Annotated in this window: 53 protein-coding genes (2 of these 53 only partly in view); 45 read left to right on the top strand and 8 right to left on the bottom strand. The window is 74.4% G+C overall.

All coding sequences use genetic code 11. The annotated features are described in order from the left end of the window. From ABD254_RS03060 to ABD254_RS02985, 16 genes are all read left to right on the top strand, one after another. Positions 1-666: the 3' end of an FtsX-like permease family protein gene (locus ABD254_RS03060; protein ID WP_344245545.1), read on the top strand. Its footprint begins 2,355 nt before the window's first position; the window shows 666 of its 3,021 coding nt (coding positions 2,356-3,021); its start codon lies off the left edge, out of view; its stop codon occupies positions 664-666. Beyond that, on the top strand, positions 666-3,440 hold the full coding sequence (locus ABD254_RS03055; protein WP_344245544.1) for an FtsX-like permease family protein: 2,775 nt from the start codon (positions 666-668) through the stop codon (positions 3,438-3,440). The genes ABD254_RS03060 and ABD254_RS03055 overlap by 1 nt, the downstream gene beginning before the upstream one ends. 52 nt (positions 3,441-3,492) lie before the next feature. Further along, positions 3,493-4,434 (top strand): ABC transporter ATP-binding protein, encoded by a 942-nt coding sequence (locus tag ABD254_RS03050; RefSeq protein WP_344245542.1) that lies wholly within the window; start codon positions 3,493-3,495, stop codon positions 4,432-4,434. Continuing rightward, positions 4,431-5,240 carry an ABC transporter ATP-binding protein gene (locus ABD254_RS03045; RefSeq protein ID WP_344245540.1) on the top strand — a complete coding sequence of 270 codons (810 nt, stop codon included), beginning with the start codon at positions 4,431-4,433 and terminating at the stop codon, positions 5,238-5,240. The genes ABD254_RS03050 and ABD254_RS03045 overlap by 4 nt, the downstream gene beginning before the upstream one ends. Before the next feature lie 220 nt (positions 5,241-5,460). After that, positions 5,461-7,086: a peptide ABC transporter substrate-binding protein gene (locus ABD254_RS03040; RefSeq protein WP_344245538.1), complete on the top strand. Its 1,626-nt coding sequence runs from the start codon at positions 5,461-5,463 to the stop codon at positions 7,084-7,086. Between the two features lie 251 nt (positions 7,087-7,337). Continuing rightward, positions 7,338-8,264 carry an ABC transporter permease gene (locus ABD254_RS03035; RefSeq protein ID WP_344245536.1) on the top strand — a complete coding sequence of 309 codons (927 nt, stop codon included), beginning with the start codon at positions 7,338-7,340 and terminating at the stop codon, positions 8,262-8,264. After that, positions 8,257-9,234: an ABC transporter permease gene (locus ABD254_RS03030; protein ID WP_344245534.1), complete on the top strand. Its 978-nt coding sequence runs from the start codon at positions 8,257-8,259 to the stop codon at positions 9,232-9,234. The genes ABD254_RS03035 and ABD254_RS03030 overlap by 8 nt, the downstream gene beginning before the upstream one ends. Further along, entirely contained in the window at positions 9,231-11,000 is a 1,770-nt protein-coding gene (locus ABD254_RS03025) for a dipeptide ABC transporter ATP-binding protein (protein WP_344245532.1), read from the top strand. Before ABD254_RS03030 ends, ABD254_RS03025 begins: the two co-directional genes overlap by 4 nt. 106 nt (positions 11,001-11,106) lie before the next feature. Then, entirely contained in the window at positions 11,107-12,864 is a 1,758-nt protein-coding gene (locus ABD254_RS03020) for a BCCT family transporter (protein ID WP_344245530.1), read from the top strand. A gap of 56 nt (positions 12,865-12,920) precedes the next feature. Beyond that, the gene (gene typA, locus ABD254_RS03015; protein ID WP_344245528.1) at positions 12,921-14,831 is read left to right on the top strand and encodes a translational GTPase TypA; all 1,911 of its coding nucleotides are present in this window, start codon (positions 12,921-12,923) and stop codon (positions 14,829-14,831) included. A 4-nt stretch (positions 14,832-14,835) separates the two neighbouring features. Then, the gene (locus ABD254_RS03010; RefSeq protein WP_344245526.1) at positions 14,836-15,870 is read left to right on the top strand and encodes a PIG-L family deacetylase; all 1,035 of its coding nucleotides are present in this window, start codon (positions 14,836-14,838) and stop codon (positions 15,868-15,870) included. Further along, entirely contained in the window at positions 15,867-16,352 is a 486-nt protein-coding gene (locus ABD254_RS03005) for a DUF6113 family protein (RefSeq protein WP_344245524.1), read from the top strand. Before ABD254_RS03010 ends, ABD254_RS03005 begins: the two co-directional genes overlap by 4 nt. Positions 16,353-16,585: 233 nt before the next feature. Continuing rightward, positions 16,586-18,778, top strand: coding sequence for a VanW family protein (locus ABD254_RS03000; RefSeq protein ID WP_344245522.1), 2,193 nt, complete (start codon positions 16,586-16,588; stop codon positions 18,776-18,778). Next, the gene (locus tag ABD254_RS02995; RefSeq protein ID WP_344245520.1) at positions 18,778-19,737 is read left to right on the top strand and encodes an ACT domain-containing protein; all 960 of its coding nucleotides are present in this window, start codon (positions 18,778-18,780) and stop codon (positions 19,735-19,737) included. The genes ABD254_RS03000 and ABD254_RS02995 overlap by 1 nt, the downstream gene beginning before the upstream one ends. Beyond that, positions 19,734-20,732: a prephenate dehydratase gene (locus ABD254_RS02990; protein WP_344245518.1), complete on the top strand. Its 999-nt coding sequence runs from the start codon at positions 19,734-19,736 to the stop codon at positions 20,730-20,732. Before ABD254_RS02995 ends, ABD254_RS02990 begins: the two co-directional genes overlap by 4 nt. Then, positions 20,729-21,811, top strand: a complete 1,083-nt coding sequence (locus ABD254_RS02985) for a prephenate dehydrogenase (protein ID WP_344245516.1) — start codon at positions 20,729-20,731, stop codon at positions 21,809-21,811. Before ABD254_RS02990 ends, ABD254_RS02985 begins: the two co-directional genes overlap by 4 nt. Here the strand turns inward: ABD254_RS02985 and ABD254_RS02980 are convergent. Further along, positions 21,808-22,110 (bottom strand): hypothetical protein, encoded by a 303-nt coding sequence (locus tag ABD254_RS02980; RefSeq protein ID WP_344245514.1) that lies wholly within the window; start codon positions 22,108-22,110, stop codon positions 21,808-21,810. The genes ABD254_RS02985 and ABD254_RS02980 overlap by 4 nt on opposite strands. Before the next feature lie 108 nt (positions 22,111-22,218). Here ABD254_RS02980 and fdxA point away from each other — a divergent pair, with 108 nt between their 5' ends. From fdxA to ABD254_RS02965, 3 genes are all read left to right on the top strand, one after another. Beyond that, positions 22,219-22,536 (top strand): ferredoxin, encoded by a 318-nt coding sequence (fdxA, locus tag ABD254_RS02975; protein WP_344245512.1) that lies wholly within the window; start codon positions 22,219-22,221, stop codon positions 22,534-22,536. Between the two features lie 23 nt (positions 22,537-22,559). Then, entirely contained in the window at positions 22,560-23,729 is a 1,170-nt protein-coding gene (gene dapC / locus ABD254_RS02970; RefSeq protein WP_344245510.1) for a succinyldiaminopimelate transaminase, read from the top strand. A gap of 170 nt (positions 23,730-23,899) precedes the next feature. After that, positions 23,900-25,234 (top strand): citrate synthase, encoded by a 1,335-nt coding sequence (locus ABD254_RS02965; RefSeq protein WP_344245508.1) that lies wholly within the window; start codon positions 23,900-23,902, stop codon positions 25,232-25,234. A gap of 54 nt (positions 25,235-25,288) precedes the next feature. Here the strand turns inward: ABD254_RS02965 and ABD254_RS02960 are convergent, their stop codons facing one another. Together ABD254_RS02960 and dapD are read right to left on the bottom strand one after the other, a co-directional pair. After that, positions 25,289-26,251: a hypothetical protein gene (locus ABD254_RS02960; protein WP_344245506.1), complete on the bottom strand. Its 963-nt coding sequence runs from the start codon at positions 26,249-26,251 to the stop codon at positions 25,289-25,291. A 46-nt stretch (positions 26,252-26,297) separates the two neighbouring features. Next, positions 26,298-27,266, bottom strand: a complete 969-nt coding sequence (gene dapD, locus ABD254_RS02955; protein WP_344245504.1) for a 2,3,4,5-tetrahydropyridine-2,6-dicarboxylate N-succinyltransferase — start codon at positions 27,264-27,266, stop codon at positions 26,298-26,300. A 30-nt stretch (positions 27,267-27,296) separates the two neighbouring features. On the opposite strand from dapD, the gene dapE reads away from it, so the two are divergent. The 4 genes from dapE to ABD254_RS02935 all read left to right on the top strand — a co-directional run bounded on the left by dapE (position 27,297) and on the right by ABD254_RS02935 (position 30,763). After that, on the top strand, positions 27,297-28,517 hold the full coding sequence (gene dapE, locus ABD254_RS02950; RefSeq protein ID WP_344245500.1) for a succinyl-diaminopimelate desuccinylase: 1,221 nt from the start codon (positions 27,297-27,299) through the stop codon (positions 28,515-28,517). A 61-nt stretch (positions 28,518-28,578) separates the two neighbouring features. Further along, positions 28,579-29,442 (top strand): LOG family protein, encoded by an 864-nt coding sequence (locus ABD254_RS02945; protein WP_344245498.1) that lies wholly within the window; start codon positions 28,579-28,581, stop codon positions 29,440-29,442. Beyond that, positions 29,439-30,389, top strand: coding sequence for a dihydropteroate synthase (folP, locus tag ABD254_RS02940; protein ID WP_344245496.1), 951 nt, complete (start codon positions 29,439-29,441; stop codon positions 30,387-30,389). Before ABD254_RS02945 ends, folP begins: the two co-directional genes overlap by 4 nt. A 206-nt stretch (positions 30,390-30,595) precedes the next feature. Continuing rightward, positions 30,596-30,763, top strand: coding sequence for a DUF3117 domain-containing protein (locus ABD254_RS02935; RefSeq protein WP_079573043.1), 168 nt, complete (start codon positions 30,596-30,598; stop codon positions 30,761-30,763). 118 nt (positions 30,764-30,881) lie between these two features. On the opposite strand, the gene ABD254_RS02930 is transcribed toward ABD254_RS02935, so the two are convergent. Further along, a complete protein-coding gene (locus ABD254_RS02930; protein ID WP_344245490.1) occupies positions 30,882-31,454 on the bottom strand; it encodes an O-methyltransferase in 573 nt (190 codons plus the stop codon). A 225-nt stretch (positions 31,455-31,679) separates the two neighbouring features. Between ABD254_RS02930 and sigE the strand changes: the two genes are divergently transcribed. The 7 genes from sigE to ABD254_RS02895 all read left to right on the top strand — a co-directional run bounded on the left by sigE (position 31,680) and on the right by ABD254_RS02895 (position 37,937). Beyond that, entirely contained in the window at positions 31,680-32,312 is a 633-nt protein-coding gene (sigE, locus tag ABD254_RS02925; protein ID WP_344245488.1) for an RNA polymerase sigma factor SigE, read from the top strand. Further along, positions 32,309-33,322, top strand: coding sequence for a zf-HC2 domain-containing protein (locus tag ABD254_RS02920; protein ID WP_344245486.1), 1,014 nt, complete (start codon positions 32,309-32,311; stop codon positions 33,320-33,322). The genes sigE and ABD254_RS02920 overlap by 4 nt, the downstream gene beginning before the upstream one ends. Then, positions 33,319-34,689 (top strand): S1C family serine protease, encoded by a 1,371-nt coding sequence (locus ABD254_RS02915; protein WP_344245484.1) that lies wholly within the window; start codon positions 33,319-33,321, stop codon positions 34,687-34,689. The genes ABD254_RS02920 and ABD254_RS02915 overlap by 4 nt, the downstream gene beginning before the upstream one ends. A gap of 51 nt (positions 34,690-34,740) precedes the next feature. After that, complete coding sequence (locus ABD254_RS02910) at positions 34,741-35,148, top strand: twin-arginine translocase TatA/TatE family subunit (RefSeq protein WP_344245482.1); 408 nt, start codon at positions 34,741-34,743, stop codon at positions 35,146-35,148. Between the two features lie 106 nt (positions 35,149-35,254). After that, complete coding sequence (gene trpS, locus ABD254_RS02905; RefSeq protein ID WP_344245480.1) at positions 35,255-36,322, top strand: tryptophan--tRNA ligase; 1,068 nt, start codon at positions 35,255-35,257, stop codon at positions 36,320-36,322. Further along, positions 36,319-36,873: a 2'-5' RNA ligase family protein gene (locus tag ABD254_RS02900; protein WP_344245478.1), complete on the top strand. Its 555-nt coding sequence runs from the start codon at positions 36,319-36,321 to the stop codon at positions 36,871-36,873. The genes trpS and ABD254_RS02900 overlap by 4 nt, the downstream gene beginning before the upstream one ends. Before the next feature lie 11 nt (positions 36,874-36,884). Continuing rightward, on the top strand, positions 36,885-37,937 hold the full coding sequence (locus ABD254_RS02895; RefSeq protein ID WP_344245476.1) for a YihY/virulence factor BrkB family protein: 1,053 nt from the start codon (positions 36,885-36,887) through the stop codon (positions 37,935-37,937). On the opposite strand, the gene ABD254_RS02890 is transcribed toward ABD254_RS02895, so the two are convergent. The 4 genes from ABD254_RS02890 to sdhC are packed head-to-tail and all read right to left on the bottom strand — an operon-like array spanning position 37,921 to position 41,428. Further along, positions 37,921-38,697, bottom strand: coding sequence for a succinate dehydrogenase iron-sulfur subunit (locus ABD254_RS02890; RefSeq protein ID WP_344245474.1), 777 nt, complete (start codon positions 38,695-38,697; stop codon positions 37,921-37,923). The two genes, ABD254_RS02895 and ABD254_RS02890, sit on opposite strands and share 17 nt — an antisense overlap. Further along, positions 38,697-40,532 (bottom strand): succinate dehydrogenase flavoprotein subunit, encoded by a 1,836-nt coding sequence (sdhA, locus tag ABD254_RS02885; RefSeq protein WP_344245472.1) that lies wholly within the window; start codon positions 40,530-40,532, stop codon positions 38,697-38,699. The genes ABD254_RS02890 and sdhA overlap by 1 nt, the downstream gene beginning before the upstream one ends. Before the next feature lie 60 nt (positions 40,533-40,592). Beyond that, positions 40,593-41,048, bottom strand: coding sequence for a succinate dehydrogenase hydrophobic membrane anchor subunit (locus tag ABD254_RS02880; protein ID WP_344245470.1), 456 nt, complete (start codon positions 41,046-41,048; stop codon positions 40,593-40,595). Next, complete coding sequence (gene sdhC / locus ABD254_RS02875; RefSeq protein WP_344245468.1) at positions 41,048-41,428, bottom strand: succinate dehydrogenase, cytochrome b556 subunit; 381 nt, start codon at positions 41,426-41,428, stop codon at positions 41,048-41,050. Before sdhC ends, ABD254_RS02880 begins: the two co-directional genes overlap by 1 nt. A gap of 221 nt (positions 41,429-41,649) precedes the next feature. Here sdhC and ABD254_RS02870 point away from each other — a divergent pair, with 221 nt between their 5' ends. The 15 genes from ABD254_RS02870 to ABD254_RS02800 all read left to right on the top strand — a co-directional run. Beyond that, entirely contained in the window at positions 41,650-42,780 is a 1,131-nt protein-coding gene (locus ABD254_RS02870) for a mannose-1-phosphate guanylyltransferase (RefSeq protein ID WP_344245466.1), read from the top strand. Beyond that, positions 42,777-43,994 (top strand): amidohydrolase, encoded by a 1,218-nt coding sequence (locus ABD254_RS02865; RefSeq protein ID WP_344245464.1) that lies wholly within the window; start codon positions 42,777-42,779, stop codon positions 43,992-43,994. The genes ABD254_RS02870 and ABD254_RS02865 overlap by 4 nt, the downstream gene beginning before the upstream one ends. Before the next feature lie 141 nt (positions 43,995-44,135). Then, positions 44,136-45,233, top strand: coding sequence for a BMP family lipoprotein (locus tag ABD254_RS02860; RefSeq protein WP_344245462.1), 1,098 nt, complete (start codon positions 44,136-44,138; stop codon positions 45,231-45,233). 157 nt (positions 45,234-45,390) lie between these two features. Continuing rightward, entirely contained in the window at positions 45,391-46,911 is a 1,521-nt protein-coding gene (locus ABD254_RS02855; RefSeq protein WP_344245460.1) for an ABC transporter ATP-binding protein, read from the top strand. Further along, on the top strand, positions 46,908-48,278 hold the full coding sequence (locus ABD254_RS02850; RefSeq protein WP_425553627.1) for an ABC transporter permease: 1,371 nt from the start codon (positions 46,908-46,910) through the stop codon (positions 48,276-48,278). The genes ABD254_RS02855 and ABD254_RS02850 overlap by 4 nt, the downstream gene beginning before the upstream one ends. Continuing rightward, positions 48,275-49,582, top strand: coding sequence for an ABC transporter permease (locus ABD254_RS02845; RefSeq protein WP_344245458.1), 1,308 nt, complete (start codon positions 48,275-48,277; stop codon positions 49,580-49,582). The genes ABD254_RS02850 and ABD254_RS02845 overlap by 4 nt, the downstream gene beginning before the upstream one ends. Positions 49,583-49,584: 2 nt before the next feature. Further along, on the top strand, positions 49,585-50,043 hold the full coding sequence (locus tag ABD254_RS02840) for a cytidine deaminase (RefSeq protein ID WP_425553626.1): 459 nt from the start codon (positions 49,585-49,587) through the stop codon (positions 50,041-50,043). Next, on the top strand, positions 50,040-51,341 hold the full coding sequence (locus ABD254_RS02835) for a thymidine phosphorylase (RefSeq protein WP_344245456.1): 1,302 nt from the start codon (positions 50,040-50,042) through the stop codon (positions 51,339-51,341). Before ABD254_RS02840 ends, ABD254_RS02835 begins: the two co-directional genes overlap by 4 nt. Positions 51,342-51,376: 35 nt before the next feature. Continuing rightward, positions 51,377-52,213: a hypothetical protein gene (locus ABD254_RS02830; RefSeq protein WP_344245454.1), complete on the top strand. Its 837-nt coding sequence runs from the start codon at positions 51,377-51,379 to the stop codon at positions 52,211-52,213. A gap of 91 nt (positions 52,214-52,304) precedes the next feature. Beyond that, complete coding sequence (locus ABD254_RS02825) at positions 52,305-52,565, top strand: hypothetical protein (protein ID WP_344245452.1); 261 nt, start codon at positions 52,305-52,307, stop codon at positions 52,563-52,565. 19 nt (positions 52,566-52,584) lie between these two features. Further along, positions 52,585-53,709: an adenosine deaminase gene (locus ABD254_RS02820; RefSeq protein WP_344245450.1), complete on the top strand. Its 1,125-nt coding sequence runs from the start codon at positions 52,585-52,587 to the stop codon at positions 53,707-53,709. After that, the gene (deoC, locus tag ABD254_RS02815) at positions 53,706-54,467 is read left to right on the top strand and encodes a deoxyribose-phosphate aldolase (protein ID WP_344245448.1); all 762 of its coding nucleotides are present in this window, start codon (positions 53,706-53,708) and stop codon (positions 54,465-54,467) included. The genes ABD254_RS02820 and deoC overlap by 4 nt, the downstream gene beginning before the upstream one ends. Positions 54,468-54,500: 33 nt before the next feature. Then, positions 54,501-55,157, top strand: coding sequence for an ABC transporter ATP-binding protein (locus tag ABD254_RS02810; RefSeq protein WP_344245446.1), 657 nt, complete (start codon positions 54,501-54,503; stop codon positions 55,155-55,157). An 8-nt stretch (positions 55,158-55,165) separates the two neighbouring features. Next, positions 55,166-56,884 (top strand): hypothetical protein, encoded by a 1,719-nt coding sequence (locus ABD254_RS02805; RefSeq protein ID WP_344245444.1) that lies wholly within the window; start codon positions 55,166-55,168, stop codon positions 56,882-56,884. A gap of 45 nt (positions 56,885-56,929) precedes the next feature. Next, positions 56,930-57,391 carry the 5' portion of an SDR family NAD(P)-dependent oxidoreductase gene (locus tag ABD254_RS02800; protein ID WP_344245442.1) on the top strand. The gene runs 225 nt beyond the window's last position, so only the first 462 of its 687 coding nucleotides appear in the window; the start codon lies at positions 56,930-56,932; the stop codon falls past the right edge of the window.

Raw genomic sequence — 57,391 nt, 5'->3', positions numbered from 1 at the left:
GGGGCGGGCGAGGCCGCCGCGGTCCTCGTCGACCTCGACGACCTGCAGGCGTGGTTCCTGAACCGGGTCGTGAGCGTGCCGTTGCCGGACCAGGCGTGGGTCGGCGCCGACGCCGGGACCCGTGAGGGCGCCGGGCTGCGCGACCTCGCCGCCGCGGTCGCGGACGTCACGCAGTCCGGCGGGCCCGTCGTCGTCACGACGTCGACGGTGCCTCCCGGTCGCTCCGACGCCGCCGCGCCGGTCCGGGCCGCGTTCGGGGTGGCCGCGGCCGGGGCCGCCGTCCTCGCCGTCGTCGGGGTGGCCGCGGCGGCGGTCGCGAGCCTGCGCACGCGGCGGCCCGAGGTCGCGGTCCTGCGTGCCGTCGGGGTGCCGCCGCGCACCCAGGGCGCGGGGCGCGCGGCCGAGCTGCTCGCCGTGGGCCTCGCGGCCCTCGTGGCCGGCCTGGTGGCGGGCGGGGCGCTCGCCGCGGCGGTCGTGCCGGGGCTCGCCCTGGAGACCTTGACCGGGGTGCGGGTCGTCCCGCCCGTGATCAACGCGGTCGCATGGAGCGTCGTGGCCGTCGCGGGCGGGCTCCTCGTGGCGGGGCTGGGGGGCGTGGCCGTGGCGATCCGCGCCCGGGTGGTCGCCCAGGCGCACGACGCCGGGTACCGCGAGGAGGTGCGCTGATGTTCGGTCTGCTCCTGCGCCGGCACCTGCGCACCGCCTGGGGCGCCACCCTCGTGCTCGCGCTCGTCACGCTGCTGACGGCGGCGGTCGCGACGTCGGCGGCGCGCGCGATCTCCGACATGCGGGCGAAGCAGGTGGACCACGCGACCGCGCACCTCTCCCCGCTGGTGCGCGACGCCGTCTCCCGGGCGGCGACGACGCCCGGCGCCGGCGAGGACCTGGCGCTGAGCGCCCTCGGCATCGGTGGCTCCGAGCAGGACACGCCCGCCGTGCCGGGAGAACCCGACTGGGCCGGCTTCCTCGACGGGATGACCGCGCTGCGCGACGCCCAGCCCGAGCCCCTGCGGAGCGTGCTCGGCGAGCCGGACTTCGTCGTCGACACCGAACCCTTCCCGGTGGAGATCGTGCCGAGCGGCGTGGTCGAGGAGAGCGAGCTGGTGGTGCGCGCGGCCCCGCGGCTGCGGGAGGCGATGCGCCTCGTGGACGGGGCCTGGCCCCGGGCGACCCGCGTCGCGGTCGGCCCGTCCGGCGCGAGCTCCGACGAGCCCGTGGAGATCGTGCTGACGCCGGCGACGTCCGACACCCTCGCCTGGCGGCTCGGCGGGACCTACCGGTCCGAGTCGATCGCCTTCCCGTCGCTGACGGTCGTCGGGATCGTCGAGCCGGTGGACCCCGGCGCGTCGCGCTGGCACCACCAGCCGTTCGGCCTGGTGCCGCAGGTGATCGCGGACCCTGAGCGCGGCGACCTCGGCACCTCCGCGGTGTACACCGACCCGGCGATGATCGCCCCGCTCACGACCCGCGAAGGCGCGCAGACCGTGCTCTGGTACCCGGTGTCCACCGCGTCGACGGGGGCCGGCGACGTCGAGGCCCTCGCCGCCCAGGTCCGCGGTTTCACCCACGCGTCGCACGAGGTGGTGGCGGGGGACGACCTCCGGCTGCGCCTGCGCACCCAGCTCGCCGACGTGCTCGACGACGTCCTGGGCGAGCGCGCCGGGACGGACGCGATCCTGGCCGTGCTCGTGGTCGGTCCGCTGGGCGCGGTGGGCGCGGTGGCGGTGCTGGCGGCCCGCCTCGTCGTCGACCGCCGCCGTGCCGCCCTGGCGGTCCTGCTGGCGCGCGGGATGACCGGCCTCCAGGTCCGCGGGCTCATGGCCGCCGAGGGGCTCGCGGTGAGCGTCCCGGGCGCCGTCGCCGGGCTCGCCGTCGGGCTCGCGGTCTGGCCGGGCGGCGTCACGGGGCTGCAGGTGCTGCTCACGGCCGCGGCGGCACTCGCCCCGGCTCTCGCCGCGGCGGCCGTGACCGTGCCCCGCGGCCTGCGCCGGGAACGCTCGGACCTGACAGCGCCCCATGCCGGGCGCTCGCGGTGGCGCACCACGGTCGACCTCGCCGTCGTGGGGCTCGCCGCGCTGGCCACGGCCCTGCTGCTGCGCCGCGGAGTCGTCGCCGGGGGCGTCGACCCGCTGCTTGCCGCGACGCCGCTGCTGGTCAGCGTCGCCGCGACACTGCTGGCGGTGCGGGCGACGCCGTTCGCCGCGCGGGCGGCGGAGCGCGTCCTGGCGCGGCGCCGGGACCTCGTCCCGTTCCTGGGCGCCGCGCGGGCCACCCGGGCGCCGGCCGGCGGGGTCGTCCCGGCGCTGGCGCTGGTGCTGTCGGTCGGCGTCGCGACGTCGTCGGCGGTGCTGCTGTCGACCCTGGACGCGGGGGTGGAGCGGCAGGCGAGCGTCGAGCTCGGCGCTGACCTGCGGGTCACCGGCCCCGTCGTCACGCCCGAGGCGCTCGCCGCGCTGGGGGAGGCCGACGGCGTGGCCGAGGTGGCGACGGTGGCGCGGCTCGACGACCCCGGGTGGGTGCTCGGCGCGGACGACGTCGCAGGGTCCGGCCAGCAGGTCGCGGTGCTGGCGGCGGACGCCGCGGCGCTGGAGCGCGTCCAGGCCGGGGTGCCGGACGCGCCGGCGGGGCTGGGCCGACTCGTGGACGGGCCGGACGTCGGGGCCGGCGGTGCGGTCGGGGCGGCCGTGCACGACGTCGAGGACGTCGCCGCGGGCGCCCCCGGCGCGGCGATGGACCTGGTGGACGAGCGGGTGGAGCTGGACGTGGTCGCGCGCATCGGCCCGATCCCTGGGCTGGGCACCGACGAGCCCTTCGTCCTGGTCGACGCCGCCAGCGCGGCGGGGCCGCTCGACGTGGTCCCCGAGCCTCGCACCGCGCTGGTCGCCCTCGCCGACGACGTCGACCCCGCGGCCGCCGCCCGGGCCGTGCGCGCCGTCGTCGCCCAGACGCTGCCCGGCGCCACCGTGGACGACCCGGCGACCGTCACCGCCGACGTGCTCGCGTCGCCGGCGTCGTCCGGCATCGCTGCGGGCGCCGCCGTCGCCGTGGCGGTCGCGGCGGTGCTGAGCGTGACGACCGTCGTGCTCATGCTCGTGCTGGCGGCGCCCGACCGCGAGCGGCTGCTCGCCGTGCTGCGGTCGATGGGCCTGCGCCGCCGCGAGACCCGGGGGATCGTCGCCTGGGAGGTGGCGCCCTGGGCCGTGGTGGCGATCGTGGTGGGCGCGGTGCTGGGGGTCGTGGTGCCCGCCCTGCTGCTTGCGAGCGTGGACCTGCGGCCGCTGACGGGCGGCGACGTGCAGCCCGCGCTGACGGTGGACCTCGTGCCGCTGCTGGCGGCCGCCGCCGGGTTCGGGGTGGTGGTGGCGCTCGGCGTCGTGGTGGCGTCGGCGCTGGGCCGCAGGGCCGCGACCGCGGACCGGCTCCGGGCCGCGGCGGACTGAGCGGCGGGACTGAGCGGCAGGCCAAGGGGCAGGCGGAGATGGAGGGAACGAGATGATCGACACGGACGAGCGGGCCGGCGTCGCCGGCCGGACCGAGGGGCGGGACGCCGACGAGATCCGGTGCCGCGGGCTGGTGCGGATCTTCGCCACGGACGGGATCGAGGTCCAGGCCCTGCAGGGCCTGGACCTGGGCGTCGGGAGGTCCGAGCTCGTCGCCGTCGTCGGGGCGTCCGGCTCGGGCAAGTCGACGCTGCTCAACATCCTGTCGGGGATGGACACACCGACCGCCGGGTCGGCGGTCGTGGCGGGCACAGACCTCCTGACGATGTCGCCGCGCGACCGCGTGCGCTACCAGCGGTCGACGGTCGGCTTCGTGTGGCAGCAGACCTCCCGCAACCTGCTGCCCTACCTGACGGCGGCGGAGAACGTGCGGCTGCCGCTGGAGATCTCGCGCGCCGGCGCGCGGGCCGGAGCCCGGGCGCGCCGCGACGCCCGCGTCGCGGAGCTGCTCGACCTGCTCGAGGTGTCGGCCGTCGCCGAGCGGCGCCCCGACCAGATGTCCGGCGGGCAGCAGCAGCGGGTCGCCATCGCGGTCGCGATGGCGGGCGGCCCGCGGGTGCTGCTCGCCGACGAGCCCACCGGCGAGCTCGACGAGGCCACGAGCGTCGAGGTGCTGGAGGCGCTGCGGGCGGTCAACGAGGCCACCGGCGTCACGACGCTGCTCGTCACGCACGACCCGACCGTCTCGGAGCACGTCGCCCGCACGGTGCAGATCCGCGACGGGCGGACGTCGACCGAGGTGCTGCGGCGCGTCGAGGTGGACTCCGACGGTGCGCAGCGGCACGTCGCCGAGGAGTTCGCGGTCCTCGACCGGGTGGGACGGCTGCAGCTGCCGTCGGACTTCGTCGAGGCGCTGGACCTGCGCGAGCGGGTGCGGCTCGCGCTCGAACCCGACCGCGTCGAGGTGCGCCCGGACCGGACGGAGGAGCGATGACGGTCGGAGCGGGCACGGGAGCGGGCACGGGAGCGAGCGCCGGGCCGGACGGCGTCCGGACGCGGTCGCGCGGGGGAGCCGTCGCGCTGCGGGCCCACGGCGTCTCGCGGGTCTTCGGCACGGGGGCGGGCGAGGTGCACGCCCTCGTCGACGTCTCGGTCGAGGTGGCGGCGGGCGAGCTCGTCGTGGTGGTGGGCCCCTCGGGCTCCGGCAAGTCGACGCTGCTCCACGTCCTGGGCGGGCTGGACCGCCCCACGTCGGGGCAGGTCTGGCTCGACCCGGCTCCGGGCGCCGGCGCGGACGGCCAGGGTGTCGGACCCGACCCCGGTCCCGGCCGCGAGCTCTCGGCGATGACGGAGGACGAGCTGCACGCGGTGCGCCGCGAGGAGATCGGGTTCGTCTTCCAGTCGTTCGGCCTGGTCCCCGTCCTGTCGGCGGCGGAGAACGTGGAGGTGCCGCTGCGTCTCGCGCGCACGGGCGCCGCGGACCGGGCCCGCCGGGTCGCCGCGGCGCTGGCCGCCGTCGGCCTGGCCGAGCACGCCGAGCAGCGGCCGTACGAGCTGTCCGGCGGGCAGCAACAGCGGGTGGGCATCGCCCGGGCGCTCGTCGCGCAGCCGCGGGTGCTGCTGGCCGACGAGCCGACCGGTCAGCTGGACTCAGCGACCGCGGTCGTCGTCATGGACCTGGTGCGCGAGCTGGTGCACTCCCGTGGCGTCGCGGCGGTCGTCACGACCCACGACCCGGAGCTCGTGGCCCGGGCAGACCGGGTGCTCGTGCTGCGCGACGGGCGGCTCGCGCCGGCCTGAGGCGGACGGCGGGGACACCGCCCGCGGGGCCCGCATGGTGTCCCCGAGGTTGCGTCCAGATACCGGAATGGTCACGGTTCCGGGTACAAAGGGGACCAAGGGGATGACCCGGGGCCTGTTCGTGATTAGGCTCACGGCGCACAGTGCAGTGCGCGCGGACACGCGCCTGCCCCTCGTCGCGGGGAGACCCGACGGCGAGCGACCAACTCAGGAGGACCACGTGACACCTCGACGACGACTTGCAGGCATCGGGGCCTTCACCCTGGCTTCGGCCCTGCTGCTGTCCGCATGCGGCGGCGGCTCCGGTGAGGACCCCGAGGCCACCGAAGACACCGGTGCGAGCACCGGCATCGTCACCGTGAGCAACGGTGAGCCGCAGAACCCGCTCATCCCCACGATGACCAACGAGACCAACGGGTCGCAGGTCATCACCAGCCTCTTCGCCGGCCTGGTGTACTACGACGCCGACGGCGTGCCGCAGAACGAGATGGCCGAGTCCATCGAGTCGGACGACAACCAGACCTGGACCATCACCATCAAGGACGGCTGGCAGTTCACCGACGGCACCCCCGTCACCGCGCAGAGCTACGTCGACGCGTGGAACTACGGCGCCAAGCTGTCGAACGCGCAGAACCTGTCCTACTTCTTCGAGCCGATCGAGGGCTTCTCCTACGAGAAGGACTCCGAGCTCACCGGCCTGACGGTCGTGTCGGACACCGAGTTCACAGTCCAGCTCACGCAGCCCGAGTCCGACTTCCCGCTGCGTCTGGGCTACTCCGCGTTCATGCCGCTCCCGGAGGCGTTCTTCGAGGACCCCGAGGCCCTCGGTGAGGCGCCGGTCGGCAACGGCCCGTACATGCTGGACGAGTGGGTGCACAACGAGCAGATCTCCCTGGTCCCGAACCCGGACTACCAGGGCGGGCGCGAGGTGCAGAACGGCGGCGTCGACCTCATCGCGTACACCGAGGAGAACACGGCGTACAACGACCTGCTCGGCGGCGACCTCGACATCGTCAAGAACGTGCCCTCGTCGTCGTTCGCGACGTTCGAGACCGACCTCGGCGAGCGGGCCGTGAACCAGCCCGCGGCCGTCATCCAGGTCATCAACGTGCCGGAGTACCTCAAGGAGTTCCAGGGCGAGGCCGGCACCATGCGTCGCGCGGCGATCTCCATGGCGATCGACCGCGAGACGATTACCGACACCCTCTACAACGGCACCCGCACGCCGGCCAAGGACTTCTCGTCGCCGGTCATCACGGGCTGGACCGAGGAGGTTCCCGGCAACGAGGTCCTCACGTACGACGCGGCCGGGGCGAAGGCGATGTGGGACGAGGCCGAGTCGATGGACCCCGTCGGCGCGGACTTCACGCTCTTCATCGCGTCGAACGCCGACTCCGACCACCAGCCTTGGGTGGACGCGGTCTGCAACAACGTGCGCGACGCGCTCGGGATCGACTGCGAGTTCGACCCGTACGCCACGTTCGACGAGTTCCTCGACGCGCGTGACAACGAGTCGCTCAAGGGGCTCTTCCGCGGTGGCTGGCAGGCCGACTACCCGGCCATGAGCAACTTCCTTGGGCCGATCTACGGCACCGGTGCCGGCTCGAACGACATGGGCTACTCCAACAAGGAGTTCGACGCCAAGATGACCGAGGGCAACGGCGCCGCCACGCCCGAGGAGGCGACCGCCTCCTACATCGAGGCGCAGAGCATCCTGTTCGAGGACGTGCCGGGCATCCCGCTGTGGTACCAGAACGCCACCGGGGGCTACGCGGAGACGGTCGACAACGTCGTCTTCGGCTGGGACAGCGACCCGCTGCTGTACCAGGTCACGAAGTCCGAGTGACGGCTGACTGATCCGGGCGACCGGCTCAGGGCTGGCGGGCGGCATGTCCGCTTGATCCGCCCTGGGCCGGTCGCCCGATTCGGAGGAGGCCGACCGCGTCGGGTACCGTCGCGGTCGCCCACTCGACCTGAGGGGGCGGGGCGTGCCGACGACGCACGCCTCGCCCTCCGACCTTGCCCGGGCAACGAGGCCCGGTCACCATGAACCCGTAGCCCCGGGGACCTCCGGAGCGAACGAGGAGACAATCGACCATGCTCTGGTATCTCGGACGCAGGCTCCTACAGGTGATCCCTGTGTTCCTGGGGGCGACGCTCCTGCTCTACGCGCTGGTGTTCCTGCGGCCCGGTGACCCCGTGGCCGGCCTGGGCGGGGAGCGCGGTCTCTCCGAGGCCGTGCAGGAGCAGATCCGCCAGCAGTACAACCTCGACGAACCGTTCATCGTCCAGTACCTGCTCTTCCTCAAGGGAGTCTTCACGCTGGACTTCGGCGTGGACTTCCGCGGGCAGGAGATCATCGACGTCATCGCGCAGGCGCTGCCGGTGACCTTCCAGCTCGCCATGATGGCGCTCGTCATCGAGGCCGTCTTCGGCATCGGGTTCGGGCTGCTGGCCGGGATCCGCAAGGGCGGCTGGTTCGACGGGACGGTGCTCTTCATGAGCCTCCTCGTCATCGCCGTCCCGACGTTCGTCATGGGCTTCGTGCTGCAGTTCGTGCTCGGCGTGAAGCTCGGGTGGTTCCCCGTGACCGCCGGTCGAGATCCCAGCTTCTACAGCCTGCTGCTACCGGCCATCGTGCTGGCGGCCACCTCGTTCGCCTACGTGGTGCGGCTGACCCGCACGTCCGTCGCGGAGAACCTCAGCGCCGACTACGTGCGCACCGCCCGGGCGAAGGGCTTGCGCCGGTCGCAGGTCACCGGACGCCACGTGCTGCGCAACTCGCTGATCCCCGTCGTGACGTTCCTCGGCGCCGACCTCGGGAACCTCATGGGCGGTGCCATCGTCACCGAGGGCATCTTCAACATCAACGGCGTCGGCGGCACGCTGTACAACGCCATCGTCCGCGGCGAGAACATCACCGTGGTGTCGCTGACGACCGTGCTGGTGATCGTCTACATCGCGGCGAACCTGGTCGTCGACCTGCTCTACGCCGCCCTCGACCCGAGGATCCGCTATGCCTGACAACCGCATCGAGACCGTGCCCGGCGGGCGCCGACCGCGCCCCGGGCAGGAGCACTTCGCCGCAGAGCTCGACGAGGGCGGCCTCGGCGCCGTCGACGCCGTCAAGGTCGACGACAAGCCGTCGAGCATGTGGCGCGACGCCTGGCACGACATGCGCCGCCGGCCCATGTTCTGGGTGTCCGCGGTGATCATCCTCGTGGTCGTCATCGTCGCGGCGTTCCCCGGCTGGTTCACCGACGTCCACCCCCGGTTCGACTGCGAGCTGGCCAAGTCGCTCCAGGGCCCGGAGCCCGGCCACCCGTTCGGCTACGACCGTCAGGGCTGCGACATCTATTCGCGCACCCTCTACGGCGCCCGCGCGTCGGTGCTCGTGGGCGTGATGGCCACCGCGATGGTCGTCGTCATCGGCACCGCGATGGGCTCGATCGCGGGCTACTTCAGCGGTTGGTTCGACGTCATCCTGTCGCGCATCACGGACATCTTCTTCGCCATCCCGCTGGTGCTCGCCGCCATCGTCATCATGTCGATGTCGGAGAACCGCACGAGCTTCACGGTCGCGCTGGTGCTCGCGTCGTTCGGGTGGACGTCGATCGCCCGTATCAGCCGCGGGACGGTGATGTCGGTGAAGAACAACGAGTTCGTCACGGCGGCCCGGTCCCTCGGGATGGGCCGCGGGGGGATCCTCCTCAAGCACGTGCTGCCCAACTCCGCGGCCCCGATCATCGTGTACGCCACGGTGGCGCTGGGCACGTTCATCGTGGCCGAGGCCACGCTGAGCTTCCTCGGCATCGGCCTGCCGCCGAGCGTCGTGTCGTGGGGCGGCGACATCTCGGCCGCCCAGCAGTCGATCCGGCAGGCGCCGCAGATCCTCTTCTACCCGGCCGCGGGCCTCGCTCTGACGGTGCTCGGCTTCATGATGATGGGCGACGTCGTGCGCGACGCCCTCGACCCGAAGGCGCGGAAGCGATGACGACACAGTTCCCTGTCACCGACGGCACGCTGCCGGAGGGCCGGCCGGACGGCGCGACCTACGACGCCGGCACGGACAAGCCGCTGCTCGAGATCAAGGACCTCGAGGTCTCCTTCACCACCCGGGTGGGCGAGGTCAAGGCCGTGCGCGGGGCGAACATCACGGTCTACCCCGGCCAGGCGGTCGCGATCGTCGGCGAGTCCGGCTCCGGCAAGTCCACGACGGCGCACGCGATCATCGACCTGCTGCCCGGCACGGGCAAGGTCACGGGCGGCAGCATCACGTTCGACGGGCGCGACCTCGTCGGGCTGCCGCACACCGAGATCGAGGCCCTGCGCGGGCGCGACATCGGGCTGGTCCCCCAGGACCCGATGTCCAACCTCAACCCGGTGTGGCGCATCGGCACGCAGATCGAGGAGGCCCTCAAGGCCAACGGCTTCGAGGGCGGCAGGGCCGAGCGCAAGGAGCGGGTGGCCGGCCTGCTCGCCGAGGCGGGCCTGCCCGACGCCGAGCGTCGCGCGCGTCAGTACCCGCACGAGTTCTCCGGCGGCATGCGGCAGCGCTCGCTCATCGCGATCGGCCTCGCGGCGCGGCCCAAGCTGCTCATCGCGGACGAGCCGACGTCGGCGCTCGACGTGACCGTGCAGCGGCAGATCCTCGACCACCTCGAGGTGCTGACCCAGGAGCTCGGCTCCGCGGTCCTGTTCATCACGCACGACCTGGGGCTCGCCGCCGAGCGGGCCGAGCACCTGGTCGTGATGTTCAAGGGGCGCGTCGTGGAGTCGGGCCCGGCCCGCCAGATCCTGGCCGACCCGCAGCACCCGTACACGAAGCGACTCGTCGCGTCGGCGCCCTCGCTCGCGTCGCGCCGCATCCAGGTCGCGCACGAGGAGGGCGAGGTCTCCGACGAGCTGCTCGCCCCGGAGCCGGGCGCCGCACCGCAGGGGAAGGCGCGGGGCGGCGACGTCGTGGCCGTGCGCAACCTCACCAAGGTGTTCACGATCCGCGGCGGCCGGCCGGGGGCGTCGACGGACTTCACGGCCGTCGACGACGTCACCTTCTCGCTCAAGCGCGGCCACACCCTCGCGATCGTCGGGGAGTCCGGCTCGGGCAAGTCGACGGCCGCCAACATGGTCCTGGGCCTGCTGGAGCCGACGTCGGGCGTGGTCGAGTTCAACGGCGTCGACGTGGCCGGGCTGTCGCCCAAGGAGCAGTTCGCGTTCCGGCGCAACATCCAGCCCGTCTTCCAGAACCCGTACGGCTCGCTGGACCCGATGTTCTCGATCTTCAGCTCGATCGAGGAGCCCCTGCGGCTGCACCGGGTGGGCACGAAGAAGCAGCGCGAGGCGCGCGTGCGCGAGCTGCTCGACATGGTGTCGCTGCCGGCCTCCACGATGCGCCGCTTCCCGAACGAGCTCTCGGGCGGGCAGCGGCAGCGCATCGCGATCGCGCGCGCCCTGGCGCTGAACCCGGAGATGATCGTCCTCGACGAGGCCGTCTCCGCGCTCGACGTGCTGGTGCAGGCGCAGATCCTCGAGCTGCTCGGCAAGCTGCAGGACGAGCTGGGCCTGTCGTACCTGTTCATCACGCACGACCTCGCGGTGGTCCGGCAGATCGCCGACCAGGTCGTCGTGATGCAGAACGGCAAGGTGGTCGAGCAGGCCACCACCGACGAGGTGTTCGACAGCCCGCGCCAGCAGTACACGCGGGACCTGCTCGCCGCCATCCCTGGCGCGGGCCTGGAGGGCGTCGAGATCGCCAGCTGACGACGCGGGTGGCGGGTACGCCACCGCGAGCAGGGGCCGTCCGGCGGGAGCCGGGCGGCCCCTGTTCCGTTTGCCGCCGCCGCAGGTCGGGGGAAGTGTGATCCTCATGACACAGACCGCGACACGGACCTCGCGCCTGGCCCGCGGCGTGTTCTACCCGGCCGCGGGCATCATCCTGCTCTTCGTGCTGATCGCGGTCGTCGCCCCCGAGGCCATGACGAACGCCATGGGCTGGCTCCAGGCCGAGGTCATCGGCGTCTTCGGCTGGTACTACGTGCTCATCGTGGCCGCCTTCGTCGTCTTCGCGATCTGGATGGGACTGAGCCGGTTCGGCGACATCGTGCTCGGGCCGGACGACGAGGAGCCGGAGTTCAGGCTCCCCGTGTGGTTCTCGATGCTCTTCGCCACCGGTATGGGTATCGGGCTCGTCTACTTCGGCGTCGCGGAGCCGCTGTCGCACTTCGAGTCCCCGAAGCCCGGCGTGACCGGCGACGACCCGTTCCTGGCCCAGGCCGCGATCGGGCAGACGTACCTGCACTGGGGCATCCACGCATGGGCGATCTACGTGGTGGCGGGCCTCGCGCTCGCGTACGCGATCCACCGCAAGGGGCGGCCGGTGTCGATCCGCTGGGCGCTCGAGCCGCTCTTCGGCGACCGGGTCAAGGGCCGGCTGGGGGACGTCATCGACGTCGTCGCCATCATCGGCACCGTGTTCGGCGTGGCGACCTCGCTCGGCTTCGGGGTGCTGCAGGTGTCGAACGGGCTCGAGTTCCTCGGCTGGGTCGACGACGCGTCCATGGCGCTGAAGATCGGCCTCATCGCCGCCATCACGGCCGTCGCGGCGCTGTCGGTCGCGTCGGGCCTCTCCAAGGGCATCAAGTGGCTCTCGAACGGGAACATGGTCCTGGCCGGGGTCGTGCTCGGCGCCGTCTTCGTGCTGGGCCCCACGTTGTTCCTTCTGCGCGAGTGGGTGCAGTCGTTCGGCTACTACTTCTCCAACGTGATCCGGCTGACGTTCGACACGCTGGCGTTCCGGGGGGACGAAGGCCTGGCCTGGGAGTCGAGCTGGACGATCTTCTACTGGGGCTGGTGGATCTCCTGGGCGCCGTTCGTCGGGGTCTTCATCGCGCGCATCTCGCGCGGGCGCACCGTGCGCGAGTTCGTGCTCGGCACGCTCGCCGTGCCGATGGCCGTCACCACGATCTGGTTCAGCGTCTTCGGCGGAGCCGGGCTGAACCAGGAGATGGCCGAGCCCGGCAGCATGCTCGACCCGGCGACGGGGGAGGTGAACACGGACACCGCGATGTTCCAGCTCTTCGACACGCTGCCCGGCGGGGGCGCGTGGCTGTCCGTCGCGGCGATCATCCTGGTCATCGTCTTCTTCGTGACGTCGTCCGACTCCGGCTCCTTCGTCGTCGACATGCTCGCGAACGGCGGCGACCCGAACCCGCCGCTGTGGAGCCGGCTGTTCTGGGCGATCCTCGAGGGTCTGGTCGCGGCGGCCCTGCTCCTGGCCGGCGGCCTCACCGCGCTCCAGACGGCGGCGATCCTCATCGCGCTGCCCTTCTCGCTCGTGCTGATCGGCATGGGCGCGTCGGTCGTCAAGGAGCTGAGCGCCGAGCATCGTGCCATCGTGCGCGCGGAGCGGCGCGCCGCCCGGGCCGAGCTGACCGAGCACGTCACCGAGAAGGTGGCGACGACGCTCGCCGGCCGGTGGGAGAACGTGCTGCCCCCCGCGCCGGGCGCCCTCAGGCTCCGGGTGCCGCGCCGGCGCCCGCGGGAGGGGCCGGGCGCGCCACCGGGCGACGGGGCCGCAGGGTCTGGCGCGTCACAGAACCCGTCGGGGCCTGACTCGTCCGGGTAAGATGGGCGGGCCCCCGATCGTGGGCGCCTCCCTCTTGATGGAAATGAGACTCCTTGATGTCTGTGCGCTCCGACCTGCGCAACGTGGCGATCGTCGCCCACGTCGACCACGGCAAGACCACGCTGGTCGACGCCATGCTGCGGCAGGCCGGCGCCTTCGCGGCGCACCAGCACGTGGACGACCGCGTCATGGACTCCGGCGACCTGGAGCGTGAGAAGGGGATCACGATCCTCGCCAAGAACACCGCGATCCGGTACGCCGGTCCGGCGGCGGGCGAGGTCGGCCGGCCCGACGGCATCACCATCAACGTCATCGACACCCCAGGCCACGCCGACTTCGGCGGCGAGGTCGAGCGCGGCCTGTCGATGGTCGACGGCGTCGTGCTCCTCGTCGACGCCTCGGAGGGCCCGCTGCCCCAGACGCGGTTCGTGCTGCGCAAGGCGCTCGCCGCGAAGCTGCCCGTCATCGTCGTCGTGAACAAGGTCGACCGCCCCGACGCGCGCATCACCGAGGTCGTGGGGGAGACCACCGACCTGCTGCTCGGGCTCGCGAGCGACCTCTCCGACGAGGTGCCCGACCTCGACCTCGACGCCATCCTCGACGTGCCCGTCGTGTACGCGTCGGCCAAGGCCGGCCGCGCGTCGATCGACCAGCCCGCCGACGGCTCGCTGCCGGCGAACGAGGACCTCGAGCCGCTGTTCGCCACCATCCTCGAGAAGATCCCGGCGCCGACGTTCGACGCCGAGATGCCGCTGCAGGCGCACGTCACCAACCTCGACGCGTCGCCGTTCCTCGGCCGCCTCGCGCTGCTGCGCATCTTCAACGGCACCCTGCGCAAGGGCCAGACGGTCGCGTGGGCCCGCCACGACGGCACGCTGTCCAGCGTCCGGATCACCGAGCTGCTCGAGACCAAGGCGCTCGACCGTGTGCCCACGGACGAGGCCGGCCCGGGCGAGATCGTCGCGGTCGCGGGCATCGCCGACATCATGATCGGCGAGACGCTCACCGACGTCGACGACCCGCGTCCGCTGCCGCTCATCACCGTCGACGACCCGGCCATCTCGATGACCGTCGGCATCAACACCTCGCCGCTGGCGGGCAAGGGCGGCAAGGGCCACAAGGTCACCGCGCGGCAGGTCAAGGACCGGCTGGACTCCGAGCTCGTCGGCAACGTCTCGCTCAAGGTGCTGCCCACCGAGCGCCCCGACGCGTGGGAGGTGCAGGGCCGCGGCGAGCTGGCCCTGGCCATCCTCGTCGAGCAGATGCGCCGCGAGGGCTTCGAGCTCACCGTGGGCAAGCCGCAGGTCGTGACCAAGCAGGTCGACGGCAAGCGGCACGAGCCGATGGAGCGCATGACCATCGACGTCCCCGAGGACTACCTCGGCGCCGTCACGCAGCTCCTCGCGCAGCGCAAGGGCCGCATGGAGACCATGAGCAACCACGGCACCGGCTGGGTGCGCATGGAGTTCATGGTCCCGGCCCGCGGCCTCATCGGCTTCCGCACGCAGTTCCTCACGGAGACGCGGGGCACGGGCATCGCGGCGTCGATCTCCGAGGGCTTCGAGCCGTGGCACGGCCCGATCGAGTCGCGCAACACCGGCTCGCTGGTGGCCGACCGCGCGGGCAAGGTGACCCCGTTCGCCATGATCAACCTGCAGGAGCGCGGCTCGTTCTTCGTCGACCCCACGCAGGAGGTCTACGAGGGCATGATCGTCGGCGAGAACTCCCGCAACGAGGACATGGACGTCAACATCACCAAGGAGAAGAAGCTGACGAACATGCGGTCCTCGACCGCCGACAACTTCGAGAACCTGATCCCGCCGCGCCACCTCACGCTCGAGGAGTCGCTCGAGTTCGCGCGCGAGGACGAGTGCGTCGAGGTGACGCCCGAGGTCGTGCGCATCCGCAAGGTCGCGCTCGACGCGACCGAGCGTGCCCGCGCGACCGCCAGGGCCAAGCGCGCCTGACCCGATGACGCAGGCGGCCGGGACGCCGCCGGGGGCGGACACCCCCGGCGGGCTCCTCGCGGTGCACGCGCACCCGGACGACGAGACCCTCGCGACGGGCGCGCTGCTCGCCGCGTGGGCGGCGTCCGGGCAGCGGGTCACCGTCGTGACGTGCTCGCGCGGGGAGCGCGGGGAGGTCATCGACACCCCGGAGCACCCGACCGGGCTGGCGCACCTCGAGGGGGACGGGCCGGCGCTCGCCGCCCACCGCGAGCTCGAGCTCGCCGCGGCGCTCGCCGCGCTCGGCGTCGGCGATCACCGCTTCCTCGACACCGTTCACCTGTCCGACGCCGGGCCCGCCCGGGCCAACCGCGCGTCCGACGGGGTGCGGTACGAGGACTCCGGCATGACGTGGGTGTCCCCGGGCGTCGCCGGGCCGGCCGACGACGCCCCGCCGACGGCGCTGAGCCGGGTGCCGCTGGACGACGCCGCGTCCCGTCTCGCGGCCGTCCTGCGCGACCGGCGGCCGTCGGTCGTCGCGACCTACGAGCCGCGCGGGGGCTACGGCCACCCCGACCACGTGCGCGCGCACGAGGTGACCGTGCGGGCCGTCGAGCTCGCCGCCGACCCCGCCGCACGGGTCCCCGGGGAGCCGTGGCGCGTTCCCGAGCGGTGGGAGGCGGTGGCGCCGGTCTCGGAGGTGCGTGCTGCACGCCGGGCCCTCGCGGACCACGGCGCGGTCCGGGGGCTCGCGGACCGCGTGGGCCTGGAGCTCCCCGACCCCGACGAGCCGCTGCCCCCGGTCGCGAAGGACGACGCCGTGCTCGACGGCGAGCGGCTGGCCCGGGTGGAGGTCTCGCCCGTCCTGGTCCCGGTCCTCGCCGCCATGCGCGCGCACGCCACCCAGGTGCAGCACGCCACCGCCGCGCAGCCCGTCGCCGCGCACCCCCCGGCCGGCGGGCTGCTCGGCTGGTACGCGCTGAGCAACGACGTCCTCGCCCCGATCCTCGCCCACGAGACCTACGTGCGGCGCACGACGCCGGTAGGCTCGCCGCGATGAGCGCCACCGAGCATCCGTCCGCGCGGGTCCCGGGCCCGGACCCCGACGCGCCCGCCGGCCGGGCCCCCGAGGACCGGACCCCCGACGGCCGCGCCCCCGGAGCCGTCGCCGGCGGCCGGGTGCGCTGGCTGCCCCTGGTGGGCCGCACCGTCCTCGCCCTGGCGCTCGGTGCGACGGTCGGCGTGCTGGGCACCGTCGCCCACCGGGCGCAGTGGCAGGACCTCCCGGTCGGCGTCGCGCTCGCGCTCGCCATCACCCTCTCGGCCGCGGTGCTGTGCCGTGCCTGGGCGGGGCTGGGAACGCTCCTCGCCTGCGGCGCCGGGTGGGTCGTCGCGGTGCAGGTGCTGGCGCTCGAGGGCCCGGGCGGGGACGTCCTGGTCCCGGCCCAGCCCGTCGGCCTCGTGTGGACGTACGGCGGGATGGCACTGTTCCTGGTGGCCGCCTTCCTTCCCCGGTCCTGGTTCTCCGAGCGTCCCGGCTGATCCCGCGCCGCCCGGATCGCGTCCCGTCGCCGGGGCGTGCGGGGCGAGCTCGTGTGGGTGCGGTGGTGCGCTGATGACCAGCCTGTGGGAACCAGGGCCCGAAATGCGTCTTTCACCCCGCCTTCGCCCGTATCTCGGGAAGCCGCCCGAGTAGGATCCTGCACGCGGGCGAGCCCCGCACCACGTCCGTCCGGGGCCCGCGCCCCGTCCTCGAGCCCCTCACGGAGCCGTCCATGGGTCACCCGACCGAGCCCGCGCCCGAGCCGTCCGCCGGGACGCCCGGTCCCCGCGACGAGGACCCGTCGCGCCCCGGCGAGGACCCGTCGCGCCCCGGCGGCGACCAGTCGCGCACCGGCGAGGACTCCGGAGAGCACGGGCCCGCGACGGGCGCCGACGCGCCCTACGAGCCCGCCGTGCGGCTGTACGAACAGCGGGTGATCGCCACGGTGCCGGCGCCGACCGCGTCCGGCGGCGACGCCGGCGAGCCGACGCAGGCCCTGCCGGTCGTGGCGGCCACGGCCCCCGCCGCCGCGAGCGGCTTCGCCCCGACCGGCGCGTCCGCGCCGGGCTCGCCTGTCGACCCCCCGGGCACGCCCGCAGCACCGCCGGGCGGGGACCAGCCCCCGGCCTCCCCGCTCGACGGGCTGTCCGGCGACGGCGCGCCGAGCCGGGCCCCCCGGGTCGCGCTGTGGTCGGGGATCGGCCTCGTCGTCCTCGCCGGCGTCTACGCGGGCGCGCAGTGGGCGGTGGCCGACACCGTGCCGAAGGAGACGACCGTCGCGGGCGTGGACGTCGGCGGCCTCACCGAGCCCCAGGCGGTCTCCGCCCTCGAGGAGGGCCTCGGGCCCCGGGCCGCCGAGCCGATCGCGGTGCAGGCCGGCGAGGCGTCCAGCACGATCGACCCGGCGTCGGGCGGCCTGACGTTCGACGCCGCGGCGACGGTGGACGGCCTCACCGGGTTCTCGCTCAGCCCGGCGCGGCTGTGGGAGCACGTCGTCGGGGGCGGCGAGACCGCGCCCGCCGTGGACGTCGACGACGCGCAGCTCGACGCGACGGTCGACGGGCTCCAGGAGACCCTGGCCGTGGCGCCCGTGGACGGCACGGTGTCGTTCGACGGCGGCAAGCCGGTCGCGACCGACGCGGAGGACGGCTCCGAGCTGGTGGTGGCCGAGGCGTCCGACGTGATCGCGTCGGGGTGGCTCGTGGAGCCCGGCCCGTTCGAGCTGCCCACCGAGGCGGTCACGCCGGCGATCGACCAGGCGGACACCGACGCGGCCCTGGCGCAGGCGGAGACGATCACGGGCGAGCCGGTGATGGTGACGGTCGGCGACCAGACGGTCGAGCTGCCCGGGCGCGCGATCGGGCGCGCCACGTCGTTCGAGCCCGCGGACGGCGCGCTCTCCCCGCAGTTCGACGGTGAGAAGCTCGTCTCGGCCGTCGTCGATCGCACGGACGACCTGCTGACGGAGCCCGACGACGCGCACTTCGAGTTCTCGGGCGGCAGGCCGGTCGTCGTCGGGGGCACCACCGGCACCACGCTCGACCCCGACGCCACCGCGAAGGCGGTCGGCGACGCCGCCCTCGGTGACGACCGCGCCGTCGAGCTGGAGCTCACCGAGCAGGACCCCGAATACACCGCCGCGGAGCTCGAGGGCATCGGGGTCGAGGAGGTCGTCGCGTCGTTCTCCACGCCGCTGACCAGCGACACCGTGCGCACCCAGAACCTCATCCGCGGGGCCGAGCTGGTCACCGGCGCCTTCGTGCCGCCCGGGGAGACCTTCTCGCTCCTGGACACCCTGTCGCCGATCACCGTCGAGAACGGCTTCGTCGCGTCCGGCGTCGTGAGCAACGGCGTGCACACCGAGGGCGTCGGCGGCGGCCTGTCGCAGATGGCGACCACGACGTACAACGCGGGCTTCATGGCCGGGTACGACGACGCCGGCCACCAGCCGCACAGCTATTGGTTCAGCCGGTACCCGGCCGGTCGCGAGGCCACGATCTACGTGGGCGCGATCGACATGAAGTTCACCAACGACACCCCCTACGGCGCCGTCATGCAGTCGTGGGTGTCGGGCGGCGAGATCCACGTGGCGATCTGGTCGTCCCCGTACTGGGACGTCGACTACCAGGCGGGAGACAAGCAGAACGTGGTGCCGACCACGACGGTGCACAGCAGCGGCGCCGACTGCGAGTACTACCCGGCCGGCAACGACGGCTTCACCATCACGAACTACCGCCAGGTCTCCCACGACGGCAAGACCGAGAAGGACGAGTCGTACACGTGGACCTACAAGCCCGACAACGGCGTGGTCTGCGACGAGCCGAAGGCCGACCGCGGCACGGACCGTGACGACGATGCCGGCGGCGGCAGCGGCAAGGACGACACCGGCGACGACGCCGGCCGCGACGAGAGCTCGGAGGGCTGATGCTGGGTCGCACGGAGCGCGAGTCGCCGGCGCACGCCGCCGCGGCCGCGCGGCAGGCGCGCTGGTCCGGGGTGGCGGGAGCGGGCCCGAAGGAGGCGCAGGGCGCGTCGCCGGACGCCGGATCGCCCGAGGCCGCGTCGCCGGGCACGGCGACCGCGCTCCCGGGTGACGCGCCCGACGAGTCCGCGGAGCTGCTGGACCTCGGCAGCACGACGGACACGCTGTCGACCGTCGCCAACATCGACGACCTGGCGGCCGTGGTGCACCTGGGGCACCCGGAGCAGCCGTCGCCCGGGCTGGAGGAGGCCCTCCTCGCGGGCGACCCGTCGCTCATCGTCACGGCGGCGGTCGCGGTCACGCCGGAGTGGGTCTGGGTCGCGCCCGCGGGCGCGGTCGGCGGCCAGGTGGTGATCGACGAGGCCGGCGTGCGCGACTGCCAGGACGTGCTGCGCGGGATGGGCGTGAGCCCCCGGCTCGTGCCGACACGCACCAGCGTCGAGGAGCGGGCCGCGATCGCGGGCCGGTCCGGGTCGCTCGTGCTCGAGCGGTCGCGCGTGCCCGCGGGCTGGGCCGAGCTGCCGGGCAGCGAGCACCTGGGCGGCCGCGGGCCCGTCTGGTACGGCCTGCTGGAGTCCCGGGACGCGTGGCCCAGGTTCGACGCGCCGGCGCAGGTGTGGCTCGCCGTCGGGCCGTCGGACGACCATCGCGGCTCGCTGCAGCACACCCTCGCCGTGCTGTCGGACGCGGGCGTCGACCTGCAGCACCTGCGCAGCCACCCGTCGACGCTCGGCCCGCACGTGTTCTTCACCTCGTTCGGCTGCCCGAGCGTCGCGGTCCTCGACGGCCTCGTGGCCGAGCTCGACTCGCGTGGCGTCGCGCACCGCACGCTGGCGGTGCTGCCCGGCGGCGCGCTCGTACCCGGGCCGCGGCTGCTCGCCCCGCGCTGGGCGGGCGCATGACCGCACCCGCGGGCGGGGCGGTCGCGTTCCTGGGCCCGGTGGGCACGTTCACCCACCAGGCGGTGCTCACCTGGGCGCGCGAGCGCGGCACGCTCGGGGGACCGGGCGCGGGCTCGGACGAGGAACCCGGCGCGGGACCGCTGCGCCCTGAGCCGCTGGGCACGGTCGGCGAGGTGCACGACGCCGTCGCGTCGGGCGCCGCCGACCGCGGGGTGATCGCCATCGAGAGCTCCGTCGAGGGGCACGTGGTCCCGTCGCTCGACGCGCTCGTCGGCAGCCCCGACGTCGTCGCGGTGGACGAGGTCGTGCTGGACGTGTCGTTCGACGCGTTCGTCCGCCCGGGGCACGACCCCGGAGCCCTCACCGAGGCCACGGCGCATCCCCACGGCCTGGCTCAGTGCCACCGCTTCACGGCCTCCCGCGGCCTGCGCGCGGTCCCGGCGTCGTCCAACGCGGCGGCGTGCCGCGACCTCGCCGGCCACCAGGTCGCCTACGGGCCGCGGCTGTGCGGCGAGCTGTACGGCCTGGAGACGCTCGCGGAGCGGGTCGAGGACTTCCCCGGCGCGCGCACGCGCTTCCTCGTGCTGTGCCGCCGGGACGACGCCCCCGCCGTGCTCCGGGGGACCGACGCCCCGGCGTGGCGCACGATGCTCGCCGTGACCCCCGTGGTCACCGGCCCGGGGGTGCTGGCCCGCATCACCGCGGCCTTCGGCGAGCGCGGCGTCAACATGTCGAGCCTCGTGACCCGCCCGCTCAAGGTGCGCGAGGGCCAGTACGTGTTCGTCGTCACGCTCGACGCCGCGCCCTGGCAACCCGGCGTCCGCGACCTGTTCGACGACCTGCTCGCCGCGGGCGACTCGCTGAAGGTGCTCGGCGCCTACCCGGCGGAGCCCGGCGGGCGCGGGCTGGACGGCGTGCTGCCCGACCACGTCCCGACGGGCGGGGTCCGACGCGGCGACGACGCCGCCACCGTCGCCCGGGGGCTGCTGTGGTGACCGGGCGCACGCCCGACGACGTTCCCCCGGGCGTCGGGATCGTCGGCCTGGGGCTCATCGGCGGCTCTCTCGCCCGCCTGCTGGCGGAGCGCGGCGTCGAGGTCGTCGCGACCGACGTCCAGCCGGCCACCCGGGCCGCGGCGCGAGCCGCCGGCCTCGCGGTCGCCGACGACCTGGCGGGCCTGTCCGCCCTCCGGCCCGACGTCGTCGTCCTCGCCGTGCCCCTGCGCGCGGTGCGCGCCACCGCCGTGGCGCTCGCCGACGTGCTCGCGGCCGCGCCGGAGTGGGACCCGACCGTGACCGACGTCGGCAGCGTCAAGGGCCCCGTCCGGGCCGCCGTCGCCGAGGCCGGGATCGCCGGCCGGTACGTGGGCGCGCACCCGATGGCGGGCACCGAGCACAGCGGGTTCGACGCGTCCGCCGCGGCGCTGCTCGACGGCGCCCCCTGGGCGGTGACCGTGGCGGCGCCGGGCGCGGGGTCCGGCCCGGCCACCGACCGTGCCACCGACCGTGCCACCGACCGTGCCACCGACCGTGCCACCGACCGTGCCACCGACCCTGTGCGGCTCGCGGCGGTCCTGCGGCTCGTCACCGGCCCGCTCGCGGGGACGGCCGCGGTCGTCACCGACGAGCGCCACGACGAGGCGGCCGCCCTCGTCAGCCACGTGCCGCACGTCCTGGCCACCCAGCTGCTCAACGCGGTCGCCGGCGCCCCCGTGCGCGACCTCGCGCTGGGTCTGGCGGCGGGCAGCTTCCGGGACGGCACCCGCGTGGCGCACACCGACCCGGCCCGCACCGAGGCGATGGTCACGGCGAACTCGGCCTGGGTGGCGCCCGCGCTGCGCAAGGTCGTGCGCGACCTCGAGCTGGTCGTCGCGGCGCTCGAGACCAACGCCTCGACCCACGACTTCTTCCACGCGGCCGACGCCCTCCGCGACGGGTCCCTGCCCAGAGCGGGCGACGAGCCGGTCGCGCTGGACGGCGACTGGCCGGCGGAGCTGCTCGCGCGCTGCGCCGCTGGCGGCGTCGTCGCCGGCCTGACCGCCACGCACGCCGAGCTGCGGCCGGCGCGCCGCTAGCCTCGGGCGGGTCGGCTCCTCGGTGCGGGGCGTGGTCCGAGGCGCTTCATGGCCTCGATGGCGGCACCCGGGACCACGACCTCGGCGGCCTCGCCCGGCGCGGGGGCGCTCCGCGGCGCGTCCGGACGCAGCCGCAGCCCCGCGTCGTCGACCGCCAGCACGATGCCGATGACGTCCGTCCAGACGTGGCCGGTCCGGGCGGCCTCGGCGGGGTCGAGACGCCGCCGCACCACGACGCGCGCGCCGACCGGCAGGTCTCGCCAGCCGGACGGTGGGACGGGTGAGGACTCGGGCACCACGTCAGCGATACTAGAGTTCGGAGTGCAGGCGTCCCAGCGGCGCCGCCGGAAGCACCGCAGTCCCGCCTCACGGCTCGGCTGCCCCTCGTCACCTGGAAGGTTCTCGCAGTGACCTACGTGATCGCTCAGCCGTGCGTCGACGTCAAGGACCGGGCGTGCATCGAGGAGTGTCCCGTGGACTGCATCTACGAGGGCCAGCGGTCGCTGTACATCCACCCGGACGAGTGCGTCGACTGCGGCGCGTGCGAGCCGGTGTGCCCGGTGGAGGCCATCTACTACGAGGACGACGTCCCCGAGCAGTGGAAGGACTACTACCGCGCCAACGTGGAGTTCTTCGACGACCTGGGCTCGCCCGGCGGCGCGGCGAAGATGGGGGTCATCGAGAAGGACGACCCGATGATCGCCGCGCTCCCGTCGCAGGCCTGACCTCCAGGCGGGACGGCCCAACCATGGGATTCGCCGACCTCAGCGCGCTGGCCTACCCGTGGGACACCCTGGGTGACGTGCGCGCCACGGCGCGCGCGCACCCGGACGGCGTCCTGGACCTGTCGATCGGCACCCCGGTCGACCCGACGCCCGCCGTGGTGCGCGACGCGCTCGCCGCGGCGTCGGACGCGCACGGCTACCCGCTCACGCACGGCACGCCCGCGCTGCGCGCCGCTGTGGCCGCGTGGTTCGCGCGGCGCCGCGGGGTGCCCGACGTCGACCCGGAGGCCGTGCTGCCGACCGTCGGCTCCAAGGAGCTCGTCGGGCTGCTGCCGTCGCTGCTCGGCCTGGGGCCGGGCGACGTCGTCGTGCACCCGGCGGTCGCGTACCCGACGTACGACGTCGGGGCGCGGCTCGCCGGCGCGACGCCGCTGGCGACGGACGACGTCGACGCGTGGGCGGGCCGGCCCGACGTGCGGCTCGTGTGGGTCAACTCGCCGGGGAACCCGACGGGTGCGGTGGCGGACGTGGCGCACCTGCGCCGCGTCGTCGACGCCGCGCGCGAGACCGGGGCCGTCGTCGTGGGCGACGAGTGCTACGCGGAGCTGCCGTGGGCCGACCGCTGGACGGGCCCGGACGGCGCGTCCCTCGTGCCCAGCCTGCTCGACCCCCGCGTGTCGGGGGGCAGCCACGAGCGGCTGCTGGTCGCGTACTCGCTGTCCAAGCAGTCCAACGTGGCCGGGTACCGCGCGGCGTTCGTCGCGGGCGACCCGGCCCTCGTCCGCGGCCTGCTCGCCACCCGCAAGCACCTGGGCATGATCGTGCCCGCCCCGGTGCAGGCGGCGATGACGGCGGCCCTCGGCGACGACGCCCACGTCGCGGCCCAGCGGGCCGTCTATGCCGGCCGTCGCGCCGCACTGCTGGGCGCGCTGGGTGCGGCAGGCTTCGCCGTCGACGGCTCCGAGGCCGGCCTCTACCTGTGGGCCCGCCCGACGGGCGACGCCCGCGCCGGCGCCGACGTGCCCGTCGAGGGGGCGACGTCCCGTGAGCTCGCGGCGTGGTTCGCCCGGCGCGGGATCCTCGTCGGGCCGGGCGAGTTCTACGGTCCCGCGGGCGACCGGCACGTCCGCGTGGCCCTCACGGCGCCTGACGACGACGTGACCCGGGCTGTGGCGCGCATCACACCATCTTGACCCGGGGATTGGAACACCATGGTCTGGGGGGGTAGGTTCGTCCGCAGGTCGTGGTCGCCCCCGGGGAAGCCATGGCCGGCGTGCCCCGGGCCGCCCCGTCCAGAGTCACGAGTCACGCGCTCGCCGGAACCCGACGTGGGGCGCCGTCGAGCCCGTCAGGGAAGGAAGACATGACCTCCACCCAGCCTGCCGCCGGCACCCCGGACGGCACCTCGACCGGCGCAGCCACCGTCGAGCTCGTCACGGGCGGCACCGCCCGGCAGCTGCCCGTGGTCCCGGCGACCGAGGGCAACGACGGCATCGTCGTGTCCTCGCTCCTGAGGGACACGGGGATGGTCACGGTCGACCCCGGCTTCACGAACACCGCGTCGTGCGAGTCGGAGATCACCTACATCGACGGCGACCAGGGCATCCTGCGCTACCGCGGGTACCCCATCGAGCAGCTCGCCGACTCCTCGACGTTCCTCGAGGTCGCCTACCTGCTGATCCACGGCGAGCTGCCGAAGCCCGCCGAGCTCGAGGCGTTCACCGACCGGGTCAACCGCCACACGCTCGTCCCCGAGGGGTTCCGCGCGTTCCTGTCGTCGTTCCCGCGCGGCGGGCACCCGATGTCGATCCTGGCGTCGGCCGTGAACGCGCTCGCCACGTACTACCCCGAGTCGCTGGACCCCCACGACCCGGAGGCGGTCGAGCTCGCCACGGTGCTCATCCTGGCGAAGATCCGGACCATCACGTCCTACCTGCACCGCGCCACGCGCGACGAGCCGCTGATGTACCCGGACTACGCCCGCGGGTACGTCGACGACTTCCTGCGGATGACGTTCTCGCGGCCGTACGAGCAGTGGGAGTCCGACCCGGTGCTCGTCGCCGCGATGGACAAGCTGCTCATCCTGCACGCCGACCACGAGCAGAACTGCTCGACGTCGACCGTGCGGATCGTGGGCTCGTCCAACGCGAACCTGTACTCCTCGGTCGCGGCGGGCATCAACGCCCTGTCCGGGCCGTCGCACGGCGGGGCGAACGAGGCCGTGCTCACCATGCTCGAGAGCATCCGCAGTGGCGACGACTCCGTCGAGACCTTCATGAAGAAGGTCAAGAACAAGGAGGCCGGCGTCCGCCTCATGGGCTTCGGGCACCGCGTGTACAAGAGCTACGACCCGCGCGCGGCGATCGTCAAGAAGCATGCGGACGCCGTGCTCGACCGCCTCGGCGCCAAGGACGAGCTGCTCGACATCGCCCGCGGCCTCGAGGAGATCGCGCTGAACGACGACTACTTCGTCGAGCGCAAGCTGTACCCGAACGTCGACTTCTACACCGGCCTGATCTACAAGGCCATGGGCTTTTCGCCGTCGATGTTCACGCCGCTGTTCGCGCTCGGGCGCATGCCCGGCTGGATCGCCCAGTGGCGCGAGATGATGACCGACCCGCAGACCAAGATCGGCCGCCCGCGGCAGATCTACACGGGCCCCACCGAGCGCGCGTACACGCCGCTCGGCGACCGCTGACCCGCGGGACCCTGACGCCTCCTCCGCCCGAGGCGGAGGAGGCGTTCTCGCGTCCTATCCCGGCTGCTCGGGCGAGTTCAGGCGTACGGTGACCTGGCCGGCAGGCCGGGCGTCCTCGCCGTCGGGGAGGGCGGACCAGGCGCCCTCCTCCCGGGTCCAGACCCGGTCGCCCGCGCGGACCTCGACGGCTCCGGTGGCGGACGCCGTCGCGACGGCCCAGTGCGCCACGGCCCACCCGGAGCGCCCGGCGTCGTCGAAGGGCAGCGCCGTCGCGTCGACGACGACGGCGGAGGACGTGGCGTCCGCCTCGACCTGTGCGGTCATGCCCTGGGGCAGGCCGAGGTCGCGCATCAGCAGCTCGGTGAGCTCGACCGCACCCGCGGCACCGGACGGGTCGTCGTCGGCGGCCTGCGGGAGTGTGCACGTCAGCGCGCCGGGGGAGTGGCCGGTCAGGGCGGAGGCCCAGGCGCGGGCCCGGGTCTCGTGCTGCGCGTACGCGTCGGGGAAGCCCGAGCGCTGCACGGCCTGCGCGGCGACGGTGACCTCCAGGCCCTCGTAGCCCTCCACCTCGACCAGGCCGTCGTAGAACGCGCCGGTCGAGTACACCGGGTCCATGATCTGCTCCGGCGTGCCCCAGCCCTGCGAGGGCCGCTGCTGGAACAGGCCGAGGGAGTCGCGGTCGCCGTGGTCGATGTTGACGAGCCGCGACTCCTGCAGCGCCGTCGCGATCCCGATGGTCCCGGCCCGTGCCGGGAGACCGCGCTGCACGGACGTCCCGACCACCAGGGCAGCGTTGCCCGCCTGCTCCGGCGTGAGGTACCACGACGTGCCGTCGAGCTCGGCGGCGCAGCGCACGGGCTCGGCGGCGTCGTCGAGGGAGCGCAGGACGGTCACTACCCCCGCCGTGGCGGCCGCGCCGACGCCGAGGACCACGACCCCCACGACGACGCCCGTCACGGAGCGTCGCGGGGCGCGCCGCCGGGTGCGCCGGCGAGACCGCGGCAGCACGTCGCTCACGCCCACCGCCCCCGCACGCCGTGACCGCCCGCCGTCGCCCGCGCCGTCAGTTCGCGTGCAGCGCGGCGTTGAGCTCGATGCCCACTCCGCCGCGCTCGAGCACCTCGACGGCGCCCGTGCGCGAGTTGCGGCGGAACAGCAGGTTGTCGCGGCCGGCGAGGTCGCGGGCCTTGACCACCAGCGGGTCGCCGTCGGCGCCCATCTCGCCGAGCACGGTGACCTTGGTGCCCGCGGTGAGGTACAGCCCGGCCTCGACGACGCAGTCGTCGCCGAGCGGGATGCCGAGCCCGGCGTTGGCGCCCAGCAGGGACCGCTCGCCCACGCTGATGATCTCCTTGCCGCCCCCGGACAGCGTGCCCATGATCGAGGCGCCGCCGCCGACGTCGGAGCCGTCGCCCACGACCACGCCGGCCGAGATGCGGCCCTCGACCATGGAGGCGCCGAGCGTCCCGGCGTTGAAGTTCACGAAGCCCTCGTGCATCACCGTGGTGCCCGCCGCGAGGTGGGCGCCGAGGCGCACGCGGTCGGCGTCGGCGATCCGCACGCCCGACGGCACGACGTAGTCGACCATGCGCGGGAACTTGTCGACGCCGTAGACGGTCACGGCGCGCCCGGTGTCGGCGCGCAGCCGCAGGCGGGTGGCCTCGAAGCCCTCCACGGCGCAGGGGCCGTGGGACGTCCACACCACGTTGGTCAGCACGCCGAAGAGCCCGTCGAGGTTGACGCCGTGCGGGGCGACCAGCCGGTGCGAGAGCAGGTGCAGGCGCAGGTAGGCGTCGGCGGTGTCGGCCGGAGGTGCGTCGAGGTCGATCACGGTGCGCACGACGGCGACGTCCACGCGCCGCGCGTCGTCCCGCTCGGTGAGCGCGTCCAGCTCGGCCGGGATGTCGACGTCCTCGGCCGGCGGCTCCCCGAGGCGGGGGGACGGGTACCAGGCGTCGAGCGTGGTGCCGTCGTCCGAGACGGTGGCGAGACCGAGGCCCCAGGCAGGGCGCGAAGCAGCAGGCGTCGTCATGGGGCCAGGGTAGTGCGCCCGTCTGCCACGATGGTGCGCGTGACCACGGACCCCACCGCAACCTCCGCCGACTGTTCACGCGACCCCGCGGGCGTCGAGGCGCCCGTCGACCTGCTCGCCCTCCTCGACCCCGGGACCGTCGGGTCGTCGGACCTCGTGGCGCTGCTCGCCGCGGTCTGCGACGTCCCGTCCGTCTCCGGGCAGGAGACGGCGCTCGCGGACGCGGTCGAGCGGGCCCTGCGCGCGCAGCCGCACCTCGAGGTCCTGCGCGACGGCGACGCCGTCGTCGCACGCACGAGCCTCGGGCGCGACCGCCGGGTGGTCCTCGCCGGCCACCTCGACACCGTGCCGCTGACCGCCGAGCCGAACCTGCCGACGCGCCTCGAGACCGCGCCGGACGGCGAGGTCGAGATGTGGGGCCGCGGCACGGTCGACATGAAGGGCGGGGTCGCGGTGATGCTCGCCCTCGCGGTCGAGCTGGGGCGGCCCGGGCGCGCGCCCGCGGTCGACGTCACCTACGTCTTCTACGACCACGAGGAGGTCGAGGCGTCGCTCAACGGCCTGGGCCGGCTCGCCCGTACCCACCCCGAGCTGCTGGCGGGCGACCTCGCCATCCTCGGCGAGTCGAGCAACAACGGCATCGAGGGCGGCTGCAACGGCACGATCCGCGTCGAGGTGCGCACCACGGGCGTGACCGCGCACTCGGCGCGGGCGTGGACGGGCGTCAACGCGGTCCACGCGGCCGCGCCGGTCCTCGCCCGGCTCGCGGCGTACGAGGCCCGCGACGTGGAGGTCGACGGGCTCGTCTACCGGGAGAGCCTCGGCGCCGTGGGGATCGCCGGCGGCATCGCGGGCAACGTCGTGCCGGACGCGTGCACCGTCACGGTGAACTACCGGTTCGCGCCGTCGCGGTCCGTGGAGGAGGCCGAGGTGCACCTGCGCGACCTCTTCGAGGGGTTCGACGTCGTCGTCACCGACGCCGCGCCGGGGGCCCGGCCGGGCCTGACCGACCCGCTGGCCGCCGACTTCGCCGCCGCCGTGCGTGCCGCCACCGGCCGCGAGCCGCAGCCCAAGTACGGCTGGACCGACGTCGCTCGGTTCGCCGGCCTCGGCGTCCCCGCGGTGAACTTCGGCCCGGGCGACCCGGTGCTGGCGCACAAGGACGACGAGCGCCTGCCGGTGGCCCGCCTCGCGGTGTGCCGCGACACGCTGCGCGGCTGGCTGCTGGGCGACCGCGCGAACGTCGGGTGAACGGCCCGCGACGCACCTCGCGCCCGCCACGTCCGCCGTCGCGAACGCCTAGGCTCGAGGCATGACGCGAGCGACGACGAGCGACCCGAGCGACCGCGGCGACGACGGCGTCCCCCAGTCCGGCCGGGGGTACCGCAAGGGGCCGGTGCTGTTGCGCGGGGCCCAGATCCCGGCCCAGACCACCGACCAGCGGCTCCTGTCGGCCGGCGGCGACGCCGACTGGGTGCACTCCGACCCGTGGCGGGTCATGCGCATCCAGTCGGAGTTCGTCGAGGGCTTCGGGGCGCTCGCGGAGGTCGGCCCCGCGGTGTCGGTCTTCGGCTCGGCCCGCACGCGGCCCGACCACCCGGACTACGCGCAGGCGGTCGAGGTCGGGCGCCTGCTCGCCGAGGCGGGCTACGCGGTGATGACGGGCGGGGGCCCGGGGATCATGGAGGCGGCCAACGCGGGCGCCCACAAGGCGGGCGGCACGTCGATCGGGCTGGGCATCGAGCTCCCGTTCGAGCAGGGGATGAACGAGCACGTCAACCTCGGCGTGAACTTCCGCTACTTCTTCGCGCGCAAGACGATGTTCGTCAAGTACGCGCAGGGCTTCGTGGTGCTGCCGGGTGGCTTCGGCACCTTCGACGAGCTCTTCGAGGCGCTCACCCTCGTGCAGACGCACAAGGTCACCGAGTTCCCCATCGTCCTCGTGGGCACGGACTACTGGGGCGGGCTGCTCGACTGGGTGCGTGGCGCGGTGGCCGAGCGGGGCATGATCTCGCCCGCCGACCTCGACCTGCTGCACCTCACGGACTCGCCGGCAGAGGCCGTCCAGTACGTGATCGAGCGGGGCCTCGCGCTCGCCGCCTCCGAGCGCGAGGCGCTGGCCGAGCTGCAGGAGGACCAGCAGGAGGCCGCGCGCGCCTCGGCCGACGGGTCGTGAGCGGCAGCTCCGGTGTGCCCCGCGCCGGGACCGCGCTCGTCCTGCGCGGCCGGGAGGTGGGCCGCGGCCCCGACGGCGCGCTGCGGCCCGTGGTCATGGCGATCGTCAACCGCACCACCGACTCGTTCTACGCCCCGGCCCGGCTGGCGGACGACGGCGCCGCCCTCGACGCGGCGCACCAGGCCTGGGCCGACGGCGCCCAGATCCTCGACGTCGGCGGCGTACGGGCCGGGGTAGGTCCAGAAGTCGGCGAGACGGAGGAGATCGACCGGGTCGTCCCGTTCGTCGCCCGGGTGCGCGAGCAGGTTCCCGACCTGCTGGTGTCGGTCGACACGTGGCGGTCCGGGGTGGCGCGCGAGGCCGTCGCGGCCGGCGCCGACCTCGTCAACGACACCTGGGCCGGGCACGATCCCGAGCTCGTCGAGGTCGCCGGCGCGGCCGGCGTCGGCGTGGTGTGCTCGCACACCGGCGGCGCGGTGCCCCGCACCGACCCGTTCCGCGTCGAATACCCCGCACGCGCGGACGCGGCCCCGGCGTCGGACCCCCGCGACGGCCTCGTCGACGACGTCGTGACCACGCTCCGAGCGGCGGCGGAGCGCGCCGTCGGCTGCGGGGTGCCGCGGGCATCCGTCCTGGTGGACCCGACGCACGACTTCGGCAAGAACACCTGGCACTCGCTGCACCTGCTGCGTCGCACGGCGGCGCTGGCGGGGCTCGGGCACCCGCTGCTCATGGCGCTGTCCCGCAAGGACTTCGTGGGGGAGACCCTCGACCTGCCACCCGGCGAGCGGCTCGAGGGGACGCTGGCGGCGACGGCGCTCGCGGCCTGGATGGGCGCGAGCGTCTTCCGCGCCCACGACGTCGTCGCCACCCGCCGCGTGCTCGACCTGGTGGCCGCGGTGCGCGACGAGGCGCCGCCGCGTGCCGCGCTGCGGGGGCTGGGCTGACGGCTCGGGCCGACGGCCGGGGCGGGCGTCCTCGCGGGTCCGCGCCGTGAGTCTCGGCAGGCGGCCGGATCCGTCCAGGGTCTGGAAGAGCAGGTCCGGTTCTGAACTAGAATGGTGAGGCGCGCCTCAACCCCGTCCCGCCGACCGGCGGGGGGACGGGAGCGAGGTCAGGCCGAGGAACCGGACAACGGAATGGAGAGCCACAGATGGCTGCGATGAAGCCGCGGACGGGCGACGGGCCGCTGGAGGTCACCAAGGAGGGCCGCGGGATCGTCATGCGGGTCCCTCTCGAAGGGGGTGGCCGTCTGGTCGTCGAGCTCAACGCCACCGAGGCGACCGAGCTGGGCGAGGCGCTCCAGGCCGTCGTCTCCTGACCCGGCGCGCGCCGGGCGCCGGCCCGGACCCGACCGTTCGAGCGCGGGGCAGCATCGCTGCCCCGCGCTCGTCGCATGTCCGGCCCCGTGGCCCAGGCACCGTCTCGCCGGCTGGTCGTCAGCGGCGCACCGCGAGCAGCAGGCCGTCGCCAGACGGCAGCATCGCCGGCAGCAGCCGGTCGTCCGAGCGCAGCGACCGCCCGACCTCGCGCACGACGGTCGTCTCCTCGTCCCGTCGCGCCGGGTCGGGCACGCGCCCGCCGTGCAGGGCGCCGTCGACGGCGAGCACGCCGCCGGGGCGCAGCAGCCGCAGCGCCTCCTCCACGTACTCGGGGTAGGCGTGCGGGTCGGTCCCGACGAGCACCAGGTCGTAGGCGGCGTCGGTGAGACGCGGCAGGACGTCGGCGGGCCGGCCCGGGATGGTCCGGGTGCGGGCGGGGGCCACCCCGGCCTCGGCGAAGGCGCGCTTCGCCGCGCGCTGGTGCTCCAGCTCGGCGTCGATCGTGGTCAGGACGCCGTCCGCGGGCATGCCCTGCAGCAGCCACAGCGCCGCGACACCGGTGCCGGTGCCGACCTCGACGACGGCCCGGGCCGCCAGCGCGGCGGCCACGACCCGCAGCACCGCGCCCGTGCCGGGCGCGATCGCCGGGCAGCCGAGCTCGGCGGCGCGCTCGCGGGCGCGCAGCAGCACCTCGTCCTCGGGGACGAAGGACTCGGCGTAGGCCCAGGCGGCGGTCCGCGCCCGGTGGCCGTCGACGTCGGTGGTGATGGTGGTCCTCCTGGGCGGGCGGCGGGGGGATCTCGTGCAGGTGGTGCGGGGTGCTCCGGGGTGCTCGGTCCGTCGGCGCGACCCCGGGCCGATCGTACGCGGGAACGACCGACGTCGCCCGGACGTTGCCGTGGGACCATGGGAGTGATGACCGGTCCGACCTCCACCCGCCCCGCACCCGTGCCCGCCGACCCGGGCCCGGCGCCCGCGCCCGCCTGGACGCCGCCCACGTGGGACTCGATCGTCCGCGACCACTCCGCCCGCGTCTACCGCCTCGCCTACCGCCTGACGGGCAACCAGCAGGACGCGGAGGACCTCACGCAGGAGACCTTCCTGCGCGTGTTCCGGTCGCTGTCGAGCTACACCCCGGGCACGTTCGAGGGCTGGCTGCACCGCATCACCACGAACCTCTTCCTCGACCAGGTGCGCCGTCGCAAGCGCATCCGCATGGAGGCGATGGGCGACGACGCCGCCCGCGTGGCCGCCCCCGAGGACGGCGGCCGTCCGGAGCGCGGCTTCGAGCACGCCAACCTGGACCACGACGTGCAGCGGGCGCTGGACGCGCTGCGCCCCGAGTACCGCGCCGCCGTGGTCCTGTGCGACATCGAGGGACTGAGCTACGAGGAGATCGCCGTGACCCTCGGGATCAAACTCGGCACGGTGCGGTCGAGGATCCACCGGGCGCGCGCGCAGCTGCGCGACGCGCTCGAGCACCGGCGGGCCGAGGTGACGCGCAGCGAGGTGGCGGGGCCCGGGCCCGCGAGCAGGGAGGCGTCGTGACGGCGCACCTCGGCTGCTGGGTGAGCGACCTCGCCGACGGCCAGCTCGACGGCGCGGCGACCGAGCGCGCGCTCGCGCACGTCGCCGTCTGCCCGCGCTGCGCGGCGGAGCTGGAGTCGGCGCGCGCCGCGCACCGCGCGCTCGCGGCGGCCCGGGACGTCGCCCCGGACCCCGGGCTGACCGACCGCCTGCTCGCGCTCTCGGCCTCGATCCCGCCGGTCGAGGGAGACCCGTTGCGCGGGGCGGGCGGGGCCCGCACCTGGGAGCGGCACACGTCGTGGGAGCCCACCCTCACGGGCGACCTGCGGGCGCGCCGCCGGCGGCAGCGTCGCGCGCGGGCCACGGCCGTCGGCGCGGGCGGCGTCGGCCTGCTGGGGGTCGTGCTCCTCACGCTGGGCCAAGGCCCGGTGTTCACCCCCGACTCGTCCCGCTCGGCCGCGCTCTCGCTGCTCGCCGGGGCGTCGGACGTCGCCGCCCTCCCCGGCGTCGGGGTCTCCGGCGTCACCGACGGCGACCGCACCGCCGCCGCGCTCGCCTGGCTGGAGGACCACGGCTGGGCGACCCCCTCCGGGCTGCCGCCCGGGTACGAGGTGACGGCGCTGCGCCTCGTGGAGGAGTCGGGGGCCGCCGCGTCGTCCGACGTGCCGGCCGCCTCCGTCGCGCTCGCGGACGGCGGTGCGTCATCGGCGGACGCCACCCGGGTCGTCGAGCTCGACCTGACCGGCCCCGACGGCGCCGTCGTGGTGCGCCAGCGGCAGGGCCGCCTCGCGGAGCCGGCCACCGCGACCGGGCTGCCGGTGCCGGGGCACGACGTGCAGGTGCTGTCGGGAGACCCGTGGCACGTGGCGTGGCAGGCGGGCGACGTGGCCGTGGAGGTCACCGCCGACGTCCCCGAGGACGTGCTCACCGACGTCGTGGCGGCCTTCCCGGGCGGTGGTTACGATGCCGGGGTCCTGCCGCAGCTCTCCCGCGGGTGGACCACCGTGACAGGAGCACTCTCGCGACCATGACGCAGCGCCCCGACGACGAGCGCCCGGGCCCGGACCCCGCGCGCCCCGACGACCTCTTCGCGCCGCCCGAGCCACCCGCAGCCGCGGCCGGTTCGCGGGCGGGCGCCCCCGAGCGGCTCGCGCCCGCCTCGCCCTTCGGCCCCGTGGCCCCGGGGGAGGACGACCCCGCGGCGGCCGGCACGGAGCACGCCGGAGGCGGCGCGTCCGTCCCGCCGTTCACCACGCCGGCGCCGTCTGCCACGCTCGCCCCGGCCCGCCCGCGGGCGCGCCGGCTGGGCGCCGGGGTCGTGGCCCTGGCCGTGGTGGCGGGGCTGGTGGGCGGCTTCCTCGGCGACCGGCTGTCCGAAGCGACCGGCGACGACCGCCCGGCCGACGCCGCGCTGCCCGTTCCCGCCGACGGAGTCGCGCAGGGCGCGGGAGCCCCGGTGTCCCGGCCGGCCGGCTCGGTGGCCCGCCTCGCCGCGGACGCGCTGCCGAGCGTCGTGTCGATCGAGGTGTCCGGCGGCGAGGGCGTGGCGACCGGCTCCGGCTTCGTGCTGCGGGCCGACGGCTACATCCTCACCAACGACCACGTGGTCGCGGGCTCGACGTCGGGCGGGAAGGTCGTCGTGACGTTCTCGGACGGCCGGGAGCGCGAGGCGGAGGTCGTGGGGCGGACGACGGACTACGACCTCGCCGTGCTCAAGGTCGACGAGAAGGGCCTCGAGCCGCTCGTGCTGGGCGACTCCGACGACGTCGTGGTCGGGGACTCCGTGCTGGCGGTGGGTGCGCCCCTGGGGCTGGACGCCACCGTCACGACCGGCATCGTCAGCGCCCTGCACCGTCCGGTCCAGGCCGGCTCCGAGGCGACCACGGCGTTCATCGACGCCATCCAGACCGACGCCGCCATCAACCCGGGCAACTCCGGCGGTCCGCTGATCGACGCCGAGGGCGAGGTCGTCGGCATCAACTCGGCGATCGCGCAGCCGCCCGGCGCCGTCTCCGCGACCGGCAGCATCGGGCTGGGCTTCGCCATCCCCGCCAACCAGGCCCGGCACACCGCCGAGCAGCTGATCGAGTCGGGGAACGCCACCTACCCGGTCATCGGCGTGCTGCTCGACACCGCGTACGCGGGGGAGGGCGTGCAGGTCTCGACCGAGGCGCAGCAGGGTCAGCCCGCGGTGACGCCCGAGGGCCCCGCCGACCTGGCGGGCATCCGTTCCGGGGACGTGATCCTCGCGATCGACGGTCGCCCGGTGTCCCGCAGCGACGAGCTCATCGTCGCGATCCGGGCCCGGCAGCCGGGGGACGCGGTCACGCTGCGCGTGCGCGCCGACGGCGCGGAGCGCGACGTGCGGGTCGTGCTGCAGGCGCAGGAGAGCGGATGATCCGGCCGGAAGCCTGGCCGTCAGGGTCCCCGGAGACGCTAGGCTGACGACGTGCCTTTCGACATCAACGGTGGTGAGTTCATCGTCCTGCTGGTGCTCGCCGTCGTCCTGATCGGGCCGGAGCGGCTGCCCAGGTATGCGGCGCAGCTCGGCGTGCTCGCGCGGCGCGGCAAGGGGTGGCTGCAGGACGCGAAGTCGCGCGTGGACAGCGAGCTCGGGCCGGAGTACAAGGACGTCGACTGGTCGAAGCTCGACCCGCGCCAGTACGACCCGCGTCGCATCGTGCGCGAGGCACTGCTCGACGACGAGCCCGCCACGCCCGCCCCCGCGAGGGCCTCGGCCCGCGCGGCCCGCGCGACCGCCGGCGCGACGGGCGCGGCGCCCGCTGCCGCAGGTCTGCCCGCGCCCGCCGCGGCCGGAGCAGGGTCCCCGGCGCCGTTCGACGACGAGGCCACCTGAGCCGTCCGCCCCGCCCGGCCGGTGCGGCCGGGCCTGGTCCGCCGGGGTCGTGCCCGGTGACCGGGCGTTTTCCTGGACGCGTCGTCGACCTGCCACAATGAGCACCATGTCCGACGCCCCCGCCACCCGGTCCGCACGGGCCGGGACGAGCTCCCCCGCCACGCCCCGCATCTTCTCCGGCATGCAGCCCACCGACGGTTCGCTGCACCTCGGCAACTACCTCGGTGCGCTGGCCCAGTGGGCAAAGCTCCAGGACGACTACGACGCCCTGTACTGCGTCGTGGACCTGCACGCGCTGACGGTCGGCCCGGACCCGGCGGCGCTGCGGGAGCGCTCCCGCCGCACGGCCGCGCAGTACCTCGCGGGGGGCGTCGACCCCGAGCGGTCGATCCTCTTCGTCCAGTCGCACGTGGCGGAGCACGCCGAGCTCGCGTGGCTGCTGAGCTGCCAGACCGGCTTCGGCGAGGCCGGCCGCATGACGCAGTTCAAGGACAAGTCCGCCAAGCAGGGCGCCGAGGGCACCACCGTCGGGCTGTTCACCTACCCGGTGCTCATGGCGGCCGACATCCTGCTCTACGACACGGCCCTCGTGCCGGTGGGCGAGGACCAGCGCCAGCACCTGGAGCTCACCCGCGACCTGGCCGAGCGGCTCAACGCCCGCTTCGGCGCCGGCACGGCCGTCGTGCCGGAGGCGCACATCGTCAAGGCCGTCGCCAAGATCCAGGACCTGCAGGAGCCGACGGCGAAGATGAGCAAGTCCAACGCCGGGGGCAAGGGGGTCATCTGGCTGCTGGAGGACCCGAAGAAGGCGGCCAAGGCGATCAAGGCGGCCGTCACCGACGCCGACGAGTCCTACGGCGTGTGCTTCGACCCGGCGGCGAAGCCCGGCATCTCCAACCTGCTGACGATCTTCTCCGCGGTCACCGGTCGGGGCACGGGCGAGATCGCCGCCGAGTACGACGGCCGGGGCTACGGCTACCTCAAGGTGGACCTCGCGGACGCCGTCGTCGCGTTCCTCGAGCCGTTCCAGGCGCGGGCGCAGACGTACCTGGCCGACCCGGCGCAGCTCGACAAGGTGCTCGCCGAGGGCGCCGCGCGGGCCCGTGAGATCGCCCGCCCGGTGCTCGACCGCGTCTACGACCGCTTCGGGCTGCTCCCGCGGGGCACCTGGTGAACCTGCCGCCCAGGGCGCCCTCCCAGGTGCGCATCGGCATCGCCATCGCCGTGCCCGAGCCATTCGCCGCACGCCTGCAGGCGGCGCGGGCCGACGTGGGCGACCCGCTCGCGCACGCCATCCCGCCGCACGTCACGGTGATCGGCCCCACGGTCGTCGACGAGTCGGTGCTCCCGGCGGTGGCCGAGCACCTGGAGAAGGTGGCCTCCGAGACGGCCCCGTTCCGCGTGCACCTGCGGGGCACCGGCACGTTCCGGCCGATCTCCCCGGTCGTGTTCGTCGCCCTCGCGGAGGGCATCGGGGAGTGCGAGCTGCTGGAGTCCGCGGCGCGCTCGGGCGTCCTGGCCCAGGACCTGCGGTTCAACTACCACCCGCACGTGACCGTCGCGCACGAGGTGCCCGACGCCGAGCTGGACCGCGCCTTCGTGGGCCTCGCCGACTTCGACGCCTCGTTCGACGTCGACCGGCTGTGGCAGTACGAGCACGGGGACGACGGCGTGTGGCGCCCGCAGCGCAGCTTCCGGCTCGCGGGAGGACCGGCCGCTCCCTAGGGTCGTCGACTGTGGACGACCGACTCGAACGCGCCAGGGAGCGCTCCCTCGCGGCGTACGAGTGGTACAAGGACCTGCGCCCCGTGCGCTCGTTCTACTGGTACATGGACCGTCGCGGCGCGCTGCTGTGCGGCGGGATCGCCTACACGGCGATCTTCTCGCTCTTCGCGGTGCTGACCATCGCGTTCACCGTCTTCTCCTCGACGCTCGCGGACCGCCCCGAGCTCCAGGACGCGGTGTTCGCGCAGATCAACACCTGGCTGCCAGGGCTCGTCGGCGAGGGAGACGAGTACGTCCTCCAGCCCGACGACCTGCTGCTCCCGTCGGCCCTGACCTGGTACACCGTCACGGCGACGATCGTGTTCCTCTGGACGGCGATCGGGTTCATGCGGGCGCTGCGGGTCTCCGTGCGCTCGATGTTCGACCTGCCGGTGGTCGGCGTGAGCCCGGTGCTGTCGAAGATCTGGGAGCTCCTCGGCTTCGTCATCCTCGGCGGGATCGTCGTGGCCTCCGCGGCGGCGAGCATCGTCTCCCAGACGATCAGCCGTCAGGTGCTCTCCTGGTTCGGCGACTCGGTGCTCCTGGCACGTGCGCTCACCCTCGGCACTGCCGCCGTCGGGGTGCTCCTCGACGCGCTGCTCGTCTACCTCATCGTCCGGGTGGTGGCCAGGGTACGGCCGCGCCGCACGCGAGACCTGGTGCTGGGCGTCCTCGCGGCCGGGCTCGTCGCGGGGGTGCTGCGCTGGGCGGGCACGTCGATCGTGGCGGCCGGGGCGTCCCGGAACGCGGTGCTCGCCTCGCTGGCCGCGGTCGGTACCGTCCTCGTGCTGGTCAACTTCGTCTCCCGGGTGCTGCTGCTGGTGTGCGCGTGGATCTACGACCCGCCGCGGCTGGACGAGATCACGCACGCGGAGGACGAGGTCGCCGCCCGCCGCGACGCGGCGGAGATCGACCGCATCGTGCGCCGGGGCCAGGGGAGCGGAAAGCCGTGGAGCCCCGTCGTACGCGGGGTACGACGGGGCTCCTTCGGCCTGCGGGGGGAGAGCGTCAGAACGCGCGGGTGATCATCGCGCGCTTGACCTCCTGGATCGCCTTGGTCACCTCGATGCCGCGCGGGCAGGCCTCGGTGCAGTTGAAGGTCGTGCGGCAGCGCCACACGCCCTCCTTGTCGTTGAGGATCTCCAGGCGCTGGGTGCCGCCCTCGTCGCGGGAGTCGAAGATGAACCGGTGCGCGTTGACGATCGCGGCCGGGCCGAAGTACTGCCCGTCGTTCCAGAACACGGGGCACGACGACGTGCACGCGGCGCACAGGATGCACTTGGTGGTGTCGTCGAAGCGGGCCCGTTCCTCGGCGGACTGGATCCGCTCGCGGCTGGGCTCGTTCCCGTTGGTGATGAGGAACGGCATGATCTCGCGGTAGGAGGCGAAGAACGGCTCCATGTCGACCACGAGGTCCTTGACCACAGGCAGGCCCTTGATGGGCTCCACGGTGATCGGCTTGCCCGGGTTGACGTCCTTGAGCAGCGTCTTGCACGCGAGGCGGTTGCGGCCGTTGATGCGCATGGCGTCCGAGCCGCACACACCGTGCGCGCACGAGCGCCGGAAGGTCAGCGAGCCGTCCTGCTCCCACTTGATCTTGTGCAGCGCGTCGAGCACGCGGTCGGTGCCGTGGGCGGTGACCGTGAACTCGTCCCAGGTCGCCTCCTCGCCGTGCGCCGACTCCGGGTTGTATCGCCGGATGCGCAGCGTGACCTCGAAGGAGGGCACGGCGCCGACCTTCGGCTCCGGGGAGGAGGTCGCGGGGTTCTCGAGTACAGCAGTCATCAGTACTTCCGCTCCATCGGCTCGTAGCGCGTCTGGGTGACGGGCTTGGACCCCAGGACGACCTTGTAGTCGCCGAAGTCCTCGACGTGGTCGAAGTAGCCCGTGACGTGCCCGTCGGCGGCGTCGGAGGCCGACGTCGGACGGCGGTACGCCATCGTGTGCAGCATGTAGTTCGCGTCGTCGCGCTCGGGGTAGTCCTCGCGGTAGTGCCCGCCGCGGGACTCCTTGCGGTTGATCGCTGCGACGACGGTGACCTCGGCGATGTCGAGCAGGAAGCCCAGCTCGATCGCCTCGAGCAGGTCGGTGTTGAACAGCTTGCCCTTGTCCTGCACCGAGACGTTCCGGTACCGCTTCTGCAGCTCGCGGATGTCCGACAGCGCCTCGTTCAGCGAGTCGCCCGTGCGGAAGACCTGGGCGTTGGCGTCCATGGTCTCCTGCAGCGCCTTGCGGACGTCCGCCACCCGCTCGCCCTCGGGACGGTCGCGCATCTCGGCGAGCTGCGCCTCGACGCGGGCCGTGGGGGCCTCGGGCAGCTCCCGGTGCCGTCCCACCGTCGCGGCGTACGCCGCGGCCGACCGGCCGGCGCGCTTGCCGAAGACGTTGATGTCGAGCAGCGAGTTGGTGCCCAGGCGGTTGGAGCCGTGCACGGACACGCAGGCGACCTCGCCGGCCGCGTACAGGCCCTTGACGACGTTGTGCCCGTCGCGCAGCACCTCGCCCTCGACGTTCGTCGGCACGCCGCCCATCGCGTAGTGCGCCGTCGGGTACACGGGCACGGGCTCCGTGTACGGCTCGATGCCGAGGTAGGTCCGCGCGAACTCGGTGATGTCCGGGAGCTTCGCGTCGATGTGCGCCGGCTCGAGGTGCGTGAGGTCGAGCAGGACGTAGTCCTTGTTCGGCCCGGCGCCGCGGCCCTCGCGGACCTCGTTCGCCATCGAGCGGGCGACGATGTCGCGCGGCGCGAGGTCCTTGATCGTGGGGGCGTAGCGCTCCATGAACCGCTCGCCGTCGGAGTTGCGCAGGATGCCGCCCTCGCCGCGCGCGGCCTCCGAGAGCAGGATGCCGAGGCCCGCGAGGCCCGTCGGGTGGAACTGGAAGAACTCCATGTCCTCCAGCGGCAGGCCGCGGCGGTAGGCCAGCGCCATGCCGTCACCGGTGAGGGTGTGCGCGTTCGACGTGGTCTTGAAGATCTTCCCCGCGCCGCCGGTGGCGAAGATGATCGCCTTGGCCTGGAAGACGTGGATCTCGCCCGACGCGAGGTCGTACGCCACGACGCCGGTCGCGTTGACCTCCGCGCCGTCGGCCAGGTCCTCGGTGGTGAGGTCGTGGTCCGTGAGCAGGTCGAGCACGTAGAACTCGTTGAAGAACTCCACCTCCTGCTTCACGCAGTTCTGGTAGAGCGTCTGCAGGATCATGTGCCCGGTGCGGTCCGCGGCGTAGCAGGCGCGGCGCACGGCCGCCTGGCCGTGATCGCGCGTGTGCCCGCCGAAGCGCCGCTGGTCGATCCGGCCCTCGGGCGTCCGGTTGAACGGCAGGCCCATCTTCTCGAGGTCGAGGACGGAGTCGATGGCCTCCTTCGCGAGGATCTCGGCCGCGTCCTGGTCGACGAGGTAGTCGCCGCCCTTGACCGTGTCGAACGTGTGCCACTCCCAGTTGTCGTCCTCGACGTTCGCGAGGGCCGCGGCCATGCCGCCCTGGGCGGCGCCCGTGTGGGAGCGGGTGGGGTACAGCTTGGAGATGACGGCGGTGCGGGCGTCCTTGGACGCCTCGAGCGCCGCGCGCATGCCGGCGCCACCTGCGCCGACGATGACGACGTCGTACTGGTGTGTCTGCATCGGTTCCGATGCCTCCTGGGGTGCCAGTGGTGGATCAGCGGGCTGGGGGGTGAGCTCGGCTCAGGCCTCGCAGAACGAGGCGACGAGGTGCGCCGGCGCGTCCGACGGGCAGGGGTCGAACGTGAAGATCACCAGCGTCCCCAGCACCACCACGACGACGAACGCCAGGTAGAGCAGCCCCTTGAGGACCAGGCGCGTGGTGTCGCGCTGGGCGTAGTCGTTGATGATCGTGCGCACGCCGTTGGTGCCGTGGATCATCGCGAGCCACAGCATCAGCAGGTCCCAGACCTGCCAGAGCGGGCTGGCCCACTTGCCCGCGACGAACCCGAAGTCGATGGCGTGCACGCCCTCGCCCACCATGAGGTTCATCCACAGGTGGCCGAAGATCAGCACGAGCAGCACGACGCCGGAGGCGCGCATGAAGACCCAGCTGTACAGCTCGTAGTTGCCGCGCGTGGTCTTGCGGCGGTCGTACGGCGAGCGGGGGGCGCCGATCGCGGTTGGCGTCGTGGTCATCAGTGCCCACCTCCGAAGACGTTGCCCAGGTGCCGCGGCAGGAAGCCCGCCATCGTCACGACGAACAGGCCGACGACGACCCAGAGCATGGCCTTCTGGTACTTCGGGCCCTTGGCCCAGAAGTCCACCAGCACGACGCGGATGCCGTTGAACGCGTGGAAGACGATCGCGGCGACGAGGCCGGCCTCCCCGAGTCCCATGATCGGCGTCTGGTACGTCCCGATGACGGCGTTGTAGGCCTCGGGCGAGACCCGCACGAGCGCCGTGTCCAGGACGTGCACGAGCAGGAAGAAGAAGATGAGCACGCCGGTCACGCGATGCGCGACCCACGACCACATGCCTTCACGGCCGCGGTAGAGCGTGCCAGCAGGTGTGGGCACGGGGGGAGCCTCCGTTGGCGGGGATTCTGTGTGGATTCCGTTCACGGTCACTGTAATGACATCCGGTCGCCTCGCGGCACACGGGGTCCGGCAAACCGGGACGGGGCGGGTGGTTTCGTGACGGATTCCACACCGGACCTGTCGCCCTGCCGCGTGTCGTCATCTCCCCCGGCGGAGCCGCCGACAGCTCCGCCGTCGGCACGCGTCACTATGCTGCGGACATGAGCTCCGTCGTGCCACCAGGACCGATCCCCGGCTTCCACGCCGTCGTCCCGGCAGGTGGCGCCGGCACCCGGCTGTGGCCGCTGTCGCGGGCGGTGTCCCCCAAGTTCCTGCTCGACCTCACGGGCTCGGGCCGCTCCCTGCTGCAGTCCACCGTGGACCGGCTGCGCCCGCTGACCGGACCGGACGGCGTCGTGCTCGTCACCGGGGAGGGGCACGTGGACGCGGCGCGCGGCCAGCTGCCCGAGCTCGGCGACGACGCCGTGCTCGCCGAGCCGTCCCCGCGTGACTCGATGGCGGCGATCGGCCTCGCGGCCGCGGTCCTCGAGCGGCGGCACGGCGACGTCGTCGTGGGCTCGTTCGCCGCGGACCAGGTCGTCTCGGGGGCCGCCGCGTTCGACGGGGCCGTCCGCGAGGCCGTCGCCGTCGCGCGCGCCGGCTACGTCGCGACGATCGGCATCGCCGCGTCCCGCCCGTCCGTCGCCTTCGGGTACGTGCGCAGCGGGGACCCGCTGGGCGTCGAGGGGGCGCCGAGCGCGCTGCACGCCCGCGGCTTCACCGAGAAGCCCGACGCGGCGACGGCGCGCGAGTACGTGGCGTCGGGGGAGTACCGGTGGAACGCGGGCATCTTCGTGGCCCGCACCTCCGTGCTGCTGGGGCACCTGGCCGCGCAGCGCCCGCGGCTGCACGACGGGCTGCGCGCCGTCGCCGAGGCCTGGGACACCCCGCGCCGCGCTCAGGTGCTGGCCGACGTGTGGCCGGGGCTCGAGAAGATCGCGATCGACCACGCGGTCGCGGAGCCGGTGGCCGCGACCGGCGGGGTCGCCGTCGTGCCCGGCACCTTCGGGTGGGACGACGTGGGGGACTTCAACTCGCTCGCGGCCCTGCTGCCGTCCCAGGACGAGGGCGGTTCCAAGGTGCTCGGCGACGGCGGCGACGTGCTGCGCGTCCAGTCGGCCGGCTCCGTGGTGGTGCCGGGCGGCGACCGGCTCGTCGCGCTCCTCGGCATCGACGACGTCGTCGTGGTGGACACGCCCGACGCGCTGCTCGTGACCACACGGGCCCGCGCCCAGCAGGTCAAGGGCATGGTCGACGCCGTGCGCACGTCCGGCCGCGAGGAGCTGCTGTGAGCGCCGGGGGTCCCGCGCCGAGCGCCGGGCGCACGGCCGCGGCCGGTGCCCGGCTCGACGCGCTGGTCGGGGAGCTCGAGCCGGAGCTCGTCGAGATCCGGCGCGACGTGCACGCCCACCCGGAGCTCGCGCGCGAGGAGGTGCGCACCACCGCCCTGGTCGCCGACCGGCTGCGGCGCGCGGGCCTCGCGCCCCGGCTGCTGGAGGGCACGGGCCTGGTGTGCGACGTCGGACCCGAGCCGGCCGGGGGGCGCGGGCGCGTCGCCCTGCGTGCCGACATCGACGCGCTGCCGCTGGAGGACTCCTGCGGCACGGAGTTCGCGTCCACGGTGCCGGGGGTGGCGCACGCCTGCGGGCACGACGTGCACACGGCGGTCGTCCTCGGCGCGGGCCTCGCGCTCGCGGCGCTGGCCGACGAGGGCCTGCTCGACCGGGGCGTCCGGCTCGTGTTCCAGCCTGCGGAAGAGGTCATGCCGGGCGGCGCCCACGACGTCGTCGCGCAGGGCGCGCTGGACGGTGTCGAGCGCATCGCGGCCGTGCACTGCGAGCCGAAGCTCGACGTCGGACAGGTGGGCACCCGGATCGGCCCGATCACGTCGGCGTCCGACTCGGTGACGGTGACGCTGTCCTCCTCGGGCGGGCACACGTCCCGCCCGCACCTCACGGGCGACGTCGTGTACGCGCTGGGCCAGGTCATCACGCAGGTGCCCGCCGTGCTGGGCCGCCGGCTGGACCCGCGCTCGGGCGTCAACCTCACCTGGGGCGCCGTGCACGCGGGCAACGTGCACAACGCGATCCCCGCGACGGGCACGGTCAGCGGCACGCTGCGCTGCCTCGACGTGCGCGCGTGGGAGCGGGCCGGCCAGGTGCTGCACGACGCGGTGGGTCAGGTCGTGGCGCCCTACGAGGTCGACGTGACCGTGCGGCACGCGCGCGGCGTCCCCCCGGTCGACAACGACGCGGCGGTGACGGGCGCCCTGGAGGCGGCCGGGGCCGCCGTCCTCGGGCCGGACGGCGTCGTGCTGACCGAGCAGTCGCTCGGCGGGGAGGACTTCGCCTGGTACCTCACCAAGGTGCCCGGGGCGATGGCCCGCCTCGGCACCGGGACGCCGGGCGGGCGGCGCTACGACATCCACCAGGGCGATCTCCAGGTCGACGAGCGGGCGGTCGGCGTCGGCGCGCGGCTGCTGGCCCGGTTCGCGCTCGAGCCCTGAGATACCGCTTCGGTAACGACTGGGTTCCGTGACCTGCGCGTAACCCTGCGGGCCCGTACGGGTGACTAGGCTGCGCGGTGACGGACGGCCGGGCACCCCGGCGCCCACCCCCCTTTTGAGATCGATCGACAGGAGCGACAGGTGAAGAGAGCGATCCAGCTCACTGCCCTCGCCGGGATTGCTGCGCTCGCGCTGGCGGCCTGTGCCGAGGCCCCCGAGGACGCCGGTAACGAGGCCGAGGAGTCGGCCGCGACCAGCGACTTCACGCCGTGCATCGTCTCGGACCAGGGCGGCTTCGACGACAAGAGCTTCAACCAGCTCAGCTTCGAGGGCGCCAAGAAGGCCGCCGACGAGCTCGGCGCCGAGCTCATCGACGTGCAGTCCCAGTCCGAGAGCGACTTCGGGCCGAACATGGAGTCGCTGGTCGGCCAGGACTGCAACGCCATCGTGTCGGTCGGCTTCGCGCTGTCGGCCACGACGATCGAGTCGGCGACCGAGAACACGGACACCGAGTACATCATCGTCGACGACGCCGCCGACGCGGACTTCGACGGCGAGGCGGACGCCCCCAACATCAAGCCGCTGCTGTACGACACGGCGCAGGCGGCGTTCCTCGCCGGCTACCTCTCGGCCGGCTACTCGGAGGCCGGCAAGGTCGGCACCTTCGGCGGCCAGCCGTTCCCGACCGTGACCATCTTCATGGACGGCTTCAAGCAGGGCGTCGAGTACTACAACGAGGTCAAGGGCACCAAGGTCGAGGTCGTCGGGTTCTCGGGCGGCGAGGACGGCGTCTTCACCGGCGGCTTCGAGGCCAACGAGACGGCGAAGACCTCCGCGCAGAACATCATCGACCAGGGCGTCGACGTGCTCCTGCCGGTGGGCGGCCCGATCTACCAGTCCGCGATCGCCGCGATCAAGGACTCCGGTCGCGACATCGCGCTCATCGGCGTCGACGCCGACTTCTACGAGACGGACCCGTCGACCAAGCCCTACGTGCTGACGTCGATCCTCAAGAAGATGGACGTCTCGACGTACGACGCCGTGCTGGCCGCGGGCGAGGGCAACTTCGACCCCACGCCGTACGTCGGCACGCTCGCGAACGAGGGCGTGGGGCTCGCCCCGCTGCACGAGTTCGAGGACAAGGTCGACCCGGCCCTCATGGAGGAGGTCACGGCCCTCCAGGAGCAGATCATCTCCGGCGAGGTCCCGGTGGCCTCGTACCTGTCGGCCCAGGAGTGACCGGGACCGACGGCGACTGACTGGGCGCGCGGGCCCCGGGGCGAAGACCCCGGGGCCCGCGCGCGACTCGTCCACGACGTGCACCGGGCGGCGACGGCGCGTTCCCGGTGAGAGGCTGACGGCGCGGGAACTGACCCACGGCCGAGGAAGGCAGAGCATGCGGCTCGAGCTGCGAGGGATCACGAAACGCTTCGGCGCGCTCGTGGCCAACGACCACATCGACCTGGTGGTGGAACCGGGCGAGATCCACTGCCTGCTGGGCGAGAACGGCGCCGGCAAGTCGACGCTGATGAACGTCCTGTACGGCCTCTACACCGCGGACGAGGGCGAGATCCTGCTCGACGACGCGGTGCAGGACTTCGAGGGCCCGGGCGACGCGATGGCCGCGGGCATCGGGATGGTGCACCAGCACTTCATGCTCGTCCCGGTCTTCACGGTCGCCGAGAACGTCATGCTCGGCAACGAGTCGACGCGCTCCGGCGGGGTGCTGGACCTCGACGACGCCCGGGCGAAGGTGAACGAGATCTCGGCCCGGTTCGGCTTCCACGTCGACCCCGACGCCGTCGTCGAGGACCTGCCGGTGGGCGTGCAGCAGCGGGTCGAGATCATCAAGGCGCTGTCCCGCGACGCCGACGTGATCGTCTTCGACGAGCCGACCGCGGTGCTCACGCCCCAGGAGACCGACGAGCTGATGGGGATCATGCGGCAGCTGCGCGACGAGGGCGCCGCGATCGTCTTCATCACGCACAAGCTGCGCGAGGTGCGCGAGGTCGCCGACCGCATCACCGTCGTCCGGCACGGGAAGATCGTCGGCGAGGCGAGCCCCGGCGCGACCGACGCCCAGCTCGCGTCGCTCATGGTGGGGCGGGCCGTGGAGCTCACGGTCCGCAAGGGAGAGCCCCGGCTGCGCGAGAACGCGCTGGAGGTCGCCGACCTGGAGGTCGTCGGGCCCGACGGGCAGGTCCTGGTCGACCGGGTGAGCTTCTCCGTGCGCGGCGGCGAGGTGCTCGTGGTGGCGGGCGTGCAAGGCAACGGGCAGACGGAGCTCACGGAGGCGCTCCTGGGCCTGCAGGATCAGGTGCGCGGCAGCGTCCGGCTCGACGGCGCGGAGCTGGTCGGCCGGTCGGTGCGCCAGATCCTCCAGGCGGGGGTCGGCTTCGTGCCCGAGGACCGCAACACCGACGGCCTGGTCGGCGAGTTCACCATCTCGGAGAACCTCGTGCTCGACCGCATCGACGGCCCGCCGTTCGTGCGCCGCGGGAACCTCCAGCTCGCCGCGCGCGACCGGTTCGCGCGCGAGAAGGTCGCCGAGTTCGACGTCCGCACGCAGGGCATCGAGACCCGGGTGGGCCGCCTGTCCGGCGGCAACCAGCAGAAGGTGGTGCTCGCGCGCGAGCTCTCGCGGGACCTGCGGCTGTTCGTCGCCGCCCAGCCCACCCGCGGCGTCGACGTCGGCTCGATCGAGTTCATCCACAAGCGGATCGTCGAGACGCGCGACACCGGGATCCCGGTCGTGGTGGTGTCGACGGAGCTCGACGAGGCCGTCGCCCTGGCCGACCGGATCATGGTGATGTACCGGGGCCGCGTCGTCGGCATCGTCCCCGCGACCACCCCCCGCGACACGCTCGGCCTCATGATGGCCGGCATCGCGCCCGAGAACGAAGGAGACGCGGCGTGAGCGGCGAGACGCCCGGAGCCAGGCCCGACGGCCCGCCCGACAACACGCTCGACGAGGCGCTCGAGTCCGTCGACCCGCAGGCCGAGCCGGGCCTCGCGGAGGAGCTCCAGCAGGAGGTCGCCCGGGAGCAGGTGGCCGTCGTCCCCGACACCGGGGCGCGCTGGCGCGACGCGCTGCGGCGCGCCACCTCCGGCGGCTGGGTCGTCGCCCTCGGCGCGATCGTGCTCGCGGTGGTCGCCGGGTCGATCCTCATCGTCGTCACCGACGAGGACGTGCAGGCCGCGGCGCCGTACTTCTTCGCCCGGCCGGGCGACACGCTCGCCGCGGTCGGCCAGGCGGTGGGCGGGGCCTACAGCGCGCTCTTCCAGGGCGCGGTGTACAACTTCGGCGCCGACTCGTTCGCCGCCGGCATCCGGCCGCTGACCCAGACCCTCACGAACGCCACCCCGCTCATCGCGGCCGGCCTCGGCGTGGCGCTCGCGTTCCGCGCCGGGCTGTTCAACATCGGCGGCCAGGGGCAGATGCTCATGGCGGCCACGGCGGCCGGCTGGATCGGCTTCGGCGTCACGGGGCTGCCGTTCCCGTGGCACATGCTGCTGTGCCTGGTGGCCGGCGTCGCCGCGGGCGCGCTGTGGGCCGGCATCGCGGGGCTGCTGAAGGCCCGCACCGGCGCGCACGAGGTGATCGTCACGATCATGCTCAACTACGTCGCCTTCTACCTGCTGTCGTACTTCCTCGCGACGCCGGGGCTCATGCAGGCGCCGGGCTCGGCCAACCCCAAGACGCCGCCGATGCAGGACTCCGCGGTCCTGCCCCCGCTGCTGGGCGACCAGTACAACCTGCACTGGGGCTTCGTGCTGTCGCTGGTCGCGGTCGTCTACGTGTGGTGGCTGCTCAACCGGTCGAGCACCGGTTTCACGTTCCGCGCCGTCGGTGAGAACCCGAAGGCGGCGCGCGTGGCCGGCATCGACGTGTCGCGCACCACCGTCCTGGTGATGCTCGTCGCCGGTGGCCTCGTCGGCCTCGCCGGCGCGCAGCAGGTGCTGGGCACGGTGACGACGGGGTTCAGCGCGGACATCGACGCGGGCATCGGCTTCGACGCGATCACCGTCGCCCTGCTCGGCGGCTCCTCCCCGTGGGGCGTGCTGGGCGCCGGCATCCTGTTCGGCGGCTTCAAGGCAGGCGGCTCGGCCATGCAGGCGGCCGAGGGCATCCCGATCGAGATCGTCCTCGTCGTGCAGTCGCTCATCGTGCTGTTCATCGCCGCCCCGCCGCTGGTGCGCGCGATCTTCCGGCTCCCGCAGCCCGACGGGCGTCGTCGCCCGCGCCGCGCGAAGCCCACGACCGTCACGGAGGGACAGGTATGACCGCCACGACCGCCCACGCGCCCGGTGCGGCCGGGGTCCCGGCCCCGCACGACGCCCCGCGCGCCGTGGCCACGGTGACCTGGAAGGCCACCATCGGCCTGGGCGTCGTGCTGGCGCTGTACGCGCTGCTGCTCCTCCTGGCGCCGCACGAGGGCTCGGCCCGCTTCCTGCTGTCCACGAGCACCGACTTCGTCGTGCTGTCGACGATCGTCGTGCCGGCGATGGCCACGGCGTGGGTGTGCGGCGCCGTCGGCCTTGCCCTCGTGCTGCTCGCGGCGGCGCGTACCCGCGCCGGCCGCCCGGTTCCGGTGTGGGTGATCGCGCTCTTCGCCGCCGCCCTGCTGGTGGGCTTCCTCGCGTGGGCCGCCGCCGGCAGCCCGCGCGACCTGTCCGTCGTCGGCCTGCTCAGCGGCGCCGTCGTGCTGTGCGTGCCGATCGTCTACGGCGCGCTCGGCGGGGTGATCGGCGAGCGTTCCGGCGTCGTGAACATCGCCATCGAGGGCCAGCTGCTCGCCGGGGCGTTCACGGCCGCGATCGTCGGCTCGCTGACCGACAGCCCGTGGGCGGGCCTGGTCGCCGCGGTGCTCGCGAGCGTGCTCGTCGCGCTCGTGCTGGGCATGTTCACGATCACCTACAAGGTCAACCAGGTGATCGTCGGCGTCGTGCTCAACGTGCTGGTGATCGGGCTGACGAGCTTCTTCTACTCCGAGGTGCTGGTCCCCAACTCCGAGACCCTCAACGCCACCACGCGCTTCGAGCGGCTGCCGATCCCGGTCCTGGAGCGCATCCCGATCGTCGGGCCCGTGCTCTTCGACCAGACGATCGTCGTCTACCTGATGTTCGTCGCGGTCGCGGTCGTGTGGTTCGCGCTGTTCCGCACGCGCTGGGGCCTGCGGGTCCGGGCGGTGGGCGAGCACCCCAAGGCGGCGGACACCGTGGGCATCGACGTGGTGCGCACCCGCTACCGAGCGGTGCTCATCGGCGGCGCGGTCGCGGGCATGGGCGGCGCGTTCTACACGGTCGTGTCGATCAACCAGTTCGGCCGGGAGATGACCGCCGGCGCGGGCTTCATCGCGCTGGCGGCCGTGATCTTCGGCAAGTGGGACCCGGTGCGCGCCGCCCTGGCCGGCCTGCTGTTCGGCTTCGCCACGAACCTGCAGAACGTGCTGTCGGTGGTGGGGTCGCCGGTACCGAGCCAGTTCATGCTGATGCTGCCGTACGTGGTGACGCTGCTGGCCGTGGCCGGCCTGGTCGGCCGGTCGCGGGCCCCGGCCGCCTCCGGCACGCCCTACAGCAAGGAGTGACCGTGGCCGACGAGCCGACGGAGCAGCACGTGCGGGTCGACTGGGAGGCGCTGCGGGCCGCGGCGGCCCGGGTCGCGGACCGCGCGTACGCGCCGTACTCCGGGTTCCCGGTCGGCGCGGCCGCGCTGGTCGACGACGGGCGCGTCGTGGTGGGCTGCAACGTGGAGAACGCCGCATACGGCGTCACCCTGTGCGCCGAGTGCTCGCTCGTGTCGGCCCTCGTCACGGGCGGCGGCGGACGGCTCGTCGCGTTCACGTGTGCCGACGGCGCGGGCGAGATGCTCATGCCCTGCGGCCGCTGCCGGCAGCTGCTGTGGGAGCACGGCGGCCCGGGGCTGCTGGTCGACTCGCCCCGCGGCGTCGTGCCGATGACGGAGGTGCTGCCCGACGCGTTCGGCGCGCACGACCTCGACCGGCCGCTGCCCGGCGGCCGGCGAGCCGGCGAAGGGGAGCACGCATGAGCGAGCAGTACGACGCCGTCGACGTCATCCGCACCAAGCGGGACGGCCTTCCGCTCGAGCCCGGGCAGATCGACTGGGTGCTGGACGCCTACACCCGCGGGGTCGTCGCGGAGGAGCAGATGTCGGCGCTCGCGATGGCGATCCTGCTGAACGGGATGAGCCGCCCCGAGGTCGCGCGCTGGACCGGGGCGATGATCGCGTCCGGGGAGCGGATGGACTTCTCGGGGCTGTCGCGGCCGACGTCGGACAAGCACTCCACCGGCGGCGTGGGGGACAAGATCACGCTGCCGCTGGCGCCGCTGGTGGCGTCGTTCGGGGTCGCCGTCCCGCAGCTGTCGGGGCGCGGGCTGGGGCACACGGGTGGCACACTCGACAAGCTCGAGTCGATCCCCGGCTGGCGCGCGTCGCTGTCGAACGACGAGCTGATGGCCCAGCTCGAGGACGTGGGCGCGGTGATCTGCGCCGCCGGCGCGGGACTCGCCCCCGCCGACAAGAAGCTCTACGCGCTGCGCGACGTGACCGGCACCGTGGAGTCGGTGCCGCTGATCGCCAGCTCGATCATGAGCAAGAAGATCGCCGAGGGCACGGGCGCGCTCGTGCTCGACGTCAAGGTCGGCTCCGGCGCCTTCATGAAGGACCTCGCCATGGCGCGCGAGCTCGCACGCACGATGGTGGACCTCGGCACGGACGCCGGCGTGCGCACCGTCGCCCTGCTTACGGACATGGCCACGCCGCTCGGACGCACGGCCGGCAACGCGCTGGAGGTGCGCGAGTCGGTGGAGGTGCTCGCCGGCGGCGGGCCGGCAGACGTCGTCGACCTCACGGTCGCGCTCGCGGTGGAGATGCTGGACGCCGCGGGCCGCCCGACCCCGGAGGCCGACGTCCGGGCCGCGCTCGGCGACGGCCGGGCGATGGACACCTGGCGGCGCATGATCGCGGCGCAGGGCGGCGACCCGGACGCGCCGCTGCCCGTCGCGACGCACCAGCGGGACGTCGTGGCCGACCGCTCCGGGGTGCTGGGCACGCTCGACGCCTACGCCGTGGGCGTTGCGGCCTGGCGGCTCGGGGCCGGCCGCTCGCGGCGCGAGGACCCCGTCCAGGCGGGGGCCGGGGTGGAGCTGCACGCCAAGCCAGGGGACCTCCTCGACGCCGGCCAGCCGTTGCTGACGCTGCACACCGACATCCCCGAACGGTTCGACCGGGCCCTCGCGGCACTGGACGGCCGATGGTCGTTGCTCGACGACGACGGCGCCGCGCCCGGGGCAGCGGGGCCGCTCGTGCTCGATCGGGTCGGCTGACCGGCCGACCCGCACACCGCCCGAGAGGGACCGCGATGCCGCTTCGCCTCACCGACGTGCTCGCCACGCTCGGGCTGTTCGGCGGCCCGCCGCCCGGCCCGCCGCCGGGACGGTTCGTGCGTCCCACGGTCCCCGACGACGTCGCCGCCGCGGCAGGCGCCCTCCCGCCGCCGGCCCGCGCCCGGGTGCTGGACCCGCTGGCCCGCGACGAGGCTCCGCCGCGGCCGGGCCGTCCACGCATCCTCGACCTCCCCGCCGGGTCCGACGGGGCGGGGGGCACCGGCCCACCGGCGCGGCAGGTCGACGAGCGCACCTGCGGTGCGGCCGTGCTCACGATGCTGCTCCTGGCGGGCGACCCCCGCCGGGCGCTGGAGGTGGCCCGGTGGCCGGCCGGCCCGGCGGAGGCGTTCGCCGAGATGCAGCGGACGTTCCACGCGCGCACCACCCGCGGCGTCGCCGGGCTGCCGACCTGGCCGGCGGCGTTCGGCACCCCGCCCTGGGGGGCGGCCGGCGCGGCCCGGTACGGGCCCGTGCGGTACGCGCACCGGGTCGTCGGCGGCCGGACTCGCGCCCGGGTGCTGGACGCCGCGCTCGCCGCCGCCGGCGCCGGGGTGCCGGTCCCGCTCTACACGGGCGGCGACCTCGGGCGCGGCGTGACGACGGCGGTGCCGCGGCACGTCGTCCTGCTCTCCGCCGTCCGGGACGGCGTCGCCACGCTGTACGAGCCGTCGTCGGCGAAGCTGCACGCCGTCCCCGCGTCCGCGCTCGTCGCACCGCAGCCGGCGCCGCGCGACCGCGGAGCCCTCGTGGCCGCCTTCGGCGGCTGGCCGCACGTCGTGTGGGCGCTGCTGCCGCGGGACGCGCGCGGCTGACCGACCGTCGACGACCGATCGGGCTCCCCTGGCGCGCCGGGGCGGCCGGGGCCACGATGGGAGCCACCGCCGCGAGCGAAGGGGGAGGCCCATGAGCACCGTCCCGGACGACGCCTGGCGAGACGCCGGGCTGGAGGACGCCGACGACACGACCAGCCTGCTCGAGGAGTCGGAGGAGCCCGACGCCGCGGCTCCGGCCGACGAGCAGCCGGAGGAGTACCGCCCGCGCACGGCGCGCCCCGACCTGGACGGGGCGGCCTCGGAGGCGGACGTCGTCGAGCAGTCGCAGGTGGTCCGCGGGCTCGACGAGCCGGACGCCGAGGGCGGGGCGGACGACGTCACGAGCGCCTGACGGCCGGTAGGTTGACCTCATGACGCAAGCCCTCGTCGACCTGATCCCCGACCTGCCCAAGGTCCTGCTGCACGACCATCTCGACGGCGGCCTACGGCCGCAGACGGTGCTCGAGCTCGCGGACGAGGTGGGGCACGAGCTGCCCCCGGCCGCCCGGGCCGACGCCGACGCCCTCGGGACGTGGTTCGTCGAGTCGGCCGACTCCGGCTCGCTCGTGCGCTACCTGGAGACCTTCGACCACACCATCGCCGTGATGCAGACGCCGGACGCGCTGGCGCGCGTCGCGCGCGAGGCGGTGCTCGACCTCGCGGCGGACGGCGTCGTCTACGCCGAGCAGCGCTGGGCGCCGGAGCAGCACGTGCAGCGCGGGCTCTCGCTCGCCGAGACCGTCGAGGCCGTGCAGTCCGGGATCGACGAGGGGATCCGCGAGGCGGCCGCCGCGGGCCGCATCATCCGCGTGGGCCAGCTCGTCACCGCCATGCGGCACACCGACCGCTGGCAGGAGATCGCGGAGCTCGCCGTCGCCTACCGGGACCGGGGCGTGGTCGGCTTCGACATCGCGGGGCCCGAGGACGGGTACCCGCCGTCGCGGCACGCGGAGATCTGGCGCTACCTCGCCGAGCAGGACTTCCCCGTGACCATCCACGCGGGCGAGGCCGCCGGCCCGGCGTCGATCGCCGAGGCCGTGCACCTGGGCCAGGCGGACCGGATCGGCCACGGCGTGCGGATCGTGGAAGACATCACGTTCCACGACAGCTTCGACGACGGCGGCGAGCGTCGGGCCGAGCTCGGCAGCCTCGCGCACTGGGTGCGCGACCACCAGATCACCCTCGAGGTGTGCCCGGTGTCGAACCTGCAGACGGCGGCGACGTCCGCGACGTCGATCGCGGACCACCCGATCACCCGGCTCAAGGAGCTGGACTTCGCCGTCGCGCTCAGCACCGACAACCGGCTGATGTCGCGCACGTCGATGACGCACGAGATGACGCGGCTCGTCACCGAGGCGGGCTGGACGATCGACGACCTCGCCGACGTGACGATGACCGCGGCCTGGAGCGCCTTCGTCCACCACGACGAGCGTCGCGAGCTCGTCGACGCCGTGATCCTGCCCGGGTACCAGAAGCTCGAGGGGGCCCTGCGATGACCGACCAGCCCACGCCTCGGCCTGCAGACCAGGCCTCGTCGTCCGGCGACGTGCCCGCCGACGCCGCCGCGCTGGCCCGCCTCGTCGACCACACCCTGCTCAAGCCGGAGGCCACCGCGGCCGACGTCACGGCCCTCGTCGAGGAGGGCGCCCGGCTCGGCGTCTTCTCGGTGTGCGTGTCGCCCACGTTCGTCGCGCACACCGTTGACGCGGCCGCCGGCCGTCTCGCAGTCGCCACCGTCTGCGGCTTCCCGTCGGGCAAGCACGTCAGCGAGGTGAAGGCCGCCGAGGCGGCCCGCTCCGTCGAGGACGGCGCCGACGAGGTGGACATGGTCGTCGACGTCGGCGCGCTCAAGGCCGGCGACCTCGACGCGGTCCAGCAGGACATCGAGGCGGTCCGTGCCGCGGTACCGGCGGGCAAGGTGCTGAAGGTCATCATCGAGTCGGCGGCGCTGACCGACGACGAGATCGTCGCCGTGTGCCGGGCGGCCCAGGCCGCCGGGGCCGACTTCGTCAAGACCTCGACCGGGTTCCACCCGTCGGGGGGCGCCTCGGTGCACGCGGTCGAGATCATGGCGGCCACGGTCGGCGGCGCCCTCGGGATCAAGGCGTCGGGCGGGATCCGCACCCTGCGGGACGCGCTCGCACTGGTCTCCGCCGGCGCCACCCGTCTGGGACTGTCGGGGACGGCGGCGGTGCTCGCGGGGTTCGACGACGACGGCTCGGCCTCCGCGGCGCCTGCCGACGCCGCCTACTGACCGCGGCGTGGTGTCGCGTGGCAGGGTGGGACCGTGAGCGGGGCGACGGAGCCCGTCGTCGACGCCTCGGCGGTGAGCCGCACCCACGGGACGGTCGAGGTGCTGGCGCCGACGTCGCTGTCCCTCGCACCGGGTGAGGTGGCGGTCGTGGTGGGGCCGAACGGCAGCGGCAAGTCGACGCTGCTGCGGCTCGTGGCCGGCCGGGACGTGCCGACGTCGGGCACCGTGCGGGTGCTCGGCCTGCCCGCGCGCGAGGCGCGTCGCCGTCGCCGCGAGGACGTCGCCCTGCTGCTGGGCGGTCCGTCGGCCTACCCGGACCTCACCGTGGCCGAGCACCTGCGCCTCGTCGCCTCGGCGTGGGCCGGCCGGCATCCGGGGCCGTCGGTGGACGAGGCGCTCGGCGCCGCGGAGCTGACCCGGGTCCGCGACCAGCTCCCGGGCGAGCTGTCGTCCGGGGAGGCACAGATGTTCGCCCTCGCCACCACGCTGTACCGGCCCGCGCAGCTCGTGCTGCTCGACGAGCCCGAGCAGCGCCTCGACGCCCGATGGCGCGCCGTGGCGCGCCGGCTGATCGGCAGGGCCGCGGACGCCGGGCGGGCGCTCGTCGTGGCGACGCACGACCCCGACCTGCGGGCGGACCTCGCGCGGCGCGGGCGCGAGGTGGAGCTCTCCGCCCCGGGCCCGCGGTGACGGGCGCGGTGGCCGACCGTGCCCACGGCGGCGGGGCCGAGGGCGCCGTCGACGACGGGACCCGCGTGCCGTACCGCCGCTGGCGGCGGTGGGTGCGCTCGCTGCGGCGCAACACGCTCCGCAGCCGCGCCGCCGAGAGCGGGCACGACCCGCACGACCGGGTCTACCTGGCCTACGGCGTCGTGCTCCTGGGGCTCGTCTACGGCCCGATCGCCTGGTCGGCGCTGGCGCAGGCGGCGTCCGCGCTGCGCACGACGGAGGTCGTCGCGGCCGGCGTGGCGGACGGGCCGGCCGTCGCGCGGCTCGTCGCCGGCGGGCTGCTCGCGCTGGGCGTCGCGGGTGCCGGCGCGCTCGCGGCGGCCCGTGCCGGGGGACCGCTGTGGGCCAGCCGCGCCGAGGTCACCTTCGCCCTGAGCGGGCAGTTCCCGCCGCGGGCCGTGCTGCGGCGGCGGGCCGCGGCGCTGGTCGCGGGCGCCGCGATCGTCGGTGCGTTCGGCGCGACCGCCCTCGCGTGGGGCGCGGGGGACGACGCGGCCACGGTCCTCGCGTGGGGGGCCTGCGGCGCCTGCCTGGCACAGGTGCCGCTGGCCGTCGGAGCGGCGGCCCAGACCCCGCGCTGGCGGCGAGCGGCGTGGACGGTCGTGGGGCTGCTCCTCGGGCTCGGGGGCCTGGCGGCCCTGGGCGCGGCGCTCACGCCCGCGGCGGCGCCGGCGATCGGCGTCGCCTGCCTCGGTCCCGACGGCGACCCGGCCGCGTGCGCCGTGGACGCCGGGCTGGCGCCGGGCCTGGCGACGGGCGGGCTGCTGGTCGGCGCGGGGTTGGTCGGGCTGGCCTGCGTGCTGCTGGTGCTGGTCTCGCTGCCGGACGAGGTCGACGTCGACGCCGCGGCCGCGGGCCACCGCCGGACCGTCGCCGCGGTCCAGGGGCTGGCCGGCGGGGAGTCCGGGGCGGTGGCAGACGTGCTCGGCCCGTCCGTCCTCTCCGGGCGGCGCGCCACGTTCTGGCCGTCCCTGCTCGGGCGCGCCCCGCTCGTGGCCCGAGACCTGCTGGGGCTGCGCCGCCGGCCGGGCGCGCTGGCAGGGTCCGCCGCGGTCGGCGTCCTCGGGGCGTTGCTCGTGCTGCTCGGTGGCGCCGCGGCGTCGGCACCGCCGGCCGGGCCGGGCGCGCCGGGGACGGCGCTCGCCGGGACGACGCTCGCCGCCGTGGTCGGGGCGGCGCTGCTCTATGCCGCGAGCGCGACGTGGAGCGGCGGGCTGCGGGCCCTGGCGGCGCAGCCGGAGCCGGGGACGCTGCTCCCCGGGCGGATCGGGCGGCAGGTGGCCGCGCACGCCGTCGTGCCCTCGGTGGTCGCGGCCGTCGTCACGGGGCTGGGTGTCGCGGTGGCGACGCTCCTGGACGCCGCAGGGTCGGCGGGTCTCGCGCTCGGCGCGGCCGTCCCGGGGCTCGTCCTCGTCCTCGTCCTCGTCGTGGTCCTCGCGGCGCGCGTCTGGGTGGCGGGGGCCACGTCCGCGCCGTCGGGGTTGTTCACCCCGATGTCGACGCCGGACGGCGACGCGTCGATGCTCGTCCTGGGTGCGTGGTACCTGCGCGGCTGGCTCGTGGTGATCGGCGCGGCCTGGCTGCTGCACCGCGCCGGGCCCGACGCCGGCCTCGCCCTGGCGGTCGTGCTGCTCGCGCTCGCGGGCGTGCTCGTGCGCTCCGCCGTGCGCCGGCTCGCGACGGCGTGACGGAACGGCGGAGCGCGGCCGGCGCCGGTCCTGTTGGATCGCCGGATGACTTCGCGAACACGCAGGGTGCTGGTGACGGGTGCGAGCCGGGGGTTCGGTGCGGCCTGCGTCGAGGTCTTCGCCGCCGCCGGGTGGGACGTCGTCGCAAGTTCGCGCGCGCCCGCCCCGGGCGGCGCGCCGCGGGTCGACCAGGTGGTGTGGGACGTCACGGACGACGACGCCGGCCCGCTGCACTCCGCGCTCGGGGAACGCCCGCTCGACCTGCTCATCAACAATGCCGGCGCGGGCACGCCGGGCACGCCGCTGGAGGACGTCGACGTCGCGACCCTGCTGAGCGTCTGCGACGTGAACGTCGGGGGCGTCATCAGGGCGACCCGCGCCGCGTTGCCGAGCCTGCGGCTGTCGCCTGCTCCGCTGGTGCTCAACATCAGCTCCCGGCTCGGGTCGATCCACGACCAGGCGGCCGGTCGGTACCGGGACTTCGGCACGAGCTACGCCTACCGGATC

The organism is Isoptericola hypogeus, from assembly GCF_039531145.1.
Classification (GTDB): Bacteria; Actinomycetota; Actinomycetes; order Actinomycetales; family Cellulomonadaceae; genus Isoptericola; species Isoptericola hypogeus.
This window is presented reverse-complemented; position numbering and strand designations above follow the sequence as displayed.

Coding starts and splice junctions, on each gene's coding strand:
- ABD254_RS03055 (WP_344245544.1), top strand. CDS start 666: ATGTTCGGTCTGCTCCTGCGCCGGCACCTGCGCACCGCCTGGGGCGCC.
- ABD254_RS03050 (WP_344245542.1), top strand. CDS start 3,493: ATGATCGACACGGACGAGCGGGCCGGCGTCGCCGGCCGGACCGAGGGG.
- ABD254_RS03045 (WP_344245540.1), top strand. CDS start 4,431: ATGACGGTCGGAGCGGGCACGGGAGCGGGCACGGGAGCGAGCGCCGGG.
- ABD254_RS03035 (WP_344245536.1), top strand. CDS start 7,338: ATGCTCTGGTATCTCGGACGCAGGCTCCTACAGGTGATCCCTGTGTTC.
- ABD254_RS03030 (WP_344245534.1), top strand. CDS start 8,257: ATGCCTGACAACCGCATCGAGACCGTGCCCGGCGGGCGCCGACCGCGC.
- ABD254_RS03025 (WP_344245532.1), top strand. CDS start 9,231: ATGACGACACAGTTCCCTGTCACCGACGGCACGCTGCCGGAGGGCCGG.
- ABD254_RS03020 (WP_344245530.1), top strand. CDS start 11,107: ATGACACAGACCGCGACACGGACCTCGCGCCTGGCCCGCGGCGTGTTC.
- typA (WP_344245528.1), top strand. CDS start 12,921: ATGTCTGTGCGCTCCGACCTGCGCAACGTGGCGATCGTCGCCCACGTC.
- ABD254_RS03010 (WP_344245526.1), top strand. CDS start 14,836: ATGACGCAGGCGGCCGGGACGCCGCCGGGGGCGGACACCCCCGGCGGG.
- ABD254_RS03005 (WP_344245524.1), top strand. CDS start 15,867: ATGAGCGCCACCGAGCATCCGTCCGCGCGGGTCCCGGGCCCGGACCCC.
- ABD254_RS03000 (WP_344245522.1), top strand. CDS start 16,586: ATGGGTCACCCGACCGAGCCCGCGCCCGAGCCGTCCGCCGGGACGCCC.
- ABD254_RS02995 (WP_344245520.1), top strand. CDS start 18,778: ATGCTGGGTCGCACGGAGCGCGAGTCGCCGGCGCACGCCGCCGCGGCC.
- ABD254_RS02990 (WP_344245518.1), top strand. CDS start 19,734: ATGACCGCACCCGCGGGCGGGGCGGTCGCGTTCCTGGGCCCGGTGGGC.
- dapC (WP_344245510.1), top strand. CDS start 22,560: ATGGGATTCGCCGACCTCAGCGCGCTGGCCTACCCGTGGGACACCCTG.
- ABD254_RS02965 (WP_344245508.1), top strand. CDS start 23,900: ATGACCTCCACCCAGCCTGCCGCCGGCACCCCGGACGGCACCTCGACC.
- dapD (WP_344245504.1), bottom strand. CDS start 27,266: ATGACGACGCCTGCTGCTTCGCGCCCTGCCTGGGGCCTCGGTCTCGCC.
- dapE (WP_344245500.1), top strand. CDS start 27,297: ATGGTGCGCGTGACCACGGACCCCACCGCAACCTCCGCCGACTGTTCA.
- ABD254_RS02945 (WP_344245498.1), top strand. CDS start 28,579: ATGACGCGAGCGACGACGAGCGACCCGAGCGACCGCGGCGACGACGGC.
- ABD254_RS02935 (WP_079573043.1), top strand. CDS start 30,596: ATGGCTGCGATGAAGCCGCGGACGGGCGACGGGCCGCTGGAGGTCACC.
- sigE (WP_344245488.1), top strand. CDS start 31,680: ATGACCGGTCCGACCTCCACCCGCCCCGCACCCGTGCCCGCCGACCCG.
- ABD254_RS02915 (WP_344245484.1), top strand. CDS start 33,319: ATGACGCAGCGCCCCGACGACGAGCGCCCGGGCCCGGACCCCGCGCGC.
- trpS (WP_344245480.1), top strand. CDS start 35,255: ATGTCCGACGCCCCCGCCACCCGGTCCGCACGGGCCGGGACGAGCTCC.
- ABD254_RS02890 (WP_344245474.1), bottom strand. CDS start 38,697: ATGACTGCTGTACTCGAGAACCCCGCGACCTCCTCCCCGGAGCCGAAG.
- sdhA (WP_344245472.1), bottom strand. CDS start 40,532: ATGCAGACACACCAGTACGACGTCGTCATCGTCGGCGCAGGTGGCGCC.
- ABD254_RS02880 (WP_344245470.1), bottom strand. CDS start 41,048: ATGACCACGACGCCAACCGCGATCGGCGCCCCCCGCTCGCCGTACGAC.
- ABD254_RS02870 (WP_344245466.1), top strand. CDS start 41,650: ATGAGCTCCGTCGTGCCACCAGGACCGATCCCCGGCTTCCACGCCGTC.
- ABD254_RS02855 (WP_344245460.1), top strand. CDS start 45,391: ATGCGGCTCGAGCTGCGAGGGATCACGAAACGCTTCGGCGCGCTCGTG.
- ABD254_RS02845 (WP_344245458.1), top strand. CDS start 48,275: ATGACCGCCACGACCGCCCACGCGCCCGGTGCGGCCGGGGTCCCGGCC.
- ABD254_RS02835 (WP_344245456.1), top strand. CDS start 50,040: ATGAGCGAGCAGTACGACGCCGTCGACGTCATCCGCACCAAGCGGGAC.
- ABD254_RS02830 (WP_344245454.1), top strand. CDS start 51,377: ATGCCGCTTCGCCTCACCGACGTGCTCGCCACGCTCGGGCTGTTCGGC.
- ABD254_RS02825 (WP_344245452.1), top strand. CDS start 52,305: ATGAGCACCGTCCCGGACGACGCCTGGCGAGACGCCGGGCTGGAGGAC.
- ABD254_RS02820 (WP_344245450.1), top strand. CDS start 52,585: ATGACGCAAGCCCTCGTCGACCTGATCCCCGACCTGCCCAAGGTCCTG.
- deoC (WP_344245448.1), top strand. CDS start 53,706: ATGACCGACCAGCCCACGCCTCGGCCTGCAGACCAGGCCTCGTCGTCC.